The sequence below is a fragment of the Caballeronia grimmiae genome (assembly GCF_022879615.1).
Lineage (GTDB): Bacteria > Pseudomonadota > Gammaproteobacteria > Burkholderiales > Burkholderiaceae > Caballeronia > Caballeronia grimmiae.
Genome location: NZ_CP084274.1, coordinates 573,169 through 630,839 on the forward strand (window position 1 = coordinate 573,169; position 57,671 = coordinate 630,839).

The window sequence follows — 57,671 nt, forward strand, 5'->3', positions numbered from 1 at the left end:
TATTTCCGTGGCGTTCCTGATGCTTCTCGAACGTCTGACGCCCGAGGCGCGCGCCGCGTTTCTGCTGCGCGAAGTGTTCGACGTCGACTACGACGAAGTGGCCGCTACATTGGGAAAGACCGAGGCGGCCTGCCGCCAACTGGTGAGCCGCGCCAAGAACCAGCTACGCGAAAGCCGTCCGCGACTGTCCGTTCCGCGAGAGATTCATCTGCGCTTGCTGACGCAGTTCGCCGAGGCGCTTCAGAAAGGAGACTTCGCCGGAATCCACAGCATGCTCGCCGACGATGCGACGCTAATCGGCGACGGCGGCGGGCGCGTGCCGAGCTTCCCGAAACCGATGGAAGGCGGGCGGCGCATTGCGCAGTTGTTCTATGCGGCGCAGCTTCGGTTCAAGGATCAGTTGCGCATCGAACTGGCTGTGCTCAACGGCCAGTGGGCGCTTCTGCGCTTCATCGATGGCCAGCTCGAATCCGCACAATCGTACGAGACGGACGGCGAACGCATCGTCCGCATTCAGGTGCAGCGCAACCCGGAGAAGCTCGTGCGGCTTGCTGCGACCTTCGGCGGTTGCTAGACGCTGCAGGTCGTGACGTCACGTTTGTTGCGGCTCGATCAACAGCGTGAGTCCGCGCCCGTGGCTTTCGAAGCCGGTCGCCGTTCACTACGATGGTCTCCGTGCGTATCGACGCGCCGGTGCCTTGAACCAAGGCATCGAACGATACTTTCGACTGGAGCAACCATGAGCCAACGCATCAACTACGTGCAACAATCGCCGGAACTCTTCAAGCGGTTCATCGCCTTCAGCATGGCAACGCATGAAGGCAGCATCGAGAAATCCGTCTCCGAACTGATCGCGCTGCGGGCGTCACAGATGAACGGCTGCGGCTTCTGTGTCGACATGCACGTCAAGCAAGCGACGATTCACGGCGAGCGCGCATTGCGTCTCCACCATGTGGCGATCTGGCGCGAATCGACCTTGTTTTCCGCACGCGAGCGCGCCGCGCTGGCGTGGACCGAAGTGCTGACGAAACTCCCCGAGCACGGCGTTCCCGACGAAGTCTATGAACGCGTTCGCACGCAGTTCACCGAACAGGAGCTGTCGGAGCTGACGTTCAAGGTGGTGGAGATCAACGGCTGGAACCGCATGAACGTGGCGTTCAGAACCGAACCGGGCTCGTCCGACAAGGCTTTCGGACTCGAGAAAGCCAACCTGACCTGAGCGTGCGCTGCGAACGGAGGACCTCATGTCCATACTGAAGAAAGCCGCTTGCCTCGCGCTGCTGGCTTGCGCGCCGCTCGTGCAGGCTGCGCCCGAAGCGGTCGTGACGCCGGTGATGGAGCAGCCGTTGCCTGACTATCCCGGCAAGGAAGCATTGATGATCACGGTCGATTATCCGCCGGGCGCCGTCGATCCCGTTCACGTTCATCGCGCGCACGGGTTCATCTACGTGCTGGAGGGTTCGATCGTAATGGGTGTCAAGGGAGGCAAGGAAGTGACTCTGACGCCCGGACAAACGTTCTATGAAGGCCCGAACGATGTTCATACGGTTGGCCGCAACGCCAGCGACACCAAGCCGGCGAGGTTTCTCGTTCTGTTGCTGAAGGACGAGAAAGCGCCTGTGCTGATACCCGTGAAATGAAGCCCGCAGTCACGCAGTGATTCACCGGCACGCCCGTCAGAGAAAAAATGGCGGGCGGTGTCACAACTTGCTCGTATCGGACGTCTTGTGGATGTGCTTTCTTCGATACGGGCAAACTCATGTCAATCACTCAACTTCCGTCTCCGCCGGTCAGCGATGATTCGCTCGCCAGCAGTTTCGCGACGAGCTACGCAGGCGTGGTCGCTTTCCTTGCCGTGGCGAGCGAAGGCAGTTTCGCGAAGGCGGGCGACCGCCTCGGCATCGGCCGATCCGCCGTCAGCCGTAACGTTCAAAAGCTCGAAGCACAACTCGACGCGCGGCTTTTCCTGAGGACGACGCGCAGCACATCGCTCACGCGCGAAGGCGAGCTCTTCTATGAGCATTGCCATCCGGGTGTCGAGCGAATCGTTCAGGCACTGGAAGAGATGCGCGAGTTGCGAAACGGCCCGCCGCGTGGCCGCCTGCGCATCTGTTCTACGACGTGCTTCGGTCGCGCCATCGTCGCGCCGCTTCTGCGCGGATTCCACGAGACGTACCCCGACATATCGCTCGAACTCGTACTGGACGATCATCCCGTGAACTTCACGACGGATGGGATCGACGTCGCCTTCCGCGATGGCCGCATGGAAGACAGTCGGATCGTTGCACGGCAGCTTATCCCGATGCAAATGCTGGTCTGTGCATCGCCTGACTATGCCCGCGAACACGGCTTGCCGCGCGATGTCGCCGAACTGGGCGCGCATCGTTGCATCAACCTGCGGGCCGCGTCCGGGCGAATCGCCGAGTGGCAGTTCAAGGTGGACGGCCGCCCTTGCAAGGTGATGCCGGGCGCGTACCACACGTTCAACTGCCCGGAGCTCGTCCTGCAAGCGGTGCACGCCGGACAAGGTCTTGCGCAGCTTGCGGCGTTTCAGGTCTGCGATGCGTTGCGCGACGGACGCCTCGTGACGTGCCTGTCGCAAGATGCGCCCGATGACAGCGGTCACTACCTGTGCTATCTCAGCCGGAAGCACTTGCCGGCGCGCATTCGCGTGTTCGTCGATTACATGACCGAGCAGATACGCGCGCTCGATCTCGATTGCCTCGATGCCCTGCCACTTGGCCAACCGAGCGATTGATGCCGCATTGGCAACGGTGCGAGTCCTCGAACGGGTCTTCTGAACCGCACATTCGACGCCTACCATTCGTCTTGTACGTTGGCCGGTCGCAACACCGGTCCGCACGAAGGGCAGCGCGAATCAGGCGGCGCTGGCGCGGCTCCATGCCGCTTCGAAGTCATCGAGGAAACATCATGAAAATCGTCGTCATTGGCGGTAGCGGGCTGATTGGCGCGAAGGTCGTCGGTCATCTGCGCGCGCGTGGTCACGAAACCATCGCGGCATCGCCATCTTCGGGTGTCGATACCCTCACGGGCGAAGGTCTTGCCGAAGTGCTGACAGGCGCACACGTCGTCGTCGATGTCGCCAACTCGCCGTCGTTCGAAGACGAAGCGGTGCTGACGTTCTTCGAAACCTCGGGCCGCAACCTCTTTGCGGCCGAAAGGGCGGCGGGCGTCGCTCATCACGTTGCGCTGTCCGTGGTCGGCACCGACCGGCTGACTGAGAGCGGCTACTTTCGCGCAAAGATCGCGCAAGAGAAGCTCATCCGCGAGTCGGGCGTGCCGTACACGATCGTGCGTTCGACGCAGTTCTTCGAGTTCATCGGCGGCATTGTGCAAGCGGGTGCCGACGGCGATACGGTGCGGCTCTCGCCCGCCGACATTCAGCCGATCGCATCCGACGATATCGCACTGGCCGTGGCGGATCACGCGCTCGCGGCGCCGCTCAATGGCATGGTCGAAGTGGCAGGCCCCGAGCGGATGCGGCTCACCGAACTGGTTCGACGCTACCTCGTTGCAACCGGTGATCCGCGCAAGGCCATCGAGGACGCTCAGACCCGCTACTTCGGAGCAAAACTGGACGACGACACGCTGGTACCGGGCGCTGATCCCCGGCTTGGGAGCATCGGGTTCGACGCGTGGTTCGCCCGTTCCCGTGCCGCAGCAGCGCACTGACCGGAGCGACAGTTCTATTCATGGCCTCCTTGCGCCCGCCGCCGACATCATTGCTCGACAAGTTCCACGGACAGGACCCGCGCGAGCTGTATTCGACGTCCGTCACCGTTTCGGGCGGCGACGCCGGGCACGGCCGCGCTTCAGGCATCGCACGTTCGGATGACGGCAACCTGAACGTGCATCTGCGCCTGCCTGCCGAACTCGGCGGCTCCGGTGGCGGCACCAATCCGGAACAGCTTTTCGCCGCCGGCTACGCAGCGTGCTTTCACGGCGCGTTGATCCTTCTGGCGGCGAGAGAAGGCGTGAAGACGAACGGTGCGGCGGTCGTAGCGACGATCAGCTTTTCACGCGATCCAATGGACGGCCTCTTCATGCTGGCAGCCGATATCTGCGTGCATCTGCCGGGCGTCGAGCGGGAACTCGCCCGTGCGCTGGTTCGCAACACCGAGCGGTTCTGCCCGTACGCCAAGATGGCGCGGCAGGGCATCGTGAATGTCGTCAGGCTGGCATCGCCTGACGAAGAACTGCCCGACGCCGCCCGCATCGGAACATCCGGCCGGCGTGCGGACTGAACGCGGCTTACTTCGCGACCTGCTCGCGCCACTTGTACGCCTGCTGCCAGCCCAGTGAACCTTTGAGCTTTTCGTTACTGAGCAGCGTTTCGAATTCGCTCAATTCCTTTTTGACCGGCACGTTTGGATAAAACCGCTTGAGCAACTCGGCCGTGGGCAGATCGGACGACACGTCGTCGGCGGCGACGTTCATCACCTGAAAACCCAACCCGTCTTTCTCGACGGCGAGACGCGCCGCCGTCGCGAGATCGCGCCCGTCGATATAGCTCCACGCGATGCGCTTTCGCAACGCGGGGTCAGCGAGCCACGTCGGGAATTTCTGGTAGTCGGCGGGATCGAGCACGTTGCCGATGCGAAAGCAATAGATGTCCGCGCCGGTGCGCGCATGGAACGCCTTCGCCGTCACTTCGTTGATGACCTTGGACGTGGCATAGCTGTCCATCGGATCGACGGGATACTCTTCATCGAGCGGAAAGTACACGGGATCGCGATGCCGGTGCGCGAACACCACGCCATACGTCGTCTCGCTCGACGCGACAATCACCTTCTTGATGCCGAGCTTCGACGCCGCATCGAGGATGTTGTAGGTGCCCATCACGTTGATGCGGAAAACCTCGTTGTCCGTCGTGACGAGAATGCGCGGGATAGCCGCGAAATGCACGATGGCGTCGATCGGCTTCGGCTCGATGTCGTCATCGAATTCCTTGGGCGTCGTCGTCGAGGCGAGCGCGTTGAAGACCTGTCCCGCATCGGTGATGTCGGTGATGAGCGTTCTCGCGGTGCCCTTCGCCATCGGCACGCGGTCCACGTTCAGCACTTCATAGCCGTGCGCAACCAGATCTTCCACCACCCACTTGCCGGCCAGCCCGCTGCCGCCCGTCACAATCACTCGCTTCGTCATGCTGTGGCTCCTTTTGAGTTCGACACTGTGTGAACTCATCGTAGCCTTGCTTCGCGTTCGATTTCTGTGACGCGCGTCATAGCGGCGTGCGTGTTCGTCTACGGGTCGACCCCGATATCCGACTATGACGCGCGTCACAGATTTCACGCTTGCCGCGCGCCTATCATCGGCCTCAGTAAAAACGGAGGTGGACCGGTGAGCGACTTATCGTCGAACAAAGCGTCAGACAAGCCGCGGGCGCAATCGCCGCGCGGCATCGAGTTCCTGCGCGCCTGTCTGCGCATCCGCGAGTTGAACGTGCTGTCGGTGCTGTTGCTGGTGGGCCTGCTGATCAGCTTCTTCTCGCCGTATTTCCTCACCACCAACAACCTGATGGGCGTGTTCCGCTCGTTCTCGCTGGTCGCGCTCATGTCGATCGGCATGATGCTCGTCATCATCACGGGCGGCATCGATCTGTCGGTCGGCTCCGTCATGGGCCTGTCGTCGCTCGTTACCGCGCTCGCGTTTCAGCACGGCCTGTCCGCATTCGTCGCGGTGCTGTCGGGGCTTGCCGTGGGCGTGATCGCCGGCAGCTTCAACGGCATCATGATCACGTGGATTCAGTTGCCGCCCTTCATCGCGACGCTGGGCACGTTGTCCATCGGGCGCGGGTTGATGTACATCATCACCAAGGGCGTGCCGGTCACGCCGGACGTGCCCGATCCGTTCACCTTCATCGGCCAGGGCTATGTCGGCTTCGTGCCGTTCCCCGTCGTCATTCTGCTCGCGATGACCGTGGTGTTCTCCGTCGTCATGCGTCAGACGCGCTTCGGCCGTCATGTCTATGCGACAGGCGGCAACGAAGTGGCCGCGCGGCTGTCGGGCGTGCGAACCGCTCGCGTCAAGTTTGCAGCCTATGTGCTGTCCGGATTGATCGCGTCGATGGCGGGCGTCATCGCGTTCTCGCGCTTCGTGTCGGCAGAACCCGCCTCGGGCTTCGGCGCGGAACTCGACGTGATCGCGGCGGCGGCTATCGGCGGCGCGAGCCTTTCGGGCGGCGCGGGCAGCGTCGAAGGCGCGATCATCGGCGCGGCGCTCGCCGGCATCATCACCAACGGGGTGGTGCTTCTCAACATCGATACCTATGCGCAGCAGGCCATTACCGGCTGCGTGATTCTGATCGCAGTCAGCATCGACATCTGGCGCGTGCGCCGCAAGGGACGTTGATTCCTGTTCATTCCAATAAGGAGACAAGCATGAAAACCACGCCAAGGATCATCGCGAGCATGATGTTCGCACTGTGCGCCGCGTTCGGTAGCGCAGCCAATGCGAAGGAAGCGAAGGACATTTCGGTGGCGGTCATCCCGAAGGTGGCCGTGCCGTTCTTCGACGACTGCAACAAGGGCGCGCAGTCCGCGGCGGACAAGGCCGGCGTCAAGTATCAATGGGTCGTGCCGCAGAACACGCAGGGCTCCACGCAGGTGCAGATCATCGAGGACCTGATATCGCGTCATGTGGACGGCATCGCCATTTCGGTGAACGAGCCGAAGTCGGTCGAGAGCGTGATGAAGCGCGCGGCTCAAAGCGGCGTGAAAGTGCTGACTTACGATTCCGATTCGCCCAAGAGCGGCCGTTCGATGTACATCGGCACGAACAACGTGCAGGCCGGCGAGACGATGGCCGACACCATGGGCCACGCATTGAACGGCAAGGGCGAAGTCGCGATCATCACCGGGCAGCTCGGCGCGGTGAATCTCAACGAGCGCATCACGGGCATCAAGAAGGGCCTGGCGAAGTATCCGGGCATCAAGATCGTCGAGACGCAGGGCACGGATGACGACCTGGCGCGCGGCGTCTCGGTCGTGGAAACGACGCTGCGCGCGCATCCGGATCTCAACGGCATCTTCGGCGTGAGTCAGGTCGGCGGACCGGCAGTGGCGAAGGTGCTCAACACGAAGGAATTCGGCGCAATGAAGGGCAAGCTCCAGGTGCTCGCCTTCGACGATCTGCCGGATACGCTCAAGGGCCTGAAAGAAGGCTATATCCAGGGGATCATGGTGCAGCGTCCGGTGACGATGGGCTCGCTCGCGGTTCAACATCTCGTCGCGCAGATCCAGGGCAAGGAGACGCAGGAGAAGGACATCGACACGGGCGTCACGGTGGTGACGAAGGACAACATCGGCAGCTACACGAAATGACGTCCGCCGGCGATCGCCCGCAGCCCTTTCTGACGATGCGCGGCATCTCGAGGACGTTTCCCGGCGTGAAGGCGCTCGACCGCGTCGATCTCGAAATTCACCGTGGCGAAGTGCTCGCGCTGGCGGGCGAAAACGGCGCGGGCAAGAGCACGCTCATGAAGGTGCTGACGGGCGTGTATGCGCCGGACCCGGGCGGCGTCATCGTCGTGGAAGGACGCGAAGTGACGATCGCCGACAACAACCATGCGCGTGCGCTCGGCATCAACATCATTTATCAGGAACTGGCGGTCGTCGAAAATCTGACGGTCGGCGAGAACATCTTTCTCGCGACGGAGCCGCGTACACGCTTTGGCCTGATCGATCGGGCGCGCATGTATCGCGAGGCGCGCGATGTTCTCGAGATGATCGACATGGACGTCGATCCGGCCACGCGCGTCAGCGAACTGAGCGTCGGCCAGCGGCAGATGATCGAGATCGCGAAGGCGCTGTCCGCGCAGTCGAAAGTCATCGTGATGGACGAGCCGACTGCATCGCTCAGTCATCACGAGACGAGCGTGCTGCTCGGACTCGTCAAGCGCCTGCGGGAGCGAGGCATTGCGGTCGTGTACATCTCGCACCGGCTCGAAGAGATCTTCGAGCTTGCGGATCGCGTGACGGTGCTGCGCGATGGCCGCACTGTCAGCACGATGCCGATCGCGCAGGTCACGCGCGAAACGCTCGTGCGCCAGATGGTGGACCGCGAACTGAGCGAGCTATACGGCGAGCCGCAATCGCACGCGAGCGAGGAGCGGGTGCTCGAAGTGCGCAACCTTACGCTCAGGCAGAAGAAGGCCGCCGACGCGCGCATTCGCGATATCAGCTTCACGCTGCATCGCGGAGAAGTGCTGGGCATTGCGGGGCTGGTCGGCTCGGGACGCACCGAGATCATGGAGATGATCTTCGGCATGCGTCCATCGACCGGGTCGATTTTGATGGAAGGCGTTCCGGTCGCGATACGCAATCCGCATGACGCGATTCGCGCGGGCATCGGCTTCGTCACCGAGGATCGCAAGGCGCAGGGCCTCGTGCTCGGCATGAGCGTGCGCGAGAACTTCAGTCTCACGCATCTCTCGCGCTATTCGCCGTTTCAGTTCGTGCAGCACGCGCGCGAGCGTGCGAGCTGCATGGAATACGTGCGGATGCTCGGCATCAAGACGCCCGGCGTCGAGCAGAAAGTCGTGAATCTGAGCGGCGGCAATCAGCAGAAGGTCGTCATCGCCAAATGGGTGGCGCGCAATCCGAAGGTGCTGATCGTCGATGAACCCACCCGTGGCATCGACGTGGGCGCCAAGGCCGAAGTGCATGCGCTCATTGCGCGGCTTGCGGCGCAAGGCATCGGCGTGATCGTGATCTCGTCGGATCTGCTCGAAGTGCTGGCCGTGAGCGACCGCATTCTGACCGTGCGCGAAGGGCGCATCAGCGGCGAGCTGCAACGCGCTCAAGCATCGCAGGAAAAAGTAATGGCGCTAGCCACGGCCTGATTTTCAACCGAACAACGTTTGAGCCAAACATGACCAAGATCGTCGTTGTGCATACCGGACCCGTGACCGTCGAGCCGCTCAAGGCGCAATTCGCGCAGCAGATGCCGGATGCGCGTGTCGTCAACATCGTGGATGACAGCCTGCTCGTCGACGTGCGCGCAGCCGGCCGCCTGACACCCGAAGTGACCCGGCGTCTCTACGGTTATATGTCGAGCGCGCAGGATATGGGCGCGGACATCATCCTGAATGCGTGCTCGTCGGTCGGCGAGGCGACGGATGTGCTGCGCGGACTCATTCGAACGCCCATCGTCAAGGTGGACGAAGCCATGGCCGAGGAAGCGAGCGCGCTCGGTGCGCGTATCGGCGTGGTGGCAACGGTGTCGACCACGCTCGAACCGACGGTCCGTCTCATCCGCAGGAAAGCGGCCGAGCACGGACGCGAGATCGAGGTGACCGAATGCATCGCGCAAGGCGCATTCGAGGCGCTGCTTGCGGGAGATGCCGCGCGCCATGACGACATCGTGAAACGCGCGATCATCGAGCTTGCCGACCGTGTCGACGTGGCCGTGCTCGCGCAAGTGTCGATGGCGCGGCTGCTCGCCGCGCTCGGCACGCTGCCCGTGCCGGTGCTGTCGAGTCCGCAAAGCGGCGTGGCCGCAGTCAGGCGCGCACTCGCACAGAGCGCCTAGACAGCCGCGAGCGCGTGCGTCTTGCCGATGAAGCGCGAAACGAATGCCGGCGTCAGCACGATCTTCCGTTCGCGCATATCGACGAGACCTTCGGCCCGAAGATCGCTGAAGTGCCGGTTCACCGATTCGCGCGACGTGCCGATGAATTCCGCGAGCTTGTCCTGCGCGATCGGCAAGTCGATGAGAATCGCATCGCCGTGATCGGCGTAGTCACAGGCGGTGCCGACCTGTCCCGAGAACATCACGAGGATGTTGGTCAGCCGCTTGCGCACGTCGTGCAGCGAGAGGTTCTCGATCAATTGCTGCGCTTCCTGCCAGCGCAGATAGTGATTGCGCAACACGAACTGATTGATGACGTCATAGCGCGCGAGCAGGTGCTTGAAGTCCTGCTTGCGGATATAGCAGACCATGCTCGGCGCAAGCGTCTGCGCATGATGCGAATAGTTGGCCTGATTGAGCACGTCGCCATCGCCGAAGATCATGCCGGCCTTGACGAACGCCAGCGTGATCTCCTGACCGTCTTCCGTCAGCCGATACAGTCTGACGCTGCCGCTCTTGAGCAGATAAACATGCTCGCTGGATTCGTCCGGACGATAAACGATGCTGTTCTTGCGCAGCGTGCGATGGTCGCTGAAGGCGGGCATGACCTCGTCGAGGCAATGTCGCTGGATGAGAGAAAGCAGTTCGCTCTTGCCGACAAACCACATTGCCGTCTCCTTAAGGTTTCCTTGCTATGGGCTCTCTTTCCGCGCGCTTTGTAATCGGCGCACGAGGAGCCTTGCTTCAGGACGCGCCCATTCTACACATCGAACGATTTCGCGCGCTTGGGCTGCGAGTGTGTTTTACCGCGCATTGTCATCGGCGAAGGCAACGCGCGTTATTGCATTGCGACAGGCTCGCGACGCAAGCAGAGTCAATGATTCGCTCGCAAAATTGCTGCGCCCGCGAAAGAAAAACGCCCGATTCGGCCGCGACGCGCCTACGGGAAAGTCCTAGCAAGAACATCAGACGTCTGATGTATATTTGACGCCGGGCCACTTGCGAGAGCACCATGCGTCTAAGCGTCGAACGTTCGATGAGCGACAAGATTCAGGACTCGCTCCTCACGATGATCCGCGAGCGCAAGCTCAAGCCCGGTGACCAGATACCCACGGAAATCGAGTTGTGCGAGCTGCTCGGCGTCGGACGTTCCAGCTTGCGTGAAGCGGTCGCGCAGATGATCTCGCATGGACTGCTCGAACGCGTGCAGGGCCGGGGCACCTTCATCAGACAAATTTCGCTCAAGCTGCAAGGCGGGCTGGATGATCTGATGTCCGTGACCGACATGATCAAGAGCGTCGGGGCGGTGCCGTCGACGAGCCGCATCCAGATGGACACCATCGCGGCGTCGGAAAGTCTTGCGGAAAAGCTGGGCATTCAGCCGGGGGACGCATGCCTACGCATCGAGCGCGTGCGCCGCGCGGACGATGCAATCGCGGCGTACTGCATCGACACCATTCCAAAGACGCTGTTGGATGCCGCGGACGGAGAGCTGGGCGAATCGCTCTTCGGCATGTTCGCGCGTGCCGGGCGGCGTTTGTCGCATACGCATACGTCGATACAGCCGACCATTCTCACGCCGCGCGATCTGCCCGAACTGGGCGATGGCTTCGGCCTGTTTTTGCTGCTGGACGAAGTGGATTTCGATCAGAGCGGCGAGCCGCTTTGCTATAGCAACGACTACTACAACACGAGCATCTTCAAGTTCGATCTGGTGCGCAAACGTCGCTGAACCGTGTCGATGGCTTGCGCTTTGCAACACATCGGAGGAGACACCGATGGAGTTCGAGGCATTCACCGCATCGGCGCTTGCCGATTACCTGGGCGGCATCGCCGAGGTGCGCGCCCGTCTGGGCGATCCCGACGATCTGGAAGTCGTCGAAGTAGGCGACGGCAATCTGAACTTCGTGTACTTCGTGACCAATGCGAAGGCGCGGGAGCGCAGCGTCGTCGTCAAGCAGGCGCCGCCGTTTCTGCGGCTCGTCGGGAAGAACTGGCCGCTGTCGTGTCAGCGCATGGACCATGAAGTCGCGGCGTTGCGCCGCTTCGGCGCGCTCTGTCCGCAACACGTGCCGCAGGTCTATCACGCCGATGGCAAGCGCTTCCTGATGGTCATGCAGCATCTGTCGTCGCATCGCATCTTGCGGCACGGGCTGATCGATGGCGTCACGTATCCGCTGATGGCGGATCATCTGTCGACGTATCTCGCGCAGACGCTGTTCTTCGGCTCCGATCTGTATCTTGCGCCCGACATCAAGAAGCAGGCGGTGGGCGGCGCGGTCAATGCCGAGCTGTGCCGGATCACCGAGGATCTGGTCTTCACGTTCCCGTTCGAAGACCATCCGTCCAACGTCTACAGTCCGGCGTTGCCGAAGTCCGCGCTCGAACGGCTTCGCTCCAGCGACGCCTTGCGCATGGCCGCAGCCGACATGAAGTGGGCCTTCATGAATCATGCGGAGACCTTGCTGCATGGCGATCTGCACACCGGCTCGATCATGGTCAACGAGCGCGAAACCTATGTGATCGATCCCGAGTTCGCGTTCTACGGGCCGATGGGTTTCGACATCGGCGCGCTGATTGCGAATCTCCTGCTCGCGTATTTCTCGCGTGACTATCACGGCCGCCTCGATGGGGGCGATCCCGTCGCGTATCAGGAATGGCTGCTGGAGCAGACCACGCGCATCTGGAACGGCTTCAGCGCGAAGTTTCTCGCGTTGTGGCGCGATCACGAGAACCGCAGCGGGCGGCCTTTCATCGGCGGATCGGCGGATAGCCGCGCAGTCGATGCGTATCGCGCGCATTTCATGCGGCGGCTGCTCGCGGACACGCTGGGCTTCGCGGGCTGCAAGATGATCCGCCGTATCGTCGGCATGGCGAAGGTGGCGGAAATCACGCGCATTCCCGATGCCGAACTGCGTGCGCAAATCGAAGTGCGCTGCCTGCGCTGCGCCGAAGCGCTGCTCGTGCAGCGAAACGCGCTCACCGATATCGAAGACGTCGTTATGCTCGCGCGCGACATGGCGCGCGATGCCCTCGCACAACGCTGACCGGAGCATCAATGAATTCGCAGACCTTGTTCCCGACGCTGGCCCCGACCATCGAATGGCGTGACGGCAAGCTGTTGCTGCTCGATCAGACGCGCCTGCCGCACGAGATCGTCGTGGAACACGTCGCCAATGCCGCCGAGGTGTGGCGCGCCATCCACGAACTGCGCGTGCGCGGCGCGCCGGCCATCGGTGTCGCGGCGGGCTATGGCTTGTGCGTCGCGATGCAGGACGCCCGCACGTTGCCGGTGGCGCAGTTTCGCGCGGAACTCGAACGGCGCGCGGCGTGGCTCGATACCGCGCGTCCGACCGCCGTGAATCTCAGCTGGAGCCTCCGGCGCATGATGAAGCGCGCGCGCGAATGCGATACGCAGGACACGGCGGTGCTGTACGACGTGCTCGTCGATGAAGCGACGCGCATCCACGAAGAGGACATCGCGCTGTGCGAAGGCATCGGCGTGCATGGCATGTCGCTGATCGGCGAGGGCAACGGCGTGCTCACGCACTGCAATGCGGGCGCGCTCGCGACGACCGGTCTCGGCACCGCCACCGCCCCGATCTATGCGGCGCATCGTGCGGGCATCGCGTTCAGTGTCTTCGCCGATGAAACGCGCCCCCTGCTGCAAGGCGCGCGCCTCACCGCGTTCGAACTGCAGCAGGCGGGTGTCGACGTCACGCTCATCATGGATGGCGCCGCTGCGTCCATCATGTCGCAGGGGCTGGTCGATCTCGTCATCGTCGGCACGGACCGGGTGGCCGCGAACGGCGACTTCGCGAACAAGATCGGCACGCTGGGCCTCGCGATCGCCGCGCGCCATTACGGCATCCCGTTCTATGTCGCGTGCCCTTCGTCGACGCTGGACTTCTCGACGGCGACGGGCGAACGCATCGAGATCGAGGAGCGCTCCGGCGCCGAGGTCACTCACCTCGCGGGGCAGCGTGTCGCGCCCGAGCACATCAAGGCGCGCAACCCCGCGTTCGATGTGACGCCGCACGCGCTCGTCACCGGCTTCATCACGGAACGTGGCATCGTCGAGGCGCCGTTCGAACGATCGCTCAAGAGCCTGTTCGCCGCCGAAGGCAACGTGGCATGAAGGCGACGAATGAAGATGCGCTGCGCCAGGGCATCGTCGACACGGCGCTCGAAATGGAACGTCTCGGCATCAATCAGGGAACGTCCGGCAACGTCAGCGCGCGCTTCGGCGATGGCCTGCTGATCACGCCGAGCGGCGTTCCCGCGCGTGAGCTGAGTGTCGAGGGCATCGTCTATTTGCCGCTCGACGTATGCGACGGCGACGACGTCCTGCGCGTCCAGCGTCCGTCATCGGAATGGCGGATTCATCGCGACCTGCTGCGGGCGCGTCCCGAGATGCATGCGGTCGTGCACACACATTCGACGGCGGCAACGGCGCTCGCGATTCAGGGCCGCGAGATTCCGGCTGTGCATTACATGGTCGCAGCCGCAGGCGGCGCGTCGATTCGCTGCGCGCCGTATGCGCTCTTCGGCACGCAGGCGCTGTCGGATCACGCGCTCGCCGCGCTCGAAGGACGGCGGGCGTGCCTGCTCGCGCATCACGGTGTCGTGGCGCTCGGCGCGGATTTGCCGCGGGCCGTGTGGCTCGCGCATGAAGTGGAAGTGCTCGCCAGGCAATACCTGCTGGCGCTGCAACTCGGCGCGCCGCCGGTGCTGACCGGCGAGCAGATGCATGAAGTGCTGGAGAGATTCAAGACGTACGGCAAGCGCAGCAAGGACGACTGACATTCGCGACAAGACATCAAGCTCACTGCAATGAACAACTCGTAAAAAGGAGACAGTCATGGCCTGGAGTTCGGCACGGTTCGATAGTTGGGGAACATTCGGCAAGTCCACCGGGGCATTGCTGCTGTGCGCAGCGGCGCTCGCGGGATGCAACAAGAGCGAAAACGCGTCGTCGAGCAGCAGCGCCAGCAAGAGCGCGAGCGACAGCGCAAGCCCACCGGCGAGCGCGCCGGCCCCGGCCCCGGCTGCGGCGAGCGGCAGCAAGCCGAAGATCGGCTTCTCGATCGCGACGTTGAACAACGCGTTCTTCGTGGGCCTGAAGGCCGGTGTCGAACGCGGCTCGAAGGAGCAGAACTTCGACCTCGTGCAGACCAACGCCAACGGCGATGCGCAGCAGCAAGTGAACGATGCGCTCAACCTGCTGAGTCAGGGCGTAACCGCGCTCGTGCTCAACCCGATCGATTCGAAGGCGATCATTCCGGCAGTCGAGAAGGCGAACCAGATGAACGTCCCGGTCTTCACGCTGGACCGTGGCTCGGATGGCGGCAAGGTGACTTCGTTCGTCGCATCGGACAACGTCGCCCTCGGCCAGACGGCGGCGAAATGGATCGCGGAGCAGTTGAAAAAGCGCTACGGATCGGAGAAGGGCAACGTCGTCGATCTGATCGGTCTGGTCGGCACCACGGCGGCGACCGACCGCGAAAAGGGCTTCAGCGACGAGATCGCCAAGTATCCGGACATCAAGGTCGTTGCACGTCAGGAAGGCGCGTTCGACCAGGAGAAGTCGCTCAACGCGATGACCAACATCCTGCAGAAATATCCGCAGATCGACGCGGTGTTCGGCGCGAACGACGACAACACCGTGGGCGCGGAGAAGGCCATCGACAACGCGGGACGTTACAAGCCGCTCGACGACAAGGCGCACATCATGGTGATCGGTGCGGACGGGACCGCACAGGCGCTCTCGGCGATTCGCGCGGGCAAGCAGGACGCGACCATCTCGCAGAATCCCATCAAGATGGCGGCGAAGTCGCTGCAGTTCATCGCGGACTACAACGCGAAGAAAGACGTGCCCGCGAACTATGCGTGGCCGACCATGCTCATCGACAAGTCCAACATCGACTCGGATGCGGTCAAGCAGTATGGCCTGTGGTCCGAGGAAGTGAAGCAGTAAGGCCAACCGGCGGCCGCGCGTGCAGCACACGCGCGGCCGCGAGCGGAATGCGAACATGACAGTCGAAACCGAAGCGCGGACGCGCATGCCTTCGAGCACGAAGGCGCCGCTGCTGCGCATGCAAGGCATCGTCAAGAGCTTTCCCGGCGTGAAGGCGCTGCGCGGCGTCAGTCTCGAACTGCACGCCGGTCACGTGATGGCTATCGTCGGCGAGAACGGCGCGGGCAAGTCGTCGCTCGTCAAGACGCTGTCGGGCGCTTACGAGCCGGACGAAGGCGACATCGAGATAGACGGCAGGCCGCTTGCGCGCGGCACGAACGCGGCGATCGACGCGGGCGTGGCCGTCATCTATCAGGAGCTGTCGCTCATCAACGACATGACGGTCGCGGAGAACCTGTTTCTCGGCCGCATGCCCGCGAGAAAGGGCTTCGTGAAGCAACGCGAGGCGCATGCGATGGCCCGCGAGGCGCTCGCGCGCGTGGGCCTCGACAACGTGCCGCCGTGGATGCGTCTCGGCGATCTGCCGCTCAACAAGCGGCAACTGGTCGAAGTGGCGAAGGCGATTGCGCGCGATGCACGCATCCTCGTAATGGACGAGCCGACCGCCGCGCTCCAGAGTCACGATATCGAGAATCTGTATGCGGTCGTGCGGCGATTGCGCGAAGAGGGCATGGGCATCATCTTCATCTCGCATCATCTGGAAGAAGTCTTCGAACTGGCGGACTCGGCGGTCGTGATGCGCGATGGCGCAACGGTCGGCGCACGTCCGATGTCCGAATGGACCGAAGCGGAACTCGTGCAGGCGATGGTTGCGCGCAATCTCGAATCGTTCTATCCGTGGGAGCCGCGCGAGTATGGCGACGTGGTGCTCGACGTGCGAAACCTCGCGAGCGCGCCGCTTCTGCGCAATGCGAGCTTCACGGTGCGCGCGGGCGAGATCGTCGGCATTGCGGGCATTGCGGGCGCGGGACGCACGGAGTTGCTCAAGACGATCTTCGGCGCGCTGCCCGCCACCCACGGCGAGATCGTCGTGAAAGGCAGGAAGGTCACGAATCATTCGCCGACGGAAGGCGTGCGCCACGGGCTCGTCTATACGTCGGAGGATCGCAAGCTCGAAGGGCTCGTGCTCGATGCCAGCATCGAAGAGAACATCGCGTTATCGAGTCTCAAGGCGCTCGCAAGCGGCGGCTTCGTGCGCGGCGCGAGAAAGCGCAAGCTCGCGCAGGAAGCGAGCACGCGCTTCGGCGTGCGCGCCTCGTCTGTGTTGCAGGTCACCGGCACGCTGTCGGGCGGCAATCAGCAGAAGGTCATTCTGGGCCGCGCCACCGCGACGAATCCCGCCGTCATCATGCTCGACGAACCGACGCGCGGCATCGACGTGGGCGCAAAGACCGAAATTTATGCGCATATGGTGAAGATGGCGCGTGCGGGCGCGGCGGTCATCATGGTCAGTTCCGAGTTGCCCGAATTGCTCGGCATGTCGGATCGCGTGCTGGTGATGTATCGCGGCAGCATCGTGACCGAAATTGCACGCGACAAGGCGAACTCGGAAACAGTGATTCAATGGGCAACGACAGGAGCAGGCGCATGACATCCACGGCAGCCAACCGGGCGGACACGGAAGCGCTGTCGCGCCGCGTGATCCGTCAATTGAGAAGCGGCATCGGGCCACTGTTCGCCGCGCTCGTCATCATTTGCGTGGCGTTGTCGGTCGCATCGCCGGAATTTCTGACGACGAGCACGCTCACCAACATCATGGTGCAGGTGTCGGTCGTCGGCATCGCGGCGGTCGGCGGCACCTTCGTGATCATCACGTCGGGCATCGATCTGTCGGTGGGATCGCTCGTCGCGCTGACGGGCATGGTCGCCGCGACCTTCATGGCGGGGTCGAGCCCGGATGCGGTCGGTCTCGGCATCGGCGGACTCTTCATTGCGCTGGCGACGGGCGCGGCGGTCGGCGCGATCAACGGCTTCGCGATTTCATGGCTGCGGCTCGTGCCGTTCATCGTCACGCTCGCCGCGATGGCGATGGCGCGCGGCCTCACGCTCGCCATCTCCGACGGCCGCACGAAGTTCGATTTTCCGAACGCGTTCACGGTCTTCGGCGCAAAGGCGATCGCGGGCCTGCCGATGCCGATGATCGTGATGCTCGTCGTGTTCGTCATCGGTCATGTCCTGCTGCGCAAGACGACGTTCGGCCATCAGGTGTTCGCGGTCGGCGGCAATCAGGAAGCCGCGCGGCTCGCGGGCATTCCGGTGCGGCGCGTCGTGTTCCTCACGTACATGCTCGCGGGCGTCACGGCGGCGATTGCGGGCATCGTGCTCGCAGGACGCCTAAATTCGGCATTGCCTTCGGCCGCCAACGGACTCGAACTTCAGGTGATCGCGGCCATCGTGATCGGCGGCACGTCGCTCGCGGGCGGACGCGGCTCGATCGTCGGCACGTTCATCGGCGTCGTGCTGATCGGGGTGATCAACGTCGGCCTGTCGCTGCTCGGCGTGAACCCGTTCTGGACGCAATTCATACAGGGCGGCGTCATCTTCGCTGCGGTCCTGCTCGACGCGTTGAGCCAGCGGCGCAAGCTGTGACGCGCGCATGCCCCTCGCCAAACACGCAATCAAAGGAGACACGAGAATGAAGAAGATCATCAACAACCCGGACACTTTCGTCGACGAAATCATCGACGCGTTGTTGCTCGCGCATCCGAAATGGATCAAGGCGGCGAACGCCGACAAGCGCGCGCTGGTTCGCGCCGATGCGCCGACAGCGGGCCGCGTGGGCATCGTGACGGGCGGCGGCTCGGGCCATATGCCGGGCTTTCTCGGCTACGTCGGCGAAGGCCTGTGCGGCGGCGTGGCGGTGGGCAACGTGTTTTCGTCGCCGTCGTCGGAGCAGATATTCGAAGCGACCAAAGGCGTGAACGGCGGCGCAGGCGTGCTGTACGTGTACGGCAATTATGGCGGCGACGTGCTGAACTTCGATCTCGCATCCGACCTCGCGGACGCGGAAGGCATCGATATCAAGACCGTCGTATTGACGGACGACGTGGCATCGGCGCCGAAGGAACGCGCAGCCGACCGGCGCGGCGTGGCGGGCATGGTGTTCGCGTTCAAGTGCGCCGGCGCGGCGGCCGAGCGCGGCGATTCGCTCGATGAAGTGGCGCGCATCTGCGCCAAGGCCAACGCGAACTGCCGCACGATGGGCGTGGGCCTGTCGCCGACGATCCTGCCCGCAGCGGGCAAGCCGACGTTCACACTGCCGGATGGCGAGATGGAGATCGGCATCGGCATCCATGGCGAACCCGGCACGCATCGCGGCGCGCTGCAATCGGCCGATGTCATCGCGGACAACATGATGCGCCAGATTCTCGACGATCTCGCCGCGCCGAAGGGTTCGCGTCTTGCGCTGCTCGTGAATGGTTTGGGCGCGACGCCGCTCGAAGAACTGTATCTGCTGTACCGGCGTGCGGCGAAGATCATCGCCGGCGATGGACTGACGGTCGCGTGGTCGTATGTCGGCGAGTATGTGACGAGCCTGGAAATGGCGGGCGCATCGATCACGGTCATGCTGCTCGACGATGAACTCGAAGCGCTGCTCGCGGCGCCGGCGCATTCGCCGTTCTTCCGCGAAGGCACGCACGCTTGATAAGGATGTCGAAATGACGACGACGAAGCAACTGATAGACGTTCTGAGCCGCGCATTGAGCGCGCTCCCCGCGCATGCGGACGAGTTGCGCGACCTCGATGCCGCTCTCGGCGACGGCGATCTCGGCATCACGGTGCGCGCGGGATCGGAAGCGGTCGTGAAGGCCATCGGCGTGCTGCCGGAGGAGGCGAGCATCGGCGACGTGCTGCTCGCGGCGGGGAAGGCGTTCTCGACGGCCAATCCATCGACGTTCGCCGCATTGGTCGGCGGCGGGCTGCTCGCTGCGGCCAAGACGATGCAGGGGAAGAACGAGATCGGCCGCGATGATGCGCTCGGCATCGGGCGTGCGGTGGCGGCGCGCATCATCGAGCGCGGCAAGAGCAATATCGGCGACAAGACCGTGCTCGATGCACTCGTGCCGAGCCTCGACGTGCTCGAGCAATCGCAGGGAAGCGCGACGGATGTTCTGGATGCGATGATCGCCACGGCGGGCGAGCGTGTCGCCGAGACCGCGAAGATGCAGTCGCAGAAAGGGCGCGCGGCGTGGGTGCAGGAACGCAGCATCGGCCATCCTGATCCAGGCGCGACGGCGTATGTGCGGTTTTTGGAGACTTTGCGCCGGGCGGTGGATGGAAGCGCTTGACGTCGATGGTGGGGCGCGGCGGCTATAGCGAGGGGCTGCGCCGCGTCTGCGTTGCGGAGCAATGGTCCGGCCCGGCGGAGCCAGAGTTCGGGTCGGTGATGCGTGCGTCGTTCACAACCGGTTCAAGCCCCGCTCCAGTTTCAGCGGCGTGCGATGTCCGAGGTCCCGGTCGAACGTCTCTCCGTAGTTGCCGACGCTTCGCACTGCGCGCGCCATCCGCTTATCGTCGTAACGAACGCTAAAGCCGTGTAGCAATCGCGGCGAGCAGCCTGTCGAGAGGAACAGGTTTCGTGAAATGGAGATCGAAGCCGGCGGCCTTCGCCTTTGCGAGGTCCTCTTTCTGGCCCCAGCCCGTTATCGCAACGAACAGGAGGCACGAGCCCTGAGCGCTTTCCCGGATGCGCGCTGCAAGCTCGTACCCGGACATGTCGGGCAAGCCGATATCGAGCAGCGCCACGTCGAGCTCGTTGTCTCGCGCGATCAGCAGAGCAGACTTCGCATCGTCTGCGCGCAAGACGGTATGACCATCCAGTTCGAGAAGCATGGAAAGGCTCTCGCCCGCGTCACGGTTGTCGTCAACCAGCAGGATTCGACGCGGCCTGTTCTTGTGTGAGGACGCCGGCGGACGCTCGCTGTGCGATTGCGGGAGCGTCGACAAAGGCAATCGTACGATGAATTCGCTTCCCTGGCCGATGCCGGGACTCCGTGCCGAAGCAGTTCCGCCATGAAGGTCCGTGAGCATCTTGACGAGCGCCAGTCCGACGCCGAGCCCGCCCTCGGCGTATTGTTTGCCGCCGGACAGTTGCGTGAACAGGCCGAACAGGGACGGCAGATCGGTTTCGTCGATGCCGATCCCCGAATCGCGGACGACGATGACGGCCTCGCCGTCTTCCCGATACGCCGAGAACCAGATGTTTCCGCCGGGCGGCGTGTATTTCGCCGCGTTGTTCAACAGGTTCTGCATGATCTGCGACAGCCTCGTCGGATCGGCATCCACGGTTAGCGGTTCGGGCGGAGCGTCCACGGAGATGTGATGCGATGCCGCGGTTATCCTTGGCCGCGACGCTTCGAGCGCCGTTTGCATCGCCTCCGCGACACTCACTGGCGCGCGGCGCAGTTCGATTTTTCCCGCACTGATGCGCGACACGTCGAGAAGATCGTCGACGAGATGCGATAGCTGATTCAGCTGGCGATCCAGAACACCGTATCCCCATTGAACACGCCCGGCATCGAGGCTCGCCGTTTTAAGCAGGTCCATCACGCTGCGCATCGGGGCCAGCGGATTTCTCAACTCGTGGGCCAAGGTCGCCAGGAATTCGTCTTTCTGCCGGTCTGCCCGTCTCAGTTGGTCCTTGACCTGGCGTTGTGCCTCGAGTGCGCGCTCGGCACGCGCTCTCGCCTCGACGAGCTCTTGCTCGAATCTATGACGGTCGGTCAGGACCATGAACGCATAGTGGTCGAAGTCTCTGTCCTTGCTTCGAACACGGCGCACGTTGAGCAACATGGGAATGCGGTTGCGTTCGCGGCCCAGCAACTCAAGCTTGAGTTCGGCGACAGAGCCTTGCAACTCCAGCAGCGGTCCCCAGTGCGTTTGCTGAAACAGCTTTGCACCGACAGTCAGGATATCCGACACCTTGCGGACATTCACCAGCTCGTGCTGGCCGTAGCCGAGCCAACGGCACAGTGTCGAATTGACACGGAGGATGGTGCCGTCGATATGCGCGCTCAGCAGCCCGCATCCGGCGTGTTCGAAGGAGTCGTCGATCGGGAGCAAGCTAGGCCCCGCTCTGACGGCCGTGACTATGCAGGAACCGCTGGATCGCGTCGATGCTCGCGCTCGCTGCACTCAGGTGAGGGCAGTGCCCGATGTTATCGACGGTGCTGAGCGTGCTGCCGGGAATCATGCGATGCATGTACTCGCCTACGCCTACCGGAGCGAGGAAGTCGTCGGTCGATTGCAGGATCAAGGTCGGCGTCGTGACCTTGGGCAGATCGCTCCGATGATCGGCAAGGAAGGTGACGCGGGCAAAGTGTCTGGCGATGTCGGGGTCTGTTCTGCAGAAGCTGTTGACGAGTTCCGCACTCAGTTCCGGCTGATCCGGCGCACCCATGATCGCCGGCGCCATGCTGCTCGACCAGCCGAGGTAATTCTGCTCGAGCGTCTCCAGAAGCTCTTCGATATCTTCCCGGTTGAAACCTCCGACGTAGCCGGCTTCGTTGATGAAGGAGGGCGAAGGTCCAACCATGACATTGGCGGCAAAGCGTTCGGGCCGCTCGATGGCGGCCAGCATGCCGATCATCGCGCTTACCGAGTGGCCGACGAAGATGACGGGACCGTCGCAGAGTTCGTCGATCAATTCGAGCACGTCCCGGGCATGCCCGTGCAACGACGAATACTTGTTGCGATCGTAGGCGGACAAATCAGACTTGCCGCTGCCGACGAGGTCGAACAGGAGCGTGGTGTATCCCGCGCTGAACGCTGGAGTCATTCTCCGCCACATGGTCTGGTCGCATCCGAATCCGTGCGCGAAGACCATGAATGGCCCGTGGCCGCTGATAGAAACGTTGTTTCGTTTTTGAATATTCATCGGGACGGCGGCGCCGTGTGACTGTTGAGAAGGCGACCAGCAAGGCGACGGGCTGAAAAGCGCCGTGAAAGGTAATACGGACAGAAACTTTGCGCCCCTGCCTGCACTGAAATAATGTACAGCGCAGTTCACGAAGAGTCATCAATCATATCAGGGTGTGCTCGCGCGAGCCGGCGCGGTGCCAGAAGCCGACGCCAACCGTTGTCATCGAAGCCGCGTTCCCTGAAGCCGCCCGCGCGACGCAAGACATGATGCCCGCGCCCAACACGGCAGCCTTCATTGGCGGCGTCGCCGCGCCCGATCAGGGGTGTCGTGATATGCTGACCCGGTGTCACGCAGGAGGTTACAGTGTCATGGTTACGTCGACCGTCCATCGTGCTTTCGAGCCGGGCAAGCTGTGCCATCCCGGTCGATTGCTTGGCGAATTCGTGCTGCCGCAACTCGGTCTTTCCGTGAGCCAGGCGGCCAGAGACCTGGGCGTGTCCCGACAGACGCTCCATCGAATCTTCGACGAAAGCGCTGCCGTTACGCCGGTGATGGCAATGCGGCTAGAGGCGCTGTGCGGCATTCCAGCCATGTTCTGGCTTCGACTCCAATGCGCGCACGATCTCGGCGACGCCCGCACATCGTTGACTGATGTGCTGCCTCTCATTCCCAAATACCGGCTTTCTCGCATGGCGATGAGGCAGCTCGGAGCAATCGATGGACACTAAGACTGTGACGCCGCACTACGCCCAGACAGGCGTGTCGGGACTCGACGACGTATTAGCGGGTGGCTTGACGAGAAAGAACGTATTTCTGCTCGAAGGAAGGCCGGGCACGGGCAAGACGACTATCGCGCTGAGTTTCCTCATGACCGGCGCCGCGTTAGGCGAGCCGTGTCTCTACATCACGCTCTCGGAGAACGAGATCGAGTTGCGAAACGGCGCGCGCTCGCACGGCTGGGATCTCGGGCATGCAATCGAGATATTCGAAGTCAGTCCGTCGGAAACTTTGCTGGACGCCGACCAGCAGCAGACGCTTCTCTATTCCTCAGACCTCGAACTCGGCGAAACGACGCGTTTGATACTGACCGAATTCGAGCGCGTCAAGCCGAAGCGGGTGGTGATCGACAGCCTGTCCGAAATTCGTCTGCTCGCTCAAAGTTCGCTGCGCTATCGCCGGCAGATTCTTGCGTTCAAACACTTCTTCGCGAGTCGCGATGCGACGGTGTTGCTTCTGGACGATCTGACGTCCGAGGCAACGGACATGACGGTGCACAGCGTGGCGCACGGCGTCATCAAGCTGGAGGAGTTGTCGCCCGAATACGGCGCAGAGCGGCGTCGGCTGCGCGTGCTCAAGTACCGGGGACAGCGGTATCGCGGCGGCTATCACGACTTCGCCATCAAGCGCGGCGGTGTGGCCGTGTTTCCACGGCTCGTTGCGGGTGAACATCGCACCGGCTTTGCCCGCACACAGGTGACGAGCGACGTGCCCGAACTCGACGCGCTTCTGGGCGGCGGCATCGAACAGGGGTCGAGCACGCTCATTCTTGGGCCGGCAGGCACCGGGAAAAGCCTCTACGCCATACAGTTCGTTGCAGCGGCCATCAGACGCGGTGAGAAAGCCGCGCTTTTCGTGTTCGATGAGGAACTCGGGCTGCTGTTCGACCGGGTCCGCGTCATGGGCATCGATCTCGCGGCGATGCAAAGCTCCGGCAATCTCCATATCGAACAAGTCGATGCCGCCGAACTGTCGCCGGGCGAATTCGCGCATCGCGTGCGCGCCAGTGTGGATACCGCGCGCTCGAAAACCGTCGTCATCGATAGTCTGAACGGCTATCAGGCTGCGATGCCCGAGGAAAACGCACTCGTCCTGCACATCCATGAGTTGTTGCAGTACCTCAACCGTCAGGGCGCCAACACCTTCCTCACCGTGGCCCAGCACGGCCTCGTGGGCGACATGAAGGCGCCGGTCGACGTGACTTACCTTGCGGACACCGTGATTCTGCTTCGCTATTTCGAGGCGCTCGGCCGGGTCCGGCGCGCCGTCTCCGTCATCAAGAAGCGCACCGGAGCGCACGAGGAATCGATCCGCGAGTTCCGCATCGGATCGACCGGGCTCGTGCTGGGCGCGCCGCTCAAGGACTTCCAGGGCGTGCTGCGGGGCGTGCCCACGTTCGTTGGCAATTCGGGACCTCTGCTGACACCGAACGCAAGCGCGAAACCGAATGCCTGAACTCGATCGTTGTCCCGTGCTGATCCTGACGCCTTTCGGTCGCGACTTCGCTGTCGCCCAGGCGCTCCTCGAGTCAACCAGCATCAGCTCCGAGGGCTGCGCGGATGTGCCGGAGTTGGCCGCCAGGTTAGGGGACGATGTCTGCTGCGTGGTCGCCGCCGATGAAGCATTGAACGGCGCCGATCTCACTGCGCTCACGCATTGGGTTTCGTCGCAGCCGGCCTGGTCGGACCTCCAGTTCATCGTCCTGACGCAGCGCAGCGCGGGAACCGACCGCAGGCCGATGGTGGCACGGCTGACGAAGGCGCTCGGCAACGTGGCGTTCGTCGAGCGGCCGTTCCATCCGACGACGTTCGTCAGCGTGACTGGAACAGCAGTGCGCGGCCGTCATCGCCAGTTCGAGGCGCGCGCCCGCATCAGGGAACTGCACGAAGGCGAAGCACGTCTGCTTACGGCGCTCACCGCCGGCAACCTCGGCTCATGGAATCTGGACCTGGCGAGCCTGACGTTGACGGCATCATCCACGTGCAAGGCGATTTTTGGACGGGGCGAGCACGAGAGTTTCACTTACGCGGAGCTTCTTGCCAGCGTGCATCCGGAAGACCAGTTGCGGATGCAGGCAGCCATGAAGCGCAGCCTGGATACGGGCTGCGACTTCGCGATCGAATTTCGCAATGTCTGGCCGAACGGCAGCGTGCATTGGGTCGATATCCGGGCGCGCGTCGTTCGCGACGACTCGGATCGCGTGTGTCAGCTTGTCGGCGTGTCATCGGACATCACTGCGCGAAAAACGTCAGAGGACGAGTTGCTTCGTTTGAACGAGTCACTGGAAGTGAAGGTGAAGGAGCGCACGGCGCAACTCGAACATGCGCATCAAACGGTCCTTGCCGAGATTCGGCAGCGCGAGCGCACGGAGGAGCTTCTCCGGCAAGTCCAGAAACTCGAAATGATCGGCCAGTTGACGGGCGGCATCGCGCACGACTTCAACAACCTGCTGATGGCGATCATGGCGAACCTCGAGCTCGTACGCAAAGACGTGGCGCCCGAGGAGCGGATCGGACGCCTGGTCGAAGGGGCGCTTCGAGGCGCTCAACGCGGCGCGGCGCTCACTCAACGCCTGCTCACCTTCGCGCGGCAGCAGGTCTTGAGAGTCGAGCCGGTGCAACTGACGACCTTGTTGCATGGCATGGCCGACCTGCTCGAACGCTCGATAAGCTCGACCATCGAACTATCGGTCGATACGGCCGATGAGCTTCCCTACACGATGGTCGATGCGAATCAGGTCGAGCTTGCTATCCTGAACCTCGTCGTCAACGCGCGCGATGCAATGCCTCATGGCGGCAAGATCAGCATCGCCGTGGATGCTGTCCATACATCGGGCGATACCGAACTGCCCGCGGGCCACTATGTGCGCATCATGGTGAGCGACACGGGAACGGGCATGGACGCCGCGACGCTCGCGAAAGCCACGGAACCGTTCTTCACGAATAAGGAAGTAGGCAAAGGCACGGGGCTGGGTCTGTCGATGATTCACGGCCTGGCGCGCCAGTTGAACGGCGCGCTGCACCTGGCGAGCACGCCGGGAGAGGGCACGTGTGCATCGCTATGGCTGCCGGCGTATGAGCACGACGCGGGCGATGCCGACGTGAAGCGGGAATCGCTCGACGATACGTCGCCTGACACGCTGATCGAGCGCGCGACGATACTGGTGGTCGACGATGACCCGCTCATCTCGTCGAGCACCGCTTACCTCTTGCAAGACTTGGGACAAGACGTTATCGAGGTGAATTCCGGCGCTGCTGCGCTGGAAGTTCTTCGCAGCGGTCGCGCGGTCGACGTCCTGCTGACCGACTATTCAATGCCGAGGATGACGGGCGTCGAACTGGCCGGCGCGGCGCGCGCACTCCGTCCGACGCTACCCGTCATTCTCGCAACCGGGTACGCCGAACTTCCGGAAGGACCGGAGGCCGCGCTTCCGAGACTGCGCAAGCCTTACGAGCAAAGTCAGCTGCTCAGGGAGATTGCAAGAGCCGTGTCGATGGGACGCTGACTTCACGGGCGATGCGTCAATGCAGGGCAGACGTGCGGCATCGCGATGAACGGCGACGCCGCGAGGCGGGGCCTCTTCCGTGGGCTGCTTCGGTCGCATCAGCCAGCGCGTTGTTGCAAACGCCCAAGCACGGGAATTGCTGCTGCACGATAAACCGTGGCTCGAAACAAAGACGTGGGGGAGAGGGTGAAGCCAACAGACGTTCTGTTTTTGATCGAGTCGTTGAACCGGCGCACGCGCGAGTCGCCGGAATGGGCCGATAGATACTTGAGAGCCGAAGTACTTTTGCACGCTGAACTGAGCGAGCAATGGCTGCAAGAGAGTGACCAGCTTAAAGATGGGCTGGCCAGGACGCGTTTGTTAGCGATGCTCGGACGTCCTCGTGCCGCGCTTGCCCGGCTTGCGCTTCTCATGAAGACGCTGGCAGCAGGAGGCCTGAAGGGGGAGCAAGGCGTTGTTGCGTTTAGCGAGCCGCAGTCTGCCGGTTCTATAGCAACGCTGTCGCAGTCAGTCTGAGGAAAGGTTTTCTTTCGAAGAGCAGTGGTCCGCCGAGGGTGGGCCTGAAGAATGCTCTCATCATTTCCGATGCATCGCCGGTTGCCGACGACGCCCATTACCGAGGCACTTCCAAATGACCCCGATCATCGATACGTTCGGCATCGACCCGACGCCACGCAGGGCAGACGGCGAATTCATGGCGCATGCAAAGATCACGACGCCTGGCAGGGACGGCGAAAACCCTCAAGTTCTGATGAGCGGGGACCTGGCCGGATTCGATCAGCGAGACGATGCCATCGCCTACGCTCGAGCGTGGGCCGCCCAATGGATTCACACTTACATCCAGCAAGGAACTACCGCGAAGCAGTAACGCGGTGGGCCGTCACTGCTTCCGCCTTTCGACAGGAAGGGCGCGATTCTTTATTGAAAGCGCGTGACGTTATGCGTTATTGCTAGCGTGGCTTCGATATTCACATCGCACTAGCAGCTTCCCGCTCTTCAGCGACTTAGGCGTGGCCCGTATGTCGCGTCGCACGCGGTCAAGGCCCGTTCATCGGCGGTGATTCTGCCCCTTCGCAGAACGCGGACGGGCAGCAAGCGACATCTTCGATCGGACGATTGGACGAAGAGTCGTGCCATAGTCAAACCGTCCAACGCGCAGCGCATCAAAACCCCACTTTCGGACATGGACGCAATGGAACTCTACGTAAGCCCGAACGGCGACAGATGGGATCTGCACATCGATGGCGACGCTCCCCCGGTGGTCCGGCACGTGCCCAACCTCGCATCCGGTGGCCGGCCGAGCGAGCAATCGGTCCCGGACTTTCTGGAGTCCAACCGTGCAACGCCGCAAGGAGAGGCGCTTCTGCGATCCATCGGCACGCTCGCGAATAGGCCGAATGAGAAACGCAGCGCCGCACCGGGCCGGCCCATCGTCGAGGGACTCTTGCTTGCGGCCGTGCGAGTGAGGACATTCGCCGATGCGCGCCATCTGACGAACGCCAGCGGCTTTTTCTTCACTCGCGACGAGCGGCTGTTTCTCGTGACGAGCCGGCACGTGGTTCACGACACGCCGAGCGAACATTTTCCCGACCGGTTGGAGATCGAACTTCATGTCGATGGCGCCAACCTCGGCGCGTCGACGTGGTTTTCGCTCCCGCTCTATGCCAATGGCGCCAGCCTCTGGCGCGAAGGCGCGGATGGAGGGGGCGACATCGACGTTGCCGTGCTGGAAGTGTTCAGGGAGCGGCTGCCGCCAACGGCAGTCTTTCAGGCTTTTGGCCCGGCGCATTTGCCTGATGCCGACGATGTCATGCCGGTCGGCCATTCCGTGCTGATCGTCGGCTTTCCGCTCGGGTTTCACGATTCCCTGCATCATCTGCCGGTGGTCCGGCAGGGCGTCATTGCATCGGCCTTTGGCCTGCGCTTTCAGGGCAAGGGCTGCTTCATCACCGATGCGCGGACTCATCGCGGCACGAGCGGCGCGCCGGTTGTCATGAGCGATTCGACCGCCGATACGCCGGATGGCAGTCGGCCCTTGCCGTGGAAACTGCTCGGTATCCATTCGTCGACGATCGACATGGGAGGACGCGATCTGCAGGTCGACGAGTCCCTTGGCCTGAACAGCGCCTGGTATGCCGACATTCTCCTCGCATTGACGGAACCCGCTGATGGAGCAGCAGTCACTCCGCTTAATGAAGACGACGCGCACGCCGCCCCGGACGCAGACAACGAAAAGCTGGCGCGTGCCCCTCGCGATCCCGGCGACATGGAATAAGCTCAGCGCGGCGCGTTCATGCGGAGCCTTCATTCAGCGTTGACGATGTTTCGGCAAGCGAACTATTCGACGCAAGATGCAGTTCATCGCCGATGATCCCGATGAGTGCTTCCGCCGCCGCGCTCAACGGGCGGCGCGGGTGGCTCACACACAGAATGTGCCGCACGATGCGCGGCGCGAGAATCGGGCAGGCGCGCAAGGTGCCGTGCCGCGCCGTACGCTCGACCACGATACGCGGAAGGATCGTCGCAAAACGCGTGCTTTCGACGAGCTTGAGAATGGTCGACAGCACGTCAATCTCGAAGCGCGGCGCGAGCAGCACGTCTTCATGTTGCGCGGCGCTGTCGAGCACGCCGCGCAGCCCGTGGCGCTTCGTCGGCAAGACGAGTTCCAGCTCGGGCAGCTTCGCGAATTCGATTGCGTGGGGAAGGTCGGGACCGTGCTCGGCGCTGGTGGCAAGCACCATCTCTTCATCGAGCAGCGGACGCGCATCGAGTGAAAGGCGGGCGCGCGGCTTGTTGATTATCGCGGCATCGAGCTGACCGCCCGCCACCCAGTCGATGAAAGTCGCGCTATAGCCGTCGGCGACGGTGACGTCGACATCCGGATAACGCGCATGAAAGCGCGACAGCGAATCCGCGAGCACGCTCTCCGTCACCGACGCGATCAGTCCGATGCCCACGTGCCCCGTCACGACTTCCTCGCGCTGCACGAGTTGCTGCCGCGCATGGGCGAGGTCGCGCATGATCGGCAGGAACAGGCGATACATGAGCCGTCCCGCCGCGGTCGGCGCCATGCCATGCGCGCCGCGCTCGAACAATTGCTGGTGCAATTCGTCCTCTAGCTTGGCGATCTGCATGCTCAATGCAGGCTGCACGATATTGAGCCGCTTGGCCGCCCGCGTGACCGAGCCATCTTCGAACAGCGCGATGAAGTACTGAATCTGTTTAAGGTCCATGTCTCGCTTGCGGCATCAGTGACGCTAATAGCTTTCGCTGGTTCTATCACGCGACGTTCGTCGACGTTACCGGACGCCCGTTGGCTTCCCGCCCACAAACAGGGCGTATGTGCGCAGTCCATTGATACGCACCTGTAAGGACACTGTCATCCGGGCTAATACCGATATAAGCGGTGATGATTCGCAGCATCAATAAACAGTATTAGAAGTTATGGGGCGATGTCGCTACGCTTCATCTCATGCGTTTGCCACGGCAGGCGCGCACGGATGGAGACACTCATGAATTTACGCGATGCCGCAACGAACGGCATGCCCTCGTTCTCGTGGGCCCCGGATCACGCCGACAGCGGATCATTATCGCTGCGCGACTGGCTCGCGCATCTCGCGAAAACCGGCCGCGTGGCGACCATCGACCAACCCGTTGCACTCGAACACGCACTCGCTGCGACCGCGAAATGCCTCGATGGCAAGCAAGCGGCCATCTTCATGCAGCCGGGCGGCCATGCGATGCCTGTCGTGAGCGGTTTCATGTCGAAGCGCGCGTGGATCGCGGAGGCGATGGGCGTCGATGAATCCGGCGTGCTCGCGCGTTTTTCGTCTGCGGCCGCTGCGCCGGTGGCATCGAAACTCGTCGCACGTGAAGACGCGCCCTGCCAGCAAGTGGTGCATGAAGACGGCATCGACCTGCACGCGCTGTTGCCCATCCCCACGCACAGCGAGCACGACAACGGGCCGTATATCACGGCAGGTCTCGTGATCGCGCGCAATCCGCGCACCGGCGTGCAGAACGTGTCGATCAACCGAATCCAGGTGCACGGTCCCGATCGCATGGCGATCCTGCTGCTGCCGCGCCATCTCTACGCGTTTCAGCGCGCGGCCGAAGAAGCGGGCGATGCGCTCGACGTAGCCGTTGCTATCGGCGTCGATCCGCTCACGATGCTCGCGTCGCAAGCCATTACGCCGATCGATCACGACGAGCTTGAAATTGCGGGCGCACTGCACGGCGCGCCGCTGCCTGTCGTGCAATGCGTGACGAACGGCGTGCATGTGCCGGCGTTTGCGGAGATCGTCATCGAAGGGCGCATTTTGCCGAACGTTCGCGAGCCGGAAGGCCCGTTCGGTGAATTCCCGAAGTACTACAGCGCGAAGGAATCGCGCGAAGTCATCGCCGTGACGGCGGTCACGCATCGGCGCGACCCGATCTTCCATACGATCGTCCCGGCCGAGATGGAGCATCTGCTGCTCGGCGCGATTCCGCGTGAAGCGACGCTCCTTTCGCACCTTCAGCGCAGCCATCCGAACGTGAAGGACGTGCATCTGTCCGTAGGCGGCGTGTGCCGCTATCACCTGTGGGTGCAGTTCGACAAGAAGCGCGAAGGCGAAGCGAAGAACGTGATTCTCTGCGCGTTCGGCGCGCATTACGACATCAAGCAAGTGGTCGTCGTCGATCCCGATGTAGACGTGCACGATCCCGCCGAAATCGAATGGGCCATCGCGACGCGCTTCCAGGCAGACCGCGATCTCGTTGTGATCGCGGGTGCGCAAGGCTCGCCGCTCGATCCGTCGACGACCATCGGGCAGCCGGCAGACGCGCCCGCGCATCTGCAAGGCGTCAGCACCAAGATGGGCCTCGATGCGACGCGGCCTGTCGTGTATCCGGAGCACGTCTTCACGCGCGTGCGCATTCCCGGACAGGACTCGGTCGATCTGGACGCGCTCGTCGCTGCCGACAACAGCGCATTCGATGCCTACCTCGCACGCAATCATGGCTGAACGCAAGAAACGCATCGTCGTGGGCATCTCGGGTGCGAGCGGCGCGGTCATCGGCGTGCGCCTGCTTGCCGCGTTGCGCCGCCTCGGCACGCACGAGACGCATTTGATCGTGTCGGCGTCGGGCGCGGTGACGGCGGCGCAGGAGCTCGACCTCGCTCGCGGCGACATCGACGCGCTGGCGGACGTCGTGCATAACGTGCGCGATATCGGCGCGGCGGTGGCGAGCGGATCGTTCCTGAGCGACGGCATGGTGATCGCGCCTTGCTCGATGAAAACCCTCGCCGGTGTCGCGAACGGCATCGCGGACAACCTGCTCACGCGCGCCGCCGATGTGATGCTCAAGGAACGCCGCCGCCTCGTGCTCGTCGCGCGTGAAACGCCGCTGAATCTCGCGCACCTGCGCAACATGACGCTCGCCACCGAAATGGGCGCGATCGTGATGCCGCCCGTGCCTGCGTTCTACGCGCATCCGCAGACCATCGACGATGTCGTCGATCACACGGTAGGACGCGTGCTCGATCTCTTCGGCATCGAGCACGGCGAGATCGCGCGCCGCTGGAGCGGTCTCCGCGATGAATTCGCGAGCCGTGGCGAACGTAAAGGAGCAAGCGCATGAACCAGCGCGAAACGGCATTCGCGGATACAAACGCGCGCGTTGCGCCAAGCGACGGCGCAAAGCCCGAGCGCCACGTCGGCCGCCCGATGGAGCGCCTCGAAGACCCGGCGATTCTCACGGGCCGTGGCCGCTATGGCGACGATATCGCCGTCAAGCCGGGCACGCTGCACGCCGCGATCCTGCGCTCGCCGCACGCGCACGCGGAGATCGTGTCGATCGACACCGAAGCCGCCGCGAAGCTCGCGGGCGTGCGGGCGGTGATGACGCGCGACGACTTGCGTCCGTGGTCGCGCCCGTTCGTGGTCGGCGTGAAATCGCCGATGGAGCAATGGGCGCTCGCGATGGACCGCGTGCGCTATGTGGGCGAGCCGGTCGCGGTCGTGATGGCTGAATCCCGTGCGCTGGCGGAGGACGCGATCGATCTCATCAAGGTCGAATACGCGATGCTCGATCCGGTGACGTCCATCGAACAATCGCTGGCCGACGAGGCCGCCGTGCTGCACGAGCGCGTCGGCAGCAACGTGATCAGCGACCGGCATTTCCGCTACGGCGAGCCGGAAGCCGCGTTCGGCAATGCGCCGCATCGCGTGAAGCTGGTCGCGCACTATCCGCGCAACACGTGTGCGCCGATCGAATGCGGCGTGGTGATCGCCGAATACCTGTCGGGCGACGAAGGCTACGACGTCACCTCGAATTTCATGGGACCGTTTTCGCTGCACGCGGTGATGGCCATGGCGCTCAACGTGCCCGCGAACCGCCTGCGCCACAAGGCGCCGCGCGACTCGGGCGGCAGCTTCGGCGTGAAGCAGGCGGTGTTTCCGTATGTCGTGCTGATGTGCCTCGCCTCGCGCAAGGCGGGCGCGCCGGTGAAGTGGGTCGAGGACCGGCTCGAACACCTGAGCGCGGCGACATCGGCGACGGCGCGCTTATCCACGATCGAAGCCGCCGTCGAAGCCGATGGCCGCATCGTCGCGCTGTCCTACGACCAGCTCGAAGACGTCGGCGCTTACGTGCGCGCGCCCGAGCCGGCGACGTTCTACCGGATGCACGGCTGCCTGACCGGCGCATATGCGATACCGAATCTGCTCGTGCGCAATCGCGTGGTGCTGACGAACAAGACGCCGACCGGCCTCGTGCGCGGCTTCGGCGGGCCGCAGGTGTATTTCGCGCTCGAACGGCTGATCCAGCGCATCGCGATCGAGTTGAAGCTCGACGTGCTCGACGTGTATCGCCGCAACTTCGTGCCGGCCGATGCGTTTCCGTATCGCGCGGCAGCGGGCGCGCTGCTCGACTCGGGCAACTATCAGGAAGCGCTGCGCCGTTCGATCGACGAGGGCGGCTATGGCGAACTCGCCGCGCGCCGCGATGCCGCGCGCAAGGAAGGGCGGCTGTATGGCATAGGCTTCGCGGCGATCGTGGAACCGTCGGTGTCGAACATGGGCTACATCACGACCGTGATGCCCGCCGCCGCGCGCAAGAAAGCCGGGCCGAAGAACGGCGCGATCGCGAGCGCGACGGTCAGCGTCGACTTGCTGGGCGGCGTGGTCGTGACGATCGCATCGACGCCGGCGGGGCAGGGTCACATGACCGTGTGCGCGCAGGTCGTCGCCGACGTGCTCGGGCTGGACCCGAAGGACATCGTCGTCAACGTGGAATTCGATACGCACAAGGACGCGTGGTCCGTCGCGGCGGGCAATTATTCCAGCCGCTTCGCCGGCGCGGTGGCGGGCACGGTGCATCTCGCGGCCACGCGCGTGCGCGACAAGCTCGCCCGCGTGCTCGCCAAACAGTTCGGCTGCACCCCGGCTGACGTGCGCTTCGAAGGCGCGCGCATCTTTCCGCAGGGCGCCGAAGATCGCGCGCTGCCGTTCGCACGCGCCGCGAGCAATGCGCCGCACTGGGCGCCCGCGCTCCTGCCCGAGGGCGACGAGCCGGGCCTGCGTGAAACAGTCTTCTGGTCGCCGCCGCACATGGACGCGCCCGACGAGCGGGACCGCATCAACACGTCGGCGGCATACGGTTTCGCGTTCGACATGTGCGGCGTCGAAGTGGATCGCGCGACGGGGCGCGTGCGTATCGACCGTTACGTGACCGTTCACGACGCGGGGACCATCCTCAATCCGGCGCTCGCCGATGGCCAGATTCGCGGCGCATTCGCGCAAGGCGTCGGCGCGGCGCTGATGGAAGAGTTCCGCTACGGCGCGGACGGCAGCTTCCAGTCGGGCACGCTCGCCGACTATCTGATGCCGACGACCTGCGAAGTGCCCGATCCGCGCATCGTGCATCTGGAGACGCCGTCGCCGTTCACGCCGCTCGGCGCAAAGGGGCTTGGCGAAGGCAACAACATGAGCACGCCGCCGTGCATCGCGAATGCGGTGGCGGACGCGCTGGGCGTCGAAGACATTCGCCTGCCGCTCACGCCGCCCAAGGTCATGGCGATGATCGGCATCGACGATCCCGAGCCGTCGCGCCCGGAATTTCGCGAAGCGCCCGCTGCGAAGCCCGCGACGCCGGGCGGCGGACGCGCGCTGACCGCGCAGGGCACGGTCGATCTTCCCGCGCCGCCCGAAGCCGTGTTCGCGGTGCTGCTCGATCCCAAGGCGCTCGCGAAGGTCATTCCGGGCTGTCATGCGCTCGACGAGACCGCGCCGAACCAGTATCGCGCGGACGTGACGGTGGGCGTCGGCATGATCAAGGCGCGCTTCGAGGCACGTATCGGCTTGTCGGAGATCGACGCGCCGCATCGCTTGCGGCTGGCGGGCGCGGGCATTTCGCCGCTCGGCAGCGCACGCGGCAGCGGTCTCGTTGAACTCACGCCGCACAGCGGCGGCACACGCCTCACGTACGACTACGAAGCGCAGGTGTCGGGCAAGGTCGCGGCGGTCGGCGGCCGCATGCTCGAAGGCGCGGCGAAAGTTGTGTTGAAGCAATTGTTCGAATCGCTCGGACGGCAGGCGGCGGGCAAGCCCGTACCGCCCAGCGGCTCCTGGCTCGCCCAGCTGTTCGGAAGACTCAGGAGGCGCGCATGAAGCCCGCATCGTTCGATTACCTGCGCGCCATGACCACGCAAGACGCGCTCGACGCTCTCGCACAGCACGGCGAAGACGCGCGCGTGCTCGCGGGCGGCCAGTCGCTGATGGCCGTGCTCAACATGCGGCTCGCGCAGCCGAAGCTGCTCGTCGACATTTCGCGCACCGCCGAACTGGGCGACGTGCGCATGGACGACAAAGCGGGGCATCTCGTCGTGAACGCGGCGGCGACGCAAGGCAGCGTCGAATGGCGCGCGACGCTCGCCGCAGAAGTGCCGCTGCTCGCGATGGCCTTCCCGCATATCTCGCATTTTCAGATTCGCAATCGCGGGACGGTGTGCGGTTCGATCGCACATGCCGATCCGAGCGCGGAATTGCCGCTCGTGCTGGCCGCGCTCGGCGGCGACGTGATGCTGCGTTCGAAGAAGAAGCGCCGCACGTTGCCCGCGCAGGACTTCTTTCAGGGCATGTTGATGACGGCGCGCGAGCCCGACGAACTGGTGGAAGCCGTGCGCTTTCCGCTGCGCAAGTCGGGCGAGCGATACGGGTTCACGGAGTTCTCCGCGCGTCATGGCGATTTCGCGATCGTCGCGTGCGCGGCGGTCGTCACGGACGATGCGATCCGCATTGCGGTCGGCGGCGTCGCGGACCGGCCCGTGGTGGAGAACTGGCCGCGTTTCGCAGGCGACGACCTGCGCGGCGCACTGAACGATTTGAGCTGGAAACTGAACGCGCAGAACGACGCGCACATCAGCGCGACGTATCGCCGGCATCTGGTCCGGCAAGTTGGATGGCGCGTGATCGAGGAGGCGAAGTGAGCAAGACGTCGGACACCATCATGCGGCGGGACGAACGGCAGCGCATCGCGCTGACGCTCAACGGCCGCGAACGCAGCGGCCATTGCGAGCCGCGCGAACTGCTGTCGGATTTCATCCGCCACGAACTGGGCGCGACGGGCACGCACGTCGGCTGCGAACATGGCGTGTGCGGCGCGTGCACCGTGCACGTGGACGGCGTCGCCGCGCGCTCGTGCCTGATGCTCGCCGTTCAGGCGGACGGACGGCGTATCGATACCGTCGAAGGTCTCGCGCCCGACCAGACGCTCGGCGACCTGCAGCAGGCGTTCCAGCGGCATCACGCGCTGCAGTGCGGCTTCTGCACGGCGGGCATTCTGATGTCGTGCGCGGACTACCTGCGGCGCGTGCCGGACCCGACCGAGCACCAAGTGCGCGAGATGCTGTCGGGTCATATCTGCCGCTGCACGGGTTACACGCCGATCGTCGCGGCGGTGCTCGACGTGGCGGCGCGCCGCCAGGCCGAAGCAGGCACCAACGAGGTGGATCATGCTTGATCTGGGCCGCACTTTTCTGCAAAGCGTCGAGCGCAGCCCGAACGCGCTCGCACTCGTCGATGGCGACGTGCAACTGACCTACGCGCAGTGGCATCGCGTGATCCTGAATGTCGCCGATGGCCTGCGCGAGCTCGGCCTCGAACGCGGCGACCGGCTGCTCGTCGTCTTGCAGAACCGCTGGGAAATGGCGACGCTGCACTGGGCGGGGCAATTCTCGGGCATCGTGATCGTGCCGCTCAACTGGCGCGCGAAGCCGGAGGAACTGGACTATTGCGTGAGCGATGCGGGCGTGAAGGCGATCGTCTACGAACCCGTCTGCGCCGATGCCGTGCTGCAAAGCGCCGCCGCGCAGCAGGTGCCGCGCATCGGACTCGACGATGCCCCCGGCCTCTCGATGACCTTCGGTGCGCTCATCGTCGAAAGCACAAGGGACGAAGCGGCTCCGCAGGCCACCGCCGACGACCTCTCGCTGATCCTCTACACATCCGGCACGACCGGCAAGGGCAAGGGCGTGCCGCGCCGCCACCGGCATGAACGCGCGGGCGCGCTCGCGCATGTCGCGCAGAACCTGTACAGGCGCGGCGAACGCACGCTCGGCGTGATGCCGCTGTATCACACGATGGGCGTGCGCTCGCTGCTCGCGATGGCGCTCGTCGACGGCCTGTTCGTCTGCGTGCGCCGCTGGAACGCGAAGCTCGCGCTCGATTGCATCTCAAAGCATGCACTCACGTGTCTCTATCTCGTGCCGACGCTCTATCACGATCTGCTTGCGGACAGCGCGTTCGCGAGCACGGATACGTCGTCGGTCCGCAAGCTCGGCTTCGCCGGCGCGCCGATGAACGACGGCCTGCTCAAGCGCCTGAGCGCCGCATTCGAGCCGGAGCTGTTCGTCAACCACTACGGCTCGTCCGAGGTCTACACGTTCAGCATCGACCAGGACGCGACGAAAAAGCCCGGCAGCGCAGGGCGCGCGGGCATCAACACGCGGTTGCGCGTGGTGAAGCTCGATTCCGTTTTGCCCGGCGACGTTGCCGCTGTCGGCGAGGAAGGCCAGATCATCGTCGACCTGCAAGGCGACGAGGCGTTCGAAGGCTACTGGAATCGTCCGGACGCGAACGCGAAGTCATTGCGCGACGGCTGGTACTTCACCGGCGACACCGGCTATTTCGATCGCGACGGCGATCTCTACGTGACCGGCCGCGTCGACGACATGATCATCAGCGGCGGAGAAAACATCTCGCCGGTGGACATCGAGTCGGTGCTGTCGCTGCATCCCGCCGTCGATGAAGTCGCGGTCGCGGGCCTCAAGGACGAGCGCTGGGGCCAGCGCGTGGTCGCGTTCATCAAGCGTCGCGAATACGTCGATTCCGGCGCGCTCGATGCGTGGTGCCGCGAGTCCGATCTCGTGAACTTCAAGCGGCCGCGCGACTACGTGTTCGTCGACGATATCCCCAAGTCGCCGGTCGGCAAGATACTGCGCCGCAAGCTGCAGGCCGGCGAATATGCGAGCGAAGACAACGCTCAACCTACAGAGACCAGGAAGGAGTAACCGACATGAGCGATTTGAATCATCGCGGCCAGACGCTGCTGCAGGACCTCGACGGCTTTTCCATCGAGATCGACGCCAACCGCGAGCGCGCCGACATCGTTCTGCATCGCCCGCCGTTCAACGTCATTTCGATGCACGCACGCGACCAGTTGCGCGCCGCATTCGAGGCGCTCGACGAGGACGATCGCGTGCGCGTGATCGTGGTGCGCGCGAAGGGCGAGCACTTCTCGAGCGGCGGCGACATCAAGGGCTTTCTCGAAGCGTCGCCTGAGCATGTGTCGAAGCTCGCGTGGAATATCGCGGCGCCCGCGCGCTGCTCGAAGCCGGTCATCGCGGCCAATCGCGGCTTCTGCTTCGGCGTGGGTTTCGAGTTGTCGCTGGCGTGCGATTTCCGCATCGTCACTGATACGACCTTCTATGCACTGCCGGAGCAGAAGCTCGGCCAGATTCCCGGCTCGGGCGGCTCGGCGCGCTTGCAGTCGATGGTCGGCATCGGCCGGACCAAGGACATCGTGATGCGCTCGCGCCGCATTCCGGGCAAGCAGGCCTACGAATGGGGCATCGCGGTGGATTGCGTGGCGGATGCCGAACTCGAATCGGCGACGGATGCGCTCGTCGACGAATTGCGCGCGTTCTCGCCGCTCGCGCAGCGCACGGCGAAGAAGCTCCTGAACGATTCGGAGGACGCGCCGCTTTCCATCGCGATCGAACTGGAAGGGCATTGCTATAGCCGCCTGCGCTCGTCGGACGACTTCCGCGAAGGCGTCGAAGCGTTCCACGGCAAGCGCAAGCCGGCGTTTCGCGGCTCCTGACCATCGCGCGGCGAACAAAGGCAAAGGAGACAGGCGATGGATCGGTTCGACTACGTGATCGTGGGCGGCGGCTCGGCGGGATGCGTGCTTGCGCATCGGCTGTCGGCCGTGCCGTCGGTGCGCGTCGCGCTGATCGAGGCGGGCGCGGATACGCCGCCCGGCGCAGTGCCTGCGGCGATCCTCGACAGCTATCCGATGCCGGTCTTTTGCGGCGACACCTATATCTGGCGCGACCTGAAGGCGAAGGCCACCAAGGACGCCGCGCCGCGCGTCTACGAGCAGGGCCGCGTGATGGGCGGCGGGTCGAGCATCAACGTGCAATCGGCCAATCGCGGCCTGCCGCGCGATTACGACGAGTGGGCCGCAGACGGCGCGCATGGCTGGGCGTGGCGCGACGTGCTGCCTTACTTCCGCAAGCTCGAACGCGACGTGAACTTCCCCGGCGGCGAGTTGCACGGCAGTGACGGTCCCGTGCCGATCCGCCGCATCATGCCGGGCGACTGGCCGGAGTTCTGCCATGCGTTCGCGAAGGGCTTGCGCGCCAACGGTTTCGCGGCGCTGCAGGACCAGAACGGCGAGTTCGGCGACGGCTTCTTTCCCGGCGCGTTCTCGAATATCGACGACGCGCGCGTGTCCACGGCCATCGCCTATCTCGACGAAGCCACGCGCAAGCGTCCCAATCTCAGCATCCACGCGAACCTGCGTGTCGAACGCATTCTGATGGAGGGCGCGACGGCGCGCGGTGTCGTCGCGATTGCAGCGAACGGCGAGCGCGTGCGTTTCGCTGCCGATGAAGTCGTCCTGAGCGCGGGCGCGTTGCAGTCGCCTGCGATGCTGATGCGCGCGGGCATCGGCGATGCGCGCGATCTCGCGGCGATGGGCATCGCGTGCGCGGTCGATTTGCCGGGCGTCGGACGCGGTTTGCAGGATCATCCGTCGCTCACGTTCTGTCATTTTCTCGAGCCGCGTTTTCGCATGCCGCTCGCACGCCGCCGCGCAAGCATGATGGCGGCGCGCATGAGTTCGGGCGTCGCGGGCTGCGACGAGTCGGACCTGTATCTGTCGAGTGCGACGCGGGCCGCGTGGCACGCACTCGGCAACCGGCTGGGCCTTTTCTTTCTGTGGTGCAACCGGCCGTACTCGCGTGGCCGGGTGCAACTCGCTTCGCCCGATGCGGCCGCCGCGCCGCGCGTCGATCTGAATCTGCTCGACGACGAACGCGACCTGCAACGACTCGCCGCCGGCGTGCGGATGCTGGCCCGCGTGGTCGATGCATCGGGACTCGGGCGCAGTGCGCGCGATTTCTTTCCGGCAGCGTTTTCGCCGCGCGTGAAGGCGCTGAGCAAGGTCGGCGAAGGCAACGCGCTGCTGACCTCGATGCTCGGCCTGCTGCTCGACACGCCCGCGCCGCTGCGGCGTTTTCTGATTGAACGCTTCTTCACACGCGGCCTGAAGATGGACGCGCTCCTTGCCGACGACCGTGCGCTCGCGGAGTTCATCCGCGCGAACGTGTTCGGCGTGTGGCACGCGAGCGGCACGTGCCGCATGGGCGGCGCGCACGATCGCGACGCCGTCACGGACACCGAAGGGCGCGTGCGGGGCGCCCGTGGCTTGCGCGTCGTCGATGCATCGCTGATGCCGAGACTGCCATCGGCCAATACGAACATACCGACCATCATGATCGCCGAGAAGATCGCCGACGCGATGATCGCGCAACGCAGCACGAGCGTGGCGTCGCCGCTTGCCGCCGCGCACTGACGCCTACCAACGATTTATCAACCTCGACAAGAGCACGCATTCAAACAAGCGTGCCTGCGACACACCAGGAGATGCAAATGTCCGTAGCAGCGCAAGACGGAGCCGCCGTGCTTCCGGTCAATCAGCGGCAGGTCATGGGTGCAGTGATGGCCTCGTGCTTAGGCTGGGCCCTCGATCTGTTCGACCTGTTCGTATTGTTGTATGTGGCGCCGATTGTCGGGCGTCTGTTCTTCCCGTCCGAGCACGCGATGCTCTCGCTCGCGGCGGTCTATGCGTCGTTCGCCGTGACGCTGCTGATGCGTCCGCTCGGCTCGGCGCTCTTCGGCTCCTATGCGGACCGTCACGGCCGCAAGGGCGCGATGATCGTCGCGGTCGTCGGGGTCGGGCTGTCGACGGCGGCTTTCGGCCTGCTGCCGACGGTCGCGCAGGCCGGCGTCATCGCACCGATACTCTTCCTGGTGCTGCGTCTCGTGCAGGGCGTGTTCGTCGGCGGCGTGGTGGCGTCGACGCATACGATCGGCACCGAATCCGTCGCGCCGAAGTATCGCGGCGCGGTGTCGGGGTTGATCGGCGGCGGCGGCGCGGGGCTCGGCGCGTTGCTCGCCTCGCTCACGTATCTGGCGATGTCCGCGCTCTTTCCCGGCGATGCATTCGACGTCTGGGGTTGGCGCTGCATGTTCTTCACCGGCATCCTGAGTTCGGTGCTGGGGCTTTTCATCTTCAACAGTCTCGAAGAATCGCCGTTGTGGAAGAAGCTCGCCGCTGAAAAGGCTGCGAAGGCCGCGGCGGAGACGAAGGGCGCGAAGGTCGAAGTGGTGCGCTCGCCGATCCGCACGCTGTTTTCACGCGACTATCGCGGCGTGCTGTTCGTCAATCTGTTGCTGACCATCGGCGGCGGCAGCGGCTATTACCTGACCTCGGGCTATCTGCCGACGTTCCTCAAGGTCGTGAGTCATGCACCGAACGGCGCGGCTGCCGCGATCCTGATGATCTGCAGCGTGGCGGTGGTGATCGCATCGGTCGCGGCGGGGCATATCAGCACGTTCATCGGGCGCAAGGGCGCGTTTCTGTGGATCGGCGCCATCCGGCTGATTGCGTTGCCGGGCCTGTTCCTGCTGCTGCCAACGGCGCAAAGCCTCACGATGATCGGTGTCTACGCGGTGCTGCTGTCCGCGCTCGGCAGCGCGGGTTATGCGCCGGTCCTGATCTTCCTGAACGAGCGCTTTCCGACCGCGATCCGCGCGACCGGGACCGGTCTCTCGTGGAACATCGGCTTCGCGATCGGCGGGATGATGCCGACCTTCGTCTCGCTCGTCGCGAAGGATGCGAGCCAGTTGCCGTCGACGCTCGCGATTTTCGTCGGCGCGATCAGCGTCATCTTCCTGGTCGGTGCGTTCGTCGTGCCCGAAACGCTCGGCAAGCTCGACAACGGGGCGGGGCGCAATCCTTCGTAACCGGGTTCATTCCGGCGCGCGCGTGGTCACGCGCCGGATTTCCTCGGTGATGATCGAGATCAGCGCCTGCGCGGCCGATCCGATGGGCCGCTTCGGATGCGTGACCTGAATGATGTGACGCACGATCGGCGGCGACGCGATCGTGTGCACGCGCAACAGGCCGTCGTCGACTTTCGGCTGCACGACGACGCGCGGCAGGATCGTCGCCACGGCGCCCTGCTCGACGAACTGCACGATGGTGCTCAGAAGATCGATCTCGAACTTCGGCTGGATGACGACGTCGGCGGCCATCAGCGCGGCATCGAGCGCGCCGCGCAGGCCATTGCGGCGTGTCGGCAGCACGAGTTCGAAGTCGAACGGCTGGGTCAGGTCGATCGCATCGGGCAACGCGGGGCCGTGCGCCGCGCTCGTCACCAGCACCATTTCCTCGACGAGCAACGGCTCCACATCGAGCGAAAGCCGGCCACGCGGCTTGTTGATGATCGCGGCATCGAGCCGGCCCGCTTCGACGGCGTCGATGAGTTGCGCGCTGAAGCCATCGGCCACGGACACTTCCACTTGCGGAAACAGCGCATCGAAGCGCGCGAGCGATTCGGGCAGCACGCTCTGCGCCTCGGACGACACCATCCCCAGCGACACGCGCCCCGTCACGATGACGTCGCGCCGGCTCAGATGTTCGCGCGCGTGGTCGATGTCGCGCATGATCGGCGTGTACAGGCGGTACATGAGCCGCGCGGCTTCGGTCGGCGCCATGCCATGCGGTCCGCGCTCGAAGAGCTTCTGGCGGATTTCGGTCTCGATCTTGGCGATCTGCATGCTGAGCGCCGGCTGCGCGATATTCAGCCGCTTTGCTGCACGCGTGACGGTGCCTTCTTCGAACAGGGCGATGAAGTATTGAACCTGCTTCAGTTCCATGCGTGACCATCTTCAGAGCTTCGGCCTGAAGATAGTAATCGCACGTGGGGCTGCTTGCATTGAAGTCGCAAAAAATCGCCGCTCGATGGAAGCAGGCGATGCGGTGAGTCGATGCAAACCCCGTTAGTTAAATCGCTGATTGCAAAAGCGCGTCGGCACGAGCGGCACACGCGAGACGCCGGGCAAACACCCAACGCCTCGCGTCCCGCATCAGAACATGTCGGCCATGCCCATCGCCGGATCGGTCACCGAATGACGGCCCGTTTCCATGCGCCCGGCGATGCGCCGGAAGAAGCTGCGATCCGTGGCGCTGGTGATTTCGAAGTCGTACCAGTAGCCAGTCTGCGCGACGTTCCAGAACAGCGCGACCGGAAGCGCGCCGATCGTGCTTGCCGTCCAGGTGTTACCCGCGCCGAAGGCGTCATCGCGAGAAAGCGGCGCGGGCGCTGGCCATGCACCGAAGCCCGGCGCGGGGAAGCCGCCAAAGCCGACCGGATTGCGCCCGAAGCCAGGAATCGGCAAACCGGGGAACGCCTGCAGCGCACCGTAGACCTTGTTCGACTTTACGGTGAACTGCGCCGGACCCGCGCCATCGTTGCGCAGTTGCAGGTGCAGCGTACCCGAGAGCAAGCCATAGCCGACGCGCACTTCGAGACTGGCGCCTCGGCGACTCCGCTGCGCGCCAAGTTCGCCCTTGAATTCACGATGGAAACCGTTCGGGCCGAGCACCCACAGGTCGTACCTTCCCTGGTCCGTCGAAGTGGGCGTCCACACGTCGTCCAGCGTTTTGCCCGGCTCCACCGCATAACGCCTGGGCAAGCGGTCGAGGTGCAACTTGTCGTAGACGTGGAACACGGCGCCCTGGCGGCCCGTATTGGCGAACAGCAGCCGCACGTTGCCGGCGTTTGCATCGACGTGAGCGCTGGCGTGCAGCTCGTAAGGCAGCGCACGCGACGGACGGAAGCCGCTCGCCTGCTTCGGCATGCCGCGATTCGCGTCCGGCACGATCTGTCCGAGCGCTTGCTGCGTGGCGCGCAGCGCATCGGCGTCGGCCTTGCTTCTCTCGCCGGCGATGGTCGGCAGCGGCTCGTTGTTCGGCGACGCGAAATTGAAGGCTGTCGTCAGATCGCCATTGATCAAGCGGCGATACGGCGAGATGTTGCTCTCCTTGATGCCGAAGCGCGCTTCGAGAAAGCGCAGTACCGAGGTGTGGTCGAAGGTCTGCGAATTGACCCAGCCGCCGCGGCTCCACGGCGAGATCACCCATAGCGGCACGCGCGGGCCGGGTCCGTAAGGCTTGCCGTCGGGGCCGGCCGGCTGGCTGTTGGGCTGCGCGCCGGTGTCGGCGCGGGTCACGTACGGATGCGTGAAATATTCGGCGCTCAGGTCGGCGGTGTTCAGCGTCGTTTTCCCGGCGTAAGTGCCATCCCCGTTAGGCGACGGGACCGCGGCCGGAGGCACGTGATCGAAGAAACCATCGTTCTCGTCGAAGTTGACGAGCAGCACGGTCTTGCTCCATACCTCCGGCACGGCGGTCAGCGCATCGAGGAATTGCTGCACGAACCACGCGCCCTGCACCGGGCTGGAAGGCCCCGGATGCTCGGAGTAGACATCGGTCGGCACCACCCACGACACTTCCGGCAGCCGGCCGTTCTTCACATCGTCGGCGAAGGCCTCGACGAACGTGCCGTTCGTGTTCGGGTCGGTGTCCGTGGTCGGCAGCGTGTTCGCGTAGGCCTTGATGAGCGGCTGGGCCACGGCATCGGCGGGATTGTAGGCCGGCTCGGCGGCCTGTGTCAGCGACGTGTTGACCTGACGCGCCGCCGGCAGCGCCTCGTTCGCCTTGCGAAACTGCCTGAAGCCGAGCAGCGGATTGCAGCCGTACGTGTTCTTGATGTTCTGATAGACCTTCCATGTCACGCCAGCATCTTCGAGACGCTCCGCGGTCGTCTTCCAGTCGAAGTACGCGGAAGCCGATGTGGTGACGTCGAAGTCGCCGCTGAAGTTGTTCACGAAGGTCTTGCCATACGCGGGACCATGCGTGCCGGTCGAATGGATGATGCGGTTCGGGTGCGTGCCGCCGAGAAACGCGCAGTGATAGTCGTCGCAAAGCGTGAACGCTTCGGCCAGCGCCCGCTGGAAGGGAATCTCGGCGGCGTCGAAATAGCCCATCGTCTGGTTCTTCTTGGACACCGGCCATGCAGCCATGCGGCCGCCGTCCCACGCGTTTTGCGTGTCGACCCAGCTATGCGGCGTGCCGGCGACGCGCTGCGCATTGCCCCTGGTTTCGTCGAGATGATAGGGCAGGTCGACATTGCCGTTGGCGTCGATCTGCTGCCACACGTTGCGGCCGTCCGGCAGCGGGATCGTGAAGCGATCGCCGTAACCCCGCACGCCTTTATAGGTGCCGAAGTAATGGTCGAACGCGCGGTTCTCCATCATCAGGATCACGACGTGCTTCACGTCCTTGATCGTGCCGGTGTCGAAATGCGCCGGAATCGCGAGCGCGCGGCGGATGCTCGGGGGAAACACGCTTAGCGCGGCGGCCGAGAGTCCGGCAGTGGCCGTGCTTTGAAGAAATTTGCGACGGGAGTTCACGGGGCAAGTGCTCCTTCTTTTCTGCTGATCCTCGAAACCTTCGATTGCCTTCACCGCAGCCGCTTCTCACGGCGAACCCGGCATGGCTTGTCACGTCGATGCGCTTGCACCGGCCGCACGCCATGCTCGATGTCGCCCGTTCCGAAAGACCGCCTGCCGAGACCCCGCTCGTGGAAGTTCAAAGGACGTGTTGTTTTCTACGCGCGTCATCGGCAGTGCATCGACTGCCGGTTCCGGCGAGTGACGAATATAGGGCGCGGAAATGACGGGACAGTGTCGGTGCGGAAATCGTTTGCGGTGCTTACATGTCGCTTGCGGCGCAGCGGAACGCGCATGGACGACACATCAGCGCATGCGTTGCTACATGCGGTCGTTGTCTTTCAGCCAGTCGATGAATGCGCGCAGCGGCGCGGGCACATGCCGGCGTCCCGGATAGTAGAGAAACGGCCCGGAAAACGGCTGTTTCCAGTCGTCGAGTATCGCGACCAGCGCGCCGCTTTCGACATGAGGCTGCAACATCTCCTCGAAGAGATGGATCACGCCGAGACCTGCGACCGCCGCATCGATCATGAGACCCAACGCCGCGCCCGGACGCACCACGAGACGCGACGGCGGATCGATCCGCACGACTTCGCCGTCGCGCTCGAACTGCCACGCGGGCCGCGCACCGCCAGAGAACTGTCCGCGCACACTGGTATGCGAGAGCAGATCCCGAGGATGTTCGGGCGTACCATGCGCACGCAGATAAGCGGGCGATGCGGCGGTCGTGAACTGCTCGATGCGCGGGCCGATCGGCATGGCGATCATGTCCTGTTCCAGCTTGTCGTCGTAGCGTATGCCTGCATCGCAACCGATCGACAGGACATCGACGAACCCGTCTTCCACCATCACTTCGACGCGAATGTCGGGATACGCCTGCATGAAGCCCGCGAGCAGCCTCGGCAGCAGCGTACGCGCGGCGCTCGCGGGGACATTGAGCCGGAGGGTGCCGCTCGGCGAATCGCGATAGCCATTCAGAACATCCAGCGCCGCTTCCATTTCGCCGAACAACGGCGTCAGCGTTTCGATCAACCGCCGGCCCGCTTCGGTCGGCGATACGCTGCGCGTCGTGCGGTTCAGCAAGCGCAATCCCAGCTTCGTTTCGAGCCTGCGCACGGCAATCGAGAGACTCGACGCCGATACCCCGTTCGTGCGCGCGGCGTCGCGGAAGCCGCCTGCGCGGGCGACGGAGACAAAGGCAGCGAGATCGTTCAATTCCACTTTTGGACCGTTTTGTTTATTGAACAACCCGTGCAACTTAGCCCCATTTATTCAACGCCGCAAGCTCGAGATAATGAGCGCCATCGAACCAGACACCGGGAGCCATGCAATGAAAACGACTTATGAGTTTGCGGGACGCGAAGTGAATCGAATGGGTTATGGGGCGATGCAGCTTGCGGGACCGGGCGTATTCGGTCCGCCGAAGGATCGCGCTGCGGCCGTCGCAGTGTTGAGGGAAGCCGTCGCAGCGGGTGTGAATCACATCGATACGAGCGATTTCTACGGCCCGCACGTCACCAATCAGATCATCCGAGAGGCGCTGCATCCGTATCCGTCGAATCTGACGATCGTGACGAAAGTCGGCGCGAAGCGTGACGGCCACGGCGGCTGGCTGCCCGCGTTCGAACCAGAAGACCTGCGTCGCGGCGTCGAAGACAACCTTCGCAACCTCGGCGTCGATGCCATCGACGTGGTCAATCTGCGCATCATGGGCGACATTCACAGGCCGACGGAAGGCTCCATCGAACCGCAGATGCACGCGCTCGCCAGGATGCGGGGGGAGGGCAAGATCCGGCACATCGGCTTGTCGAACGCGACGTCGATGCAAGTGCGCGACGCACGAAAGATCGCGCCGATTGTTTGCGTGCAGAACCACTACAACCTCGTGAATCGCGATGACGACGCACTCATCGACGAACTCGCGCGGGAACACATCGCCTATGTGCCGTTCTTTCCGCTCGGCGGGTTTTCGCCGATTCAATCGGATGCGCTGTCGCAGATTGCGGCGCGTTCGAATGCGAGCGCGATGCAGGTCGCGCTTGCGTGGCTGCTGTATCGATCGCCAAATATTCTGCTCATTCCGGGCACGTCGTCAGTGACGCATTTGCGCGAGAACCTGAAGGCTGCGGATATCGTGTTGAACGATGAGGTGCTGAACGAACTCGATGCGATCAGTGGTGGCGCTTCGCGGGTGGGTCACTAGCAAGCGGCGTGAGAGGCGCTCGTTGCGGGGCTTCGCGGCAATCAAGCGTTGCGCGTCCGGCCGCGGCGGGCGAGCGGCCGTGTAACGACGGCCGTCCGCATCCGCGAGACGCTTCTACCGAATGCTTTCCAGCGCCTTTGCGAACCTCGCCAGTGTGCCGTCGATATCGTTGAGCTTGTCCAGGCCGAACAGACCGATACGGAAAGTCCTGAAGTCCGCCGGCTCGTCGCACTGAAGCGGAACGCCCGCGGCGATCTGCACGCCGGCATCGGCGAATTTCTTGCCGGATCGAATGCCATCATCGACCGTGTAGCAGACCACCACGCCCGGCGCTTCGAAACCTTCCGCTGCAACGCTCTTGAACCCGTGCTCGGCCAGAAACGAGCGAATGCGATTGCCGAGTTCGAATTGCTCCGCTTTCACTTTATCGAAGCCGTATGCCCCGGTTTCCTTGATCGCGTCGCGAAGTCTCGCAAGACTGTCCGTGGGCATCGTCGCATGATAGGCGAACCCGTTGTTCTCGTAGGCCTCCATGATTTGCAGCCATTTGCGAAGATCACAGGCGAAGCTGGAACTCGTGGTTGCATCGATTCTCTCGCGGGCGAGCGCGCTCAGCATGACCAGGCCGCAGCAAGGCGATGCGCTCCATCCCTTTTGCGGCGCGCTGAGCAGCACGTCGATGCCGCTGGCTTCCATATCGACCCAGATCGCGCCGGACGCGATGCAATCCAGCACGAACATCCCGCCGACAGAGTGAACCGCGTCGGATACAGCGCGCAGATACGAATCGGGCAACAGTATTCCGGACGCGGTCTCGACGTGCGGCGCGAAGACGAGATCCGGCTTGTTTTCCTTGATGGCTGCGACGACTTCTTCCAACGGCGGCGGTGCGTAAGCGGCCTGCGTGCCTTCTTCGACCGGGCGCGCTTTCAGTACTGTCGATTCGGACGGGATGCCGCCCATGTCGAAAATCTGCGACCAGCGGAAACTGAACCAGCCATTGCGAATGACGAGACACTTCTTGTTTGTCGCGAACTGACGCGCAACGGCTTCCATGCCGAACGTTCCGCTGCCCGGGACGATCACGACAGACCTGGCGTTATAAACCTGCTTCAGGGAAGCGGACAAGTCGCGCATGACGCCCTGAAAAAGCTGCGACATGTGATTTATTGATCGGTCAGTGAACACGACCGAGTATTCGAGAAGTCCATCTGGGTCAACATCAGGGATTAACGCTGGCACGGTGGCCTCCTTTGACAGATGAATAACGGTATCTAACACAGATTCTAACGACAGGCGGGCGAGGGGGTGGTGGAGGGATGCCGTCGTCGGCGCTTCGGGCCTTGGGAAAGTCGACGAACTGACTGGTTTCGTCGAAGTGCGTTGAGGATGATTCAACCGCAGGCTTCGTTCCGCAACGGGCGCAACCGCGAATAATCAGCGTTTTCAACGGCGCGGAATGACATCCCGCTGAGGGAGGAATCGAAGCTGCTGAGCTTGAAACGCCCAGAGAAACTTCAACAATTTTCCTCATCGCTCGAAGTTTCCCTGCGGGGGAGAGTCGCGCGCGCTTCATGATCCGATCCGGCCGCTTCATGCGAAACGTCCGCACCAGACGCCCGCGCCGCGACAACACCTTCGCCCGCCAATTCCCCGAGCGAACGCGTGTAATACGCCACCGCCTTGCGCAGGATATCGTTCACTTCCCTGAGCGCCGCGTTCTCCTGTTCCAGCTCGTCGATACGCCGAAGCCGTGTATCCATGTCAGCGATGCGAAAGCGCCTGCGCCGATTGCAGCAGATCGTCGAGCATCGACTGGCGGCGTTCGGGGTTCGTGTCGCGGCCCGTCATGAAGCAGAGCGCGGCGAGCGGCATCCCCGCGCGGTCCCGAACGGGCGCTGCCATGCAGAGCCGGAACGCGTTGGAGAGGCCTTCCGTGCAGCAATAGCCAAGCTCTCTCGCATTGTGCACATCGCGCATGAATTCATCGAAATCAATGCGCACGCCGTTATCGAGCACGAAGTCATCGGGGGGAATCAGAGCGCGGATGGCCTCGGCGTTCAAGTGGCCTAGCAGCAGACGTCCGGTCGCGGTCCACGGAATCGGCACACGCACGCCGATATCCGAACTGATATTAAAAGGCCGCGCACTGTTCTCCGATAACACCACCGTGTACTTGTTTCCTTCGAGCATGCACAACTGCGTGGTCTCGTCGTATTTGCGCACGAGGGCGAGAATCGACTGATGCGCGCGGCTGATCAGGTCGTTGTGCGTCGCATAGTCGGAGCCGTAGTAATGCATCTCGCGCCCGAAAAACACGCTGCCATCTGCCGATGTCTCGAGCCAGCCGACTTCGGCGAGAATGGCGACGAGTTCGTAGATGCTCGAACGCGGCGCACCGGTCGCCTCGATCAGTTCGCGCATCGTCATGGGCCGCCGCGCGATATGCAGCTTCCTGAAGATATCGATGACACGGTCTACCCCTCGCGCGCGCGACGTCTCTGGAACCGCCATTCGTCGATTCCTTCAGTGGTCCAGCACGCGGCTCAGAAACTGCCGCGTGCGTTCGTTAGATGGGCTAACGAAAATTTGTTCCGGATCGCCTTGCTCCGCGATCACGCCCTTGTCCATGAACACGACGCGATCAGCCGTCTTGCGCGCAAAGCCCATTTCGTGCGTGACGACGACCATCGTCATGCCGTCGCGTGCGAGGCCGCGCATGACTTCCGTCACTTCGCCGACGAGTTCGGGATCGAGTGCGGACGTGGCTTCGTCGAAGAACATGATGCCCGGCTCGACCGCCAGTGCGCGCGCAATCGCAACGCGCTGCTGCTGTCCGCCCGACAACTGGCTCGGGTAGTGCGATGCGCGATCCGCAAGCCCCACGCGGTCGAGCGTTTCCATCGCGCGTTTGCGGGCATCGCCGGGCGACATGCCGCGCGCCTTGATGAGTGCGAGCGTCACATTGCCGAGCGCGGTTTTATGCGGGAACAAGTTGAACTGCTGGAACACCATGCCGACGTGGCCGCGAATCTCGCGCGCGCGCTTTGGATCGTGCAAGGGCACATTGTTGACCCACACTTCTCCGGAGTCGGTCGTCTCGAGTCCGGCCATGATGCGCAGCACCGTGCTCTTGCCGGAACCCGACGCGCCGATCAGCACGAGCACTTCGCCCGCGCGCACATGGAGATTGATTTCGTTGAGCACGCGCGTCGCGCCGAACGCCTTGCTTACGCCCGATAGCGAAATCACGGGCTCGTTTTGTATAGAATCGCTCACGCAAGTCTCCTGCGGTCATGGTGGCGCACCCATTGCGAAAGCGGGAAGCACACGACGAAATAAATAATCGCGACGAGTCCGTAGATCTCCACCGGCTTGCCGATGCGATCCACGATCGCCTGGCCGCCGTGCATCAGTTCAGACATGCCGATCATGCTGACGATCGACGTATCCTTGATGAGCGACAGATACTGCCCGACGAGCGGCGGCAACACGATGCGTCCCGTCTGCGGCAACACGACGAAGGCAAAGGCCTGCATGCGGGAAAGGCCAAGAATCTGCGAGACTTCCCACTGTCCTTTCGGCACGGACTCGATGCCGGAGCGAAACACTTCCGCGATATACGCGCCTTGATAGACGCTGAGGCCGATCACACCGGCGGCGAAGACATCGATTGCATAACCGAAGTAAGAGACGCCGAAGTAAATGAACATCAGCGTAATGAGCACGGGCGTGCCGCGAAACAACTCTGTATAGAGTTTCGCGATGCGGTCAGTGCCCCACGGCCCGAACGATCGCAACACGGCGGCGAAGAGGCCAATGAGCGTGCTGCCGACGATCGCCGCTACAGATAACAGCAGCGTCGTCACGAGCCCTTGCAGCAGGACCGACAAACTGGTTTGCAGCAGTTCGAGTGACATGATTCAGACCCTTATGCACGATTGGCGCGACGCAGCGTGAATCCGCCGAAGCGCGCACGCGGCCTCACGATCAGCGGCGGGTGAAACATGCGTGCGCCGAGTTGGCTTGCGATCCACGACAGCACATTGCTCAGCACCAGATACGCCACGAGCACGACGGCGAACGTCTGGATATAGAGGAGCGTGCGCGAATTGATGACGGTCGCAGTACCGGTGAGTTCGGGCAAGGCAATGGCCGACAACAGCGACGTGCCGAGCAACAACTGAATCAGATAATTGACGATGGCCGGATACACCGCGCGTGCAGCCTGCGGCAACACGATCTCCTTAAAGATCTGTCCGCGCTCGAGTCCGAGAATGCCCGCTGCTTCGAGTTGTCCGCGCGGCACCGATTGAATGCCTGCGCGAAACACTTCCGACAGATACGCGCCCACGTTCAGGCCCAGCGCGATGACGCCGGCCCAGTAAGCATCGAGCGCGATGCCCATCGACGGCAAGCCGAAGAACACGATGAATATCTGCAGCAGGACCGGCGTATTGCGTATGACCTCGACGTAAGCACGCGCGATGAACCGCACGATGGCCGAGGGCGACATGCTGGCGAGCGCCGCGATCAACCCGAGCACCAGCGCGAGTACGAACGACAGCAGCGTGACTTGCAAGGTCAGCCAGCCGGCCCTCAGGAACTCGGGCACGTAGCCCCATAAAGTCAGCCATTGATAGCTCATCTGCGCCTCCGCTTCAGGACTGCGGATTGAGCGGATATCGCGGGTCGACGCCGAACCACTTCTTGTACAACTGCGCATTCAGCTTCGAGGCGTTGATATTGAAGAGGAACAGGTTCAGGTAATTGAGCCATGCCTGATCGCCCGCTTTCACGCCGAACGCGTTGTACTCGAGCGGCACGAGCGCCTCGTTAGTGACGGTCAGTTCCGGATCGAGCTTCGCCTGATATGCAAGGAAGTTGTTGTCTTCGATCATCGCATCGGCCTGGCCTTGCTTGACGGCGAGAATGGCCGCTTGCGAACTGTCGTATTCCTGAATCTTTACGGAAATACCCATCGAACGGACTTCGTCGCCATTGGTCGAGCCTTTTACCGTTGCAATGGTGCGCCCGCTCATGTCCTTCGCCGACTGGATGCCGCTGCTTTTCTTCACGAGCATCGCTTCGCTGGCCACTACGTACGGCGACGTGAATTCGACGACCTTCGCGCGTTCGAGATTGCGCGTGAAGTTGCAGAACACCACATCGACCTTGGCGGTTTGCAGGTTCGGGATGCGGTTTGCGCTCGTCGTGTTGACGACTTCGAGCTTCACGCCCATTTGCTTCGCGAGTTCTTTGGCGAGGTCGACGTCATAGCCGTCCGGATTGCCGTCTTTGTCGTAGAAGCCGAACGGAGCGAACGTGAGGCAGTCGCCTACACGCAGGGTGCCGCGCTGAAGCACGGCTTGTAGCGTCGATGCCGGCGCCGCTGCCGCTGAATTCTGCTCTGGCGTCGACACCTTCGTACAGGCGGAAAGCGCGAGCAATCCGCTCATCGCGGTCATGGCTAACAACAAGGCGGCCTTGGCGCCCTTGGTGGCGAGCTTCATGTTCGGATCCTGTTTTGAGTAGGTTGAGCCGAGCGGATCGGTTGCGGAGTGGCGTCTGATGCGAGTGACGCTGTGCGTCGCAACATGGAATGTCCGGTATAGCGGACAGGTATCCGGGGAATCGGATTCAGGCCAAGTGTTGGACGTAAAAAATGGCCGCGCAAGCGGCCCGAACCCGGATTGATTGGATATTTTTGATGAGATAGCACATGCGTTGCATGGGTTTCTCTCTCATCGGCTTAGAGCAGTCTCGTCGCGTCGTGCTTTTGCGAACGTCTGGAGACGCGGACAAGTCACTTCAGCACGGCTTCTATAACGCCAGCCAATGCGCAAATGGTGACGACCACAAGCGGCGGCATCTTCCAGCGCGTCAACAACAAGAGGCCAATCGTTGCGATGGCGAAATCGATCCCGGAGTGAATTGCGCTGGTCCAGACGGGCGAATAAAACGCTGCCGCCAGCAGTCCGACGACCGCTGCGTTCACGCCAGAAAGAACCGCCGCCATTGACGGACGCGCTCGAAGCGCTTGCCGATAAGGCAGCGTGGCAAGAACGAGCAACAGCCCCGGCAGAAAGATGCCTATCGTGGCAAGCAGTGCCCCGGCCCAGTGATTCGGTGTTTCCGCCATCATCCAGCCGAGAAATGCGGCGAATGTAAAGAGCGGGCCGGGGACTGCTTGCGCTGCGCCATAACCCGCGAGAAAGTCACTCGACGATACCCATCCTGTCGCGACGGTCTCCTGCTGCAAGAGCGGCAGAACGACATGACCGCCACCGAAAACGAGCGCGCCCGAGCGATAGAAGCCTTCGAAAACGCGGATGGCATGGCCTGCGCCCAGGTTCGCCAGGACGGGAAGCCCGAAGAGCAGTACGCAGAACAGCAGCAGCGCCACGGCTCCGGCTGTATGCGAGACACGGAATTCATGAATGTGTTGCCTCGCGCCGACTTCGCCCGCCGATGCGGTGGTCCGGCAAAAAAGGAATCCGGCCACCGCACCGAAAGCGATCACGATGAGTTGTGCATACACGGTTGTCAGGACACTGGGGGCAGCGAGCGCGGCAAGGGCGATAGAGGCGCGGCGGCGATCGAGGCAGAGGCGCCGGGCCATGTCCCACACGGCTTGCGCCACGACCGCGACGGCAACGAGCTTCAGGCCATGAATCAGGCCCTGGCCGATGGGCCCGTCGAGGCGCGGTGCGATGGCCGCGAAAGCCAGCATCAGTAACACGGAGGGAAGCGTGAATCCGCACCAGGCGGCGAGTCCACCGAGCCACCCGGCCCTGAGCAGGCCGATCGAAAATCCAAGCTGGCTGCTGGCTGGTCCCGGAAGAAATTGACATAGGCCAAGGAGGTCGGTGAACGTCTCATCGTCGAGCCATCGACGACGCTCGACGAACTCGCGGCGAAAGTAGCCAATGTGAGCGATGGGGCCGCCGAAACACGTCAATCCGAGCGTGAGAAAGACTGCAAGCACTTGCGGTGCAGTGCTGCTTGCGGCCGGGGTCGATGGTGTCATGCCAGTTTCCATAAATCCTTGAGTTCTTTAGTTGCGGCTCGCCGTGCGTCATGACTCGTCATTGGGCCGTCTCAGAAGCGTTCTTTTCGTAGCGTCGCACCGGTTGACAGTACGATAACAGCGACTATCGACATTCTCTGGACATGGAGCTCAAGGATTCTACCGACGCAGGCGAGGGCCGGCGGCACCGCATGAATGGTCCAGGACGCGAGGCCGTTTCCTGATCGGAGCCGACGTCTATGCGTGCGGGCATCGATGTATCTGAACGTTGCTCAGTAATTAGCGGGCTTGCAATGGCAGATCCATAAGCTGAGAGTCGCGTCCCTTGTGCAGACGCAACGGCTCGTGTGAGTTCGTGTTAGCCTGCACGATTGCAAATGACCTATGCATCCATGGACTTGCCTGTCTGATTCGGCAACGCAAGCAGCGTAGCGCGACATCTGCATAGAAGCGAGTGGGACCAGACTCCCGTGGGTCCGATTGAGCAATGGGATGCCTGCTTACAGGCGTCGGTCGCGAGCTGTCTCTGCTGCTTGTTTCCGTCTTGCGTGTTGTGGGGCCCGGACCTGACGGTTATCCCTAATCAGGTATCCTCGAACATGCAGTCGATGTCGAAACGCGTGCGCGCGTTCATCGTATGTTCAATCGCCAGATGTCTCACATCGTGCGGCTTGTCGACGATTTGCTTGAAGTTTCTCGTATCACGAGTGGCAAGATCGAACTGCGCAAGGAAAATCTGAATCTCTCTGCAATTCTCTCAACCGCTGCAGAGACGAGCCGGCCAGTCATCGACACACGTCAGCACCGGCTTACGATCAGCTTCTCAGCCGAACCCTTGACCGTTTTCGGGGATCCGGTACGGCTCACACAGATCTTCGCCAACCTGCTGAACAACGCGGCTAAGTACACTGATGCTGGCGGCCATATTGAACTCACGGCCATGCGAGACAATAACGATGCGGTGGTCACCGTCCGCGACAACGGTATTGGCATTACCGCAGGCATGCTGCCACGAATCTTCGACATGTTCAGCCAGGAAAAGAACTTCCGTCAACGCGTCCAACGCGGTCTGGGCATCGGATTGACTCTCGTTCGTAGCCTCGTTCACCTGCATGGCGGTACTGTCTTAGCCCGCAGCGATGGCTTGGGCCGGGGTAGTGAATTTGCAGTCCGCCTGCCCCTGACAGATGCCCCCACCGACACGCAGATGCTTGATCCGGACAACGACCCGTTTAGCCGGAAGTCACTTGCGGGCAAGAGACTACTTATCGTCGACGACAACGTTGATGCGGCGGACAGCCTTGCCATTCTGCTGGACATGTTGGGTGCCGAGACACGTACCGCCCACGGTGGACTCGCCGCGCTGGACGCATTGAAGACGATGCCAGCCGATGCCGTCCTGATGGATGTCGGCATGCCCGATATGGATGGCTACGAGTTCGCACGACGCATCCGTGCCAACGAGGCCTTCGGCGCCGCAACTCTGATTGCCATTACCGGTTGGGGTCAGGAAGAAGATCAACGAAAATCGCGCGACGCAGGGATCAATCGGAACCTTGTCAAGCCAGTTAATATCCATCTGCTGCTGAAAGCGTTGACAGCCAAGGGCAATTGACGCGGGGTTATGAACAGTCTTGCACCGGTTCCCGGTTGCCCGCGCGCGGACCCGGTTCTGACCATACGTCGCGACGTGGAGCGTGGCATCAGCCGGACATAAATCCGACACGGCCTTTTGAAAACGTGGCAAGAACGTTCCAACTGGCTCCCCGCCCGCGATTCAATCTCCACGTCCACTCGCACGCTTCCGTATCTCGGAGTCAAGAATCAGCCGCCCGCGCAACTTGCCTTTCATGCGCTTCACATAGCGCGGAGCCTCGGTCATATGAATCACCATTAGATCGCGCACCTTATCCGCATCCCGCGCCCGCGCTGCTTCAGTGATTGCCTTATGGATCTTCACGTTGGCGCGGCCAAACCGTTCGTGTTCCGCCTGCGGCGTATCGTTCCTGAACTCGATCAACTGCCGGATCATCTCGTTGATCAACTCACACGTAAAACGAAGAAACGGGTTGGGATTTGCCGCAGCCAGAATATCGTGGAAGTTCACATCTTCCTGACGTTGCCGCACGATGTCCCGATTCGCATGCGCCGCTGCCGGTTCGTCGCAACACGCGATGTTCGCTTCGAGCGCCGTGAAATCATCGTCGGTGAGGTGCGGCACCGCACCCGCCGCGAGTTCGGGCTCGAGCAACTGACGCACCGTGTAGATGTCGTCGATGGTCACGTCCTTGAAGAACAAATAGTTCTGCAAGAGCTGCAAGGTGCGGGCAAGCGGCACCTCGACAATCGTGCCGCCGCCCGAAGGTCCGGTCGTCACCTTGATGAGCCCTTGCACTTCCAGTGACTTCAGCGCCTCGCGCGTCGTGCTCTTGCTGACGGAAAAGAGCTGCTGCAATTCGACCTCACGGGGCAACTTGTCGCCGGGCTTCAGGTCCTTCTCCGTGATGAGCCGCTTGATCTCCTCGGCCACCAGATCAGCGCGCTTCGGCTGCTTGATCGGCTGCTGCGCGATCTGGACTGCCGCGCCGGCGCGCTTCGC

The 57,671-nt window shown here is 63.2% G+C and carries 53 protein-coding genes (2 of these 53 only partly in view); 36 read left to right on the forward strand and 17 right to left on the reverse strand.

Annotated features, from left to right (window positions below; genetic code table 11):
- From LDZ21_RS25935 to LDZ21_RS25960, 6 genes are all read left to right on the forward strand, one after another.
- Positions 1–574, forward strand: partial view of an RNA polymerase sigma-70 factor gene (locus LDZ21_RS25935; protein ID WP_244796980.1) — the 3' portion only. The gene continues 347 nt to the left of window position 1, outside the view; the window shows 574 of its 921 coding nt (coding positions 348–921); its start codon lies beyond the left edge, outside the window; the stop codon is at positions 572–574.
- Positions 575–739: 165 nt separating this feature from the next.
- The gene (locus LDZ21_RS25940; RefSeq protein WP_244796981.1) at positions 740–1,219 is read left to right on the forward strand and encodes a carboxymuconolactone decarboxylase family protein; all 480 of its coding nucleotides are present in this window, start codon (positions 740–742) and stop codon (positions 1,217–1,219) included.
- A 25-nt stretch (positions 1,220–1,244) separates the two neighbouring features.
- On the forward strand, positions 1,245–1,640 hold the full coding sequence (locus LDZ21_RS25945) for a cupin domain-containing protein (RefSeq protein WP_035966390.1): 396 nt from the start codon (positions 1,245–1,247) through the stop codon (positions 1,638–1,640).
- A 119-nt stretch (positions 1,641–1,759) separates the two neighbouring features.
- Positions 1,760–2,758, forward strand: coding sequence for a LysR family transcriptional regulator (locus tag LDZ21_RS25950; protein ID WP_244796982.1), 999 nt, complete (start codon positions 1,760–1,762; stop codon positions 2,756–2,758).
- A gap of 173 nt (positions 2,759–2,931) precedes the next feature.
- Positions 2,932–3,693, forward strand: a complete 762-nt coding sequence (locus tag LDZ21_RS25955; protein WP_244796983.1) for an SDR family oxidoreductase — start codon at positions 2,932–2,934, stop codon at positions 3,691–3,693.
- A 20-nt stretch (positions 3,694–3,713) separates the two neighbouring features.
- Positions 3,714–4,265, forward strand: coding sequence for an Ohr family peroxiredoxin (locus tag LDZ21_RS25960; RefSeq protein ID WP_244796984.1), 552 nt, complete (start codon positions 3,714–3,716; stop codon positions 4,263–4,265).
- A 7-nt stretch (positions 4,266–4,272) separates the two neighbouring features.
- Here LDZ21_RS25960 and LDZ21_RS25965 read toward each other — a convergent pair whose 3' ends face one another.
- Entirely contained in the window at positions 4,273–5,166 is an 894-nt protein-coding gene (locus tag LDZ21_RS25965; RefSeq protein WP_244796985.1) for an NAD-dependent epimerase/dehydratase family protein, read from the reverse strand.
- A 255-nt stretch (positions 5,167–5,421) separates the two neighbouring features.
- On the opposite strand from LDZ21_RS25965, the gene LDZ21_RS25970 reads away from it, so the two are divergent.
- Genes LDZ21_RS25970 through LDZ21_RS25985 form a run of 4 tightly spaced genes read left to right on the forward strand, consistent with a single transcriptional unit; the run spans position 5,422 to position 9,552 of the window.
- Entirely contained in the window at positions 5,422–6,372 is a 951-nt protein-coding gene (locus LDZ21_RS25970) for an ABC transporter permease (RefSeq protein ID WP_244797307.1), read from the forward strand.
- Between the two features lie 29 nt (positions 6,373–6,401).
- Positions 6,402–7,343, forward strand: a complete 942-nt coding sequence (locus LDZ21_RS25975) for a sugar-binding protein (RefSeq protein WP_244796986.1) — start codon at positions 6,402–6,404, stop codon at positions 7,341–7,343.
- Positions 7,340–8,863 (forward strand): sugar ABC transporter ATP-binding protein, encoded by a 1,524-nt coding sequence (locus tag LDZ21_RS25980; RefSeq protein WP_244796987.1) that lies wholly within the window; start codon positions 7,340–7,342, stop codon positions 8,861–8,863. Before LDZ21_RS25975 ends, LDZ21_RS25980 begins: the two co-directional genes overlap by 4 nt.
- 29 nt (positions 8,864–8,892) lie before the next feature.
- A complete protein-coding gene (locus tag LDZ21_RS25985) occupies positions 8,893–9,552 on the forward strand; it encodes an aspartate/glutamate racemase family protein (RefSeq protein ID WP_244796988.1) in 660 nt (219 codons plus the stop codon).
- Here the strand turns inward: LDZ21_RS25985 and LDZ21_RS25990 are convergent.
- Positions 9,549–10,259 (reverse strand): Crp/Fnr family transcriptional regulator, encoded by a 711-nt coding sequence (locus tag LDZ21_RS25990; RefSeq protein ID WP_244796989.1) that lies wholly within the window; start codon positions 10,257–10,259, stop codon positions 9,549–9,551. The two genes, LDZ21_RS25985 and LDZ21_RS25990, sit on opposite strands and share 4 nt — an antisense overlap.
- 368 nt (positions 10,260–10,627) lie before the next feature.
- Between LDZ21_RS25990 and LDZ21_RS25995 the strand changes: the two genes are divergently transcribed.
- The 9 genes from LDZ21_RS25995 to LDZ21_RS26035 are packed head-to-tail and all read left to right on the forward strand — an operon-like array spanning position 10,628 to position 19,857.
- Positions 10,628–11,323 carry a GntR family transcriptional regulator gene (locus tag LDZ21_RS25995; protein ID WP_244796990.1) on the forward strand — a complete coding sequence of 232 codons (696 nt, stop codon included), beginning with the start codon at positions 10,628–10,630 and terminating at the stop codon, positions 11,321–11,323.
- A 46-nt stretch (positions 11,324–11,369) separates the two neighbouring features.
- Positions 11,370–12,638 (forward strand): S-methyl-5-thioribose kinase, encoded by a 1,269-nt coding sequence (gene mtnK, locus LDZ21_RS26000; RefSeq protein WP_244796991.1) that lies wholly within the window; start codon positions 11,370–11,372, stop codon positions 12,636–12,638.
- A gap of 11 nt (positions 12,639–12,649) precedes the next feature.
- Positions 12,650–13,729 (forward strand): S-methyl-5-thioribose-1-phosphate isomerase, encoded by a 1,080-nt coding sequence (gene mtnA / locus LDZ21_RS26005; protein WP_244796992.1) that lies wholly within the window; start codon positions 12,650–12,652, stop codon positions 13,727–13,729.
- Complete coding sequence (locus LDZ21_RS26010) at positions 13,726–14,394, forward strand: class II aldolase/adducin family protein (protein ID WP_244796993.1); 669 nt, start codon at positions 13,726–13,728, stop codon at positions 14,392–14,394. Before mtnA ends, LDZ21_RS26010 begins: the two co-directional genes overlap by 4 nt.
- A gap of 58 nt (positions 14,395–14,452) precedes the next feature.
- Positions 14,453–15,568, forward strand: a complete 1,116-nt coding sequence (locus LDZ21_RS26015) for a sugar ABC transporter substrate-binding protein (protein WP_244796994.1) — start codon at positions 14,453–14,455, stop codon at positions 15,566–15,568.
- 55 nt (positions 15,569–15,623) lie between these two features.
- Positions 15,624–17,159, forward strand: coding sequence for a sugar ABC transporter ATP-binding protein (locus LDZ21_RS26020; protein ID WP_244796995.1), 1,536 nt, complete (start codon positions 15,624–15,626; stop codon positions 17,157–17,159).
- Positions 17,156–18,157 carry an ABC transporter permease gene (locus LDZ21_RS26025; RefSeq protein ID WP_244796996.1) on the forward strand — a complete coding sequence of 334 codons (1,002 nt, stop codon included), beginning with the start codon at positions 17,156–17,158 and terminating at the stop codon, positions 18,155–18,157. Before LDZ21_RS26020 ends, LDZ21_RS26025 begins: the two co-directional genes overlap by 4 nt.
- A 46-nt stretch (positions 18,158–18,203) precedes the next feature.
- A complete protein-coding gene (locus tag LDZ21_RS26030) occupies positions 18,204–19,214 on the forward strand; it encodes a dihydroxyacetone kinase subunit DhaK (protein WP_244796997.1) in 1,011 nt (336 codons plus the stop codon).
- A 13-nt stretch (positions 19,215–19,227) separates the two neighbouring features.
- Complete coding sequence (locus LDZ21_RS26035) at positions 19,228–19,857, forward strand: DAK2 domain-containing protein (RefSeq protein WP_244796998.1); 630 nt, start codon at positions 19,228–19,230, stop codon at positions 19,855–19,857.
- Between the two features lie 238 nt (positions 19,858–20,095).
- Here LDZ21_RS26035 and LDZ21_RS26045 read toward each other — a convergent pair whose 3' ends face one another.
- Both LDZ21_RS26045 and LDZ21_RS26050 read right to left on the reverse strand, forming a co-directional pair.
- Positions 20,096–21,631 carry a hybrid sensor histidine kinase/response regulator gene (locus LDZ21_RS26045; RefSeq protein ID WP_244796999.1) on the reverse strand — a complete coding sequence of 512 codons (1,536 nt, stop codon included), beginning with the start codon at positions 21,629–21,631 and terminating at the stop codon, positions 20,096–20,098.
- Between the two features lies 1 nt (position 21,632).
- Positions 21,633–22,445 (reverse strand): alpha/beta fold hydrolase, encoded by an 813-nt coding sequence (locus tag LDZ21_RS26050; RefSeq protein ID WP_244797308.1) that lies wholly within the window; start codon positions 22,443–22,445, stop codon positions 21,633–21,635.
- 248 nt (positions 22,446–22,693) lie between these two features.
- Here LDZ21_RS26050 and LDZ21_RS26055 point away from each other — a divergent pair, with 248 nt between their 5' ends.
- The 6 genes from LDZ21_RS26055 (at position 22,694) to LDZ21_RS26080 (ending at position 28,987) form a co-directional block, all read left to right on the forward strand.
- A complete protein-coding gene (locus LDZ21_RS26055; protein WP_244797000.1) occupies positions 22,694–23,158 on the forward strand; it encodes a HigA family addiction module antitoxin in 465 nt (154 codons plus the stop codon).
- Positions 23,148–24,662, forward strand: a complete 1,515-nt coding sequence (locus LDZ21_RS26060) for an ATPase domain-containing protein (RefSeq protein ID WP_244797001.1) — start codon at positions 23,148–23,150, stop codon at positions 24,660–24,662. The genes LDZ21_RS26055 and LDZ21_RS26060 overlap by 11 nt, the downstream gene beginning before the upstream one ends.
- Positions 24,655–26,712 carry a hybrid sensor histidine kinase/response regulator gene (locus LDZ21_RS26065; RefSeq protein WP_244797002.1) on the forward strand — a complete coding sequence of 686 codons (2,058 nt, stop codon included), beginning with the start codon at positions 24,655–24,657 and terminating at the stop codon, positions 26,710–26,712. The genes LDZ21_RS26060 and LDZ21_RS26065 overlap by 8 nt, the downstream gene beginning before the upstream one ends.
- Before the next feature lie 156 nt (positions 26,713–26,868).
- Positions 26,869–27,228 carry a hypothetical protein gene (locus LDZ21_RS26070; RefSeq protein ID WP_244797003.1) on the forward strand — a complete coding sequence of 120 codons (360 nt, stop codon included), beginning with the start codon at positions 26,869–26,871 and terminating at the stop codon, positions 27,226–27,228.
- 115 nt (positions 27,229–27,343) lie between these two features.
- Positions 27,344–27,580, forward strand: coding sequence for a hypothetical protein (locus LDZ21_RS26075; protein ID WP_244797004.1), 237 nt, complete (start codon positions 27,344–27,346; stop codon positions 27,578–27,580).
- Positions 27,581–27,769: 189 nt separating this feature from the next.
- A complete protein-coding gene (locus tag LDZ21_RS26080) occupies positions 27,770–28,987 on the forward strand; it encodes a S1 family peptidase (protein WP_309774723.1) in 1,218 nt (405 codons plus the stop codon).
- 16 nt (positions 28,988–29,003) lie between these two features.
- On the opposite strand, the gene LDZ21_RS26085 is transcribed toward LDZ21_RS26080, so the two are convergent.
- Positions 29,004–29,945, reverse strand: coding sequence for a LysR family transcriptional regulator (locus tag LDZ21_RS26085; protein ID WP_244797005.1), 942 nt, complete (start codon positions 29,943–29,945; stop codon positions 29,004–29,006).
- 279 nt (positions 29,946–30,224) lie between these two features.
- Between LDZ21_RS26085 and LDZ21_RS26090 the strand changes: the two genes are divergently transcribed.
- The 9 genes from LDZ21_RS26090 to LDZ21_RS26130 all read left to right on the forward strand — a co-directional run bounded on the left by LDZ21_RS26090 (position 30,225) and on the right by LDZ21_RS26130 (position 42,287).
- Positions 30,225–31,718, forward strand: a complete 1,494-nt coding sequence (locus tag LDZ21_RS26090) for a UbiD family decarboxylase (RefSeq protein ID WP_244797006.1) — start codon at positions 30,225–30,227, stop codon at positions 31,716–31,718.
- Complete coding sequence (locus tag LDZ21_RS26095) at positions 31,711–32,334, forward strand: UbiX family flavin prenyltransferase (RefSeq protein WP_244797007.1); 624 nt, start codon at positions 31,711–31,713, stop codon at positions 32,332–32,334. The genes LDZ21_RS26090 and LDZ21_RS26095 overlap by 8 nt, the downstream gene beginning before the upstream one ends.
- Positions 32,331–35,363: a xanthine dehydrogenase family protein molybdopterin-binding subunit gene (locus tag LDZ21_RS26100; RefSeq protein WP_244797008.1), complete on the forward strand. Its 3,033-nt coding sequence runs from the start codon at positions 32,331–32,333 to the stop codon at positions 35,361–35,363. The genes LDZ21_RS26095 and LDZ21_RS26100 overlap by 4 nt, the downstream gene beginning before the upstream one ends.
- A complete protein-coding gene (locus tag LDZ21_RS26105) occupies positions 35,360–36,181 on the forward strand; it encodes an FAD binding domain-containing protein (RefSeq protein WP_244797009.1) in 822 nt (273 codons plus the stop codon). Before LDZ21_RS26100 ends, LDZ21_RS26105 begins: the two co-directional genes overlap by 4 nt.
- Positions 36,178–36,714: a (2Fe-2S)-binding protein gene (locus LDZ21_RS26110; RefSeq protein WP_244797010.1), complete on the forward strand. Its 537-nt coding sequence runs from the start codon at positions 36,178–36,180 to the stop codon at positions 36,712–36,714. Before LDZ21_RS26105 ends, LDZ21_RS26110 begins: the two co-directional genes overlap by 4 nt.
- Positions 36,707–38,263, forward strand: coding sequence for an AMP-binding protein (locus LDZ21_RS26115; protein ID WP_244797011.1), 1,557 nt, complete (start codon positions 36,707–36,709; stop codon positions 38,261–38,263). Before LDZ21_RS26110 ends, LDZ21_RS26115 begins: the two co-directional genes overlap by 8 nt.
- A 5-nt stretch (positions 38,264–38,268) precedes the next feature.
- Positions 38,269–39,075 carry an enoyl-CoA hydratase/isomerase family protein gene (locus LDZ21_RS26120; protein WP_035966351.1) on the forward strand — a complete coding sequence of 269 codons (807 nt, stop codon included), beginning with the start codon at positions 38,269–38,271 and terminating at the stop codon, positions 39,073–39,075.
- Between the two features lie 36 nt (positions 39,076–39,111).
- Positions 39,112–40,833: a GMC family oxidoreductase gene (locus LDZ21_RS26125; protein WP_244797012.1), complete on the forward strand. Its 1,722-nt coding sequence runs from the start codon at positions 39,112–39,114 to the stop codon at positions 40,831–40,833.
- Between the two features lie 77 nt (positions 40,834–40,910).
- Positions 40,911–42,287, forward strand: coding sequence for an MFS transporter (locus tag LDZ21_RS26130; RefSeq protein WP_244797013.1), 1,377 nt, complete (start codon positions 40,911–40,913; stop codon positions 42,285–42,287).
- A 6-nt stretch (positions 42,288–42,293) separates the two neighbouring features.
- Here the strand turns inward: LDZ21_RS26130 and LDZ21_RS26135 are convergent, their stop codons facing one another.
- The 3 genes from LDZ21_RS26135 to LDZ21_RS26145 all read right to left on the reverse strand — a co-directional run bounded on the left by LDZ21_RS26135 (position 42,294) and on the right by LDZ21_RS26145 (position 47,060).
- Positions 42,294–43,202: a LysR family transcriptional regulator gene (locus LDZ21_RS26135; protein WP_244797014.1), complete on the reverse strand. Its 909-nt coding sequence runs from the start codon at positions 43,200–43,202 to the stop codon at positions 42,294–42,296.
- A 210-nt stretch (positions 43,203–43,412) separates the two neighbouring features.
- Positions 43,413–45,800, reverse strand: a complete 2,388-nt coding sequence (locus LDZ21_RS26140) for a phosphocholine-specific phospholipase C (protein ID WP_244797015.1) — start codon at positions 45,798–45,800, stop codon at positions 43,413–43,415.
- A gap of 360 nt (positions 45,801–46,160) precedes the next feature.
- The gene (locus LDZ21_RS26145) at positions 46,161–47,060 is read right to left on the reverse strand and encodes a LysR family transcriptional regulator (RefSeq protein ID WP_244797016.1); all 900 of its coding nucleotides are present in this window, start codon (positions 47,058–47,060) and stop codon (positions 46,161–46,163) included.
- A gap of 109 nt (positions 47,061–47,169) precedes the next feature.
- Between LDZ21_RS26145 and LDZ21_RS26150 the strand changes: the two genes are divergently transcribed.
- Complete coding sequence (locus tag LDZ21_RS26150; RefSeq protein WP_244797017.1) at positions 47,170–48,042, forward strand: aldo/keto reductase family oxidoreductase; 873 nt, start codon at positions 47,170–47,172, stop codon at positions 48,040–48,042.
- A gap of 114 nt (positions 48,043–48,156) precedes the next feature.
- Here LDZ21_RS26150 and LDZ21_RS26155 read toward each other — a convergent pair whose 3' ends face one another.
- From LDZ21_RS26155 to chrA, 8 genes are all read right to left on the reverse strand, one after another.
- A complete protein-coding gene (locus LDZ21_RS26155) occupies positions 48,157–49,284 on the reverse strand; it encodes a pyridoxal-phosphate-dependent aminotransferase family protein (protein ID WP_244797018.1) in 1,128 nt (375 codons plus the stop codon).
- 275 nt (positions 49,285–49,559) lie between these two features.
- Positions 49,560–49,805, reverse strand: coding sequence for a hypothetical protein (locus tag LDZ21_RS26160; protein WP_244797019.1), 246 nt, complete (start codon positions 49,803–49,805; stop codon positions 49,560–49,562).
- 1 nt (position 49,806) lies between these two features.
- Positions 49,807–50,556 carry an IclR family transcriptional regulator gene (locus LDZ21_RS26165; protein WP_035966342.1) on the reverse strand — a complete coding sequence of 250 codons (750 nt, stop codon included), beginning with the start codon at positions 50,554–50,556 and terminating at the stop codon, positions 49,807–49,809.
- Positions 50,557–50,568: 12 nt separating this feature from the next.
- Positions 50,569–51,321 carry an amino acid ABC transporter ATP-binding protein gene (locus tag LDZ21_RS26170; RefSeq protein ID WP_280519444.1) on the reverse strand — a complete coding sequence of 251 codons (753 nt, stop codon included), beginning with the start codon at positions 51,319–51,321 and terminating at the stop codon, positions 50,569–50,571.
- Positions 51,318–51,962, reverse strand: coding sequence for an amino acid ABC transporter permease (locus tag LDZ21_RS26175; protein WP_244797020.1), 645 nt, complete (start codon positions 51,960–51,962; stop codon positions 51,318–51,320). The genes LDZ21_RS26170 and LDZ21_RS26175 overlap by 4 nt, the downstream gene beginning before the upstream one ends.
- 11 nt (positions 51,963–51,973) lie before the next feature.
- Positions 51,974–52,690 carry an amino acid ABC transporter permease gene (locus LDZ21_RS26180; protein ID WP_244797021.1) on the reverse strand — a complete coding sequence of 239 codons (717 nt, stop codon included), beginning with the start codon at positions 52,688–52,690 and terminating at the stop codon, positions 51,974–51,976.
- Between the two features lie 13 nt (positions 52,691–52,703).
- Positions 52,704–53,555, reverse strand: coding sequence for an ABC transporter substrate-binding protein (locus LDZ21_RS26185; protein ID WP_244797022.1), 852 nt, complete (start codon positions 53,553–53,555; stop codon positions 52,704–52,706).
- Between the two features lie 293 nt (positions 53,556–53,848).
- A complete protein-coding gene (gene chrA, locus LDZ21_RS26190) occupies positions 53,849–55,084 on the reverse strand; it encodes a chromate efflux transporter (protein ID WP_404980640.1) in 1,236 nt (411 codons plus the stop codon).
- Between the two features lie 640 nt (positions 55,085–55,724).
- Here chrA and LDZ21_RS26195 point away from each other — a divergent pair.
- A complete protein-coding gene (locus LDZ21_RS26195) occupies positions 55,725–56,687 on the forward strand; it encodes a hybrid sensor histidine kinase/response regulator (RefSeq protein ID WP_244797024.1) in 963 nt (320 codons plus the stop codon).
- A 162-nt stretch (positions 56,688–56,849) separates the two neighbouring features.
- Here LDZ21_RS26195 and LDZ21_RS26200 read toward each other — a convergent pair whose 3' ends face one another.
- Positions 56,850–57,671, reverse strand: partial view of a FadR/GntR family transcriptional regulator gene (locus LDZ21_RS26200; RefSeq protein ID WP_244797025.1) — the 3' portion only. It continues 15 nt past the right edge of the window; 822 of the gene's 837 nt are visible here — the last part of the coding sequence; its start codon lies off the right edge, out of view — the gene reads right to left on this strand; its stop codon occupies positions 56,850–56,852.

Coding starts and splice junctions, on each gene's coding strand:
- LDZ21_RS25975 (WP_244796986.1), top strand. CDS start 6,402: ATGAAAACCACGCCAAGGATCATCGCGAGCATGATGTTCGCACTGTGC.
- LDZ21_RS25955 (WP_244796983.1), top strand. CDS start 2,932: ATGAAAATCGTCGTCATTGGCGGTAGCGGGCTGATTGGCGCGAAGGTC.
- LDZ21_RS25980 (WP_244796987.1), top strand. CDS start 7,340: ATGACGTCCGCCGGCGATCGCCCGCAGCCCTTTCTGACGATGCGCGGC.
- LDZ21_RS26025 (WP_244796996.1), top strand. CDS start 17,156: ATGACATCCACGGCAGCCAACCGGGCGGACACGGAAGCGCTGTCGCGC.
- LDZ21_RS26050 (WP_244797308.1), bottom strand. CDS start 22,445: ATGAATATTCAAAAACGAAACAACGTTTCTATCAGCGGCCACGGGCCA.
- LDZ21_RS25950 (WP_244796982.1), top strand. CDS start 1,760: ATGTCAATCACTCAACTTCCGTCTCCGCCGGTCAGCGATGATTCGCTC.
- mtnA (WP_244796992.1), top strand. CDS start 12,650: ATGAATTCGCAGACCTTGTTCCCGACGCTGGCCCCGACCATCGAATGG.
- LDZ21_RS26075 (WP_244797004.1), top strand. CDS start 27,344: ATGACCCCGATCATCGATACGTTCGGCATCGACCCGACGCCACGCAGG.
- LDZ21_RS26135 (WP_244797014.1), bottom strand. CDS start 43,202: ATGGAACTGAAGCAGGTTCAATACTTCATCGCCCTGTTCGAAGAAGGC.
- LDZ21_RS26065 (WP_244797002.1), top strand. CDS start 24,655: ATGCCTGAACTCGATCGTTGTCCCGTGCTGATCCTGACGCCTTTCGGT.
- mtnK (WP_244796991.1), top strand. CDS start 11,370: ATGGAGTTCGAGGCATTCACCGCATCGGCGCTTGCCGATTACCTGGGC.
- LDZ21_RS26175 (WP_244797020.1), bottom strand. CDS start 51,962: ATGTCACTCGAACTGCTGCAAACCAGTTTGTCGGTCCTGCTGCAAGGG.
- LDZ21_RS26100 (WP_244797008.1), top strand. CDS start 32,331: ATGAACCAGCGCGAAACGGCATTCGCGGATACAAACGCGCGCGTTGCG.
- LDZ21_RS26185 (WP_244797022.1), bottom strand. CDS start 53,555: ATGAAGCTCGCCACCAAGGGCGCCAAGGCCGCCTTGTTGTTAGCCATG.
- LDZ21_RS25940 (WP_244796981.1), top strand. CDS start 740: ATGAGCCAACGCATCAACTACGTGCAACAATCGCCGGAACTCTTCAAG.
- LDZ21_RS25965 (WP_244796985.1), bottom strand. CDS start 5,166: ATGACGAAGCGAGTGATTGTGACGGGCGGCAGCGGGCTGGCCGGCAAG.
- LDZ21_RS26015 (WP_244796994.1), top strand. CDS start 14,453: ATGGCCTGGAGTTCGGCACGGTTCGATAGTTGGGGAACATTCGGCAAG.
- LDZ21_RS26095 (WP_244797007.1), top strand. CDS start 31,711: ATGGCTGAACGCAAGAAACGCATCGTCGTGGGCATCTCGGGTGCGAGC.
- LDZ21_RS26160 (WP_244797019.1), bottom strand. CDS start 49,805: ATGGATACACGGCTTCGGCGTATCGACGAGCTGGAACAGGAGAACGCG.
- LDZ21_RS26115 (WP_244797011.1), top strand. CDS start 36,707: ATGCTTGATCTGGGCCGCACTTTTCTGCAAAGCGTCGAGCGCAGCCCG.
- LDZ21_RS26035 (WP_244796998.1), top strand. CDS start 19,228: ATGACGACGACGAAGCAACTGATAGACGTTCTGAGCCGCGCATTGAGC.
- LDZ21_RS26010 (WP_244796993.1), top strand. CDS start 13,726: ATGAAGGCGACGAATGAAGATGCGCTGCGCCAGGGCATCGTCGACACG.
- LDZ21_RS26165 (WP_035966342.1), bottom strand. CDS start 50,556: ATGGCGGTTCCAGAGACGTCGCGCGCGCGAGGGGTAGACCGTGTCATC.
- LDZ21_RS26120 (WP_035966351.1), top strand. CDS start 38,269: ATGAGCGATTTGAATCATCGCGGCCAGACGCTGCTGCAGGACCTCGAC.
- LDZ21_RS26090 (WP_244797006.1), top strand. CDS start 30,225: ATGAATTTACGCGATGCCGCAACGAACGGCATGCCCTCGTTCTCGTGG.
- LDZ21_RS26060 (WP_244797001.1), top strand. CDS start 23,148: ATGGACACTAAGACTGTGACGCCGCACTACGCCCAGACAGGCGTGTCG.
- LDZ21_RS26030 (WP_244796997.1), top strand. CDS start 18,204: ATGAAGAAGATCATCAACAACCCGGACACTTTCGTCGACGAAATCATC.
- LDZ21_RS26085 (WP_244797005.1), bottom strand. CDS start 29,945: ATGGACCTTAAACAGATTCAGTACTTCATCGCGCTGTTCGAAGATGGC.
- LDZ21_RS25995 (WP_244796990.1), top strand. CDS start 10,628: ATGAGCGACAAGATTCAGGACTCGCTCCTCACGATGATCCGCGAGCGC.
- LDZ21_RS26020 (WP_244796995.1), top strand. CDS start 15,624: ATGACAGTCGAAACCGAAGCGCGGACGCGCATGCCTTCGAGCACGAAG.
- LDZ21_RS26055 (WP_244797000.1), top strand. CDS start 22,694: ATGATGCCCGCGCCCAACACGGCAGCCTTCATTGGCGGCGTCGCCGCG.
- LDZ21_RS26105 (WP_244797009.1), top strand. CDS start 35,360: ATGAAGCCCGCATCGTTCGATTACCTGCGCGCCATGACCACGCAAGAC.
- LDZ21_RS26150 (WP_244797017.1), top strand. CDS start 47,170: ATGAAAACGACTTATGAGTTTGCGGGACGCGAAGTGAATCGAATGGGT.
- LDZ21_RS26130 (WP_244797013.1), top strand. CDS start 40,911: ATGTCCGTAGCAGCGCAAGACGGAGCCGCCGTGCTTCCGGTCAATCAG.
- LDZ21_RS26195 (WP_244797024.1), top strand. CDS start 55,725: ATGTCTCACATCGTGCGGCTTGTCGACGATTTGCTTGAAGTTTCTCGT.
- LDZ21_RS25990 (WP_244796989.1), bottom strand. CDS start 10,259: ATGTGGTTTGTCGGCAAGAGCGAACTGCTTTCTCTCATCCAGCGACAT.
- LDZ21_RS25945 (WP_035966390.1), top strand. CDS start 1,245: ATGTCCATACTGAAGAAAGCCGCTTGCCTCGCGCTGCTGGCTTGCGCG.
- LDZ21_RS26125 (WP_244797012.1), top strand. CDS start 39,112: ATGGATCGGTTCGACTACGTGATCGTGGGCGGCGGCTCGGCGGGATGC.
- LDZ21_RS25985 (WP_244796988.1), top strand. CDS start 8,893: ATGACCAAGATCGTCGTTGTGCATACCGGACCCGTGACCGTCGAGCCG.
- LDZ21_RS25960 (WP_244796984.1), top strand. CDS start 3,714: ATGGCCTCCTTGCGCCCGCCGCCGACATCATTGCTCGACAAGTTCCAC.
- LDZ21_RS26180 (WP_244797021.1), bottom strand. CDS start 52,690: ATGAGCTATCAATGGCTGACTTTATGGGGCTACGTGCCCGAGTTCCTG.
- chrA (WP_404980640.1), bottom strand. CDS start 55,084: ATGGAAACTGGCATGACACCATCGACCCCGGCCGCAAGCAGCACTGCA.